The organism is Coleofasciculus sp. H7-2 (assembly GCF_042747725.1).
Lineage (GTDB): Bacteria > Cyanobacteriota > Cyanobacteriia > Cyanobacteriales > FACHB-T130 > FACHB-T130.
On sequence record NZ_JBHZGO010000090.1, the window covers coordinates 57672 to 115342 of the forward strand.

52 protein-coding genes and 1 pseudogene (2 of these 53 cut by a window edge) are annotated in these 57671 nt (G+C 47.6%); 28 read left to right on the top strand and 25 right to left on the bottom strand.

The features are described from left to right. Positions 1-620, bottom strand: the beginning of a protein-coding gene (locus ACFW2W_RS18775) for a GH3 auxin-responsive promoter family protein (RefSeq protein ID WP_378181506.1). It extends 1066 nt beyond the left edge of the window; the window shows 620 of its 1686 coding nt (coding positions 1-620); the start codon lies at positions 618-620; its stop codon lies beyond the left edge, outside the window. 200 nt (positions 621-820) lie between these two features. On the opposite strand from ACFW2W_RS18775, the gene ACFW2W_RS18780 reads away from it, so the two are divergent. The 4 genes from ACFW2W_RS18780 (at position 821) to ACFW2W_RS18795 (ending at position 4554) form a co-directional block, all read left to right on the top strand. Further along, positions 821-1795, top strand: coding sequence for a cupin-like domain-containing protein (locus ACFW2W_RS18780; RefSeq protein WP_378181509.1), 975 nt, complete (start codon positions 821-823; stop codon positions 1793-1795). A 79-nt stretch (positions 1796-1874) separates the two neighbouring features. After that, positions 1875-2375: a sterol desaturase family protein gene (locus ACFW2W_RS18785; protein WP_378181512.1), complete on the top strand. Its 501-nt coding sequence runs from the start codon at positions 1875-1877 to the stop codon at positions 2373-2375. Between the two features lie 317 nt (positions 2376-2692). Next, positions 2693-3016, top strand: a complete 324-nt coding sequence (locus ACFW2W_RS18790) for an Mpo1-like protein (protein WP_378181515.1) — start codon at positions 2693-2695, stop codon at positions 3014-3016. Positions 3017-3144: 128 nt separating this feature from the next. Beyond that, complete coding sequence (locus ACFW2W_RS18795) at positions 3145-4554, top strand: amidohydrolase family protein (RefSeq protein WP_378181517.1); 1410 nt, start codon at positions 3145-3147, stop codon at positions 4552-4554. 186 nt (positions 4555-4740) lie between these two features. On the opposite strand, the gene ACFW2W_RS18800 is transcribed toward ACFW2W_RS18795, so the two are convergent. Continuing rightward, a complete protein-coding gene (locus ACFW2W_RS18800; RefSeq protein WP_378181520.1) occupies positions 4741-5247 on the bottom strand; it encodes a pentapeptide repeat-containing protein in 507 nt (168 codons plus the stop codon). Positions 5248-5261: 14 nt separating this feature from the next. On the opposite strand from ACFW2W_RS18800, the gene ACFW2W_RS18805 reads away from it, so the two are divergent. After that, positions 5262-5822, top strand: coding sequence for a YraN family protein (locus tag ACFW2W_RS18805; RefSeq protein WP_378181523.1), 561 nt, complete (start codon positions 5262-5264; stop codon positions 5820-5822). On the opposite strand, the gene ACFW2W_RS18810 is transcribed toward ACFW2W_RS18805, so the two are convergent. After that, on the bottom strand, positions 5823-6212 hold the full coding sequence (locus ACFW2W_RS18810) for a hypothetical protein (protein ID WP_378181525.1): 390 nt from the start codon (positions 6210-6212) through the stop codon (positions 5823-5825). Positions 6213-6369: 157 nt separating this feature from the next. Here ACFW2W_RS18810 and queA point away from each other — a divergent pair, with 157 nt between their 5' ends. Together queA and ACFW2W_RS18820 are read left to right on the top strand one after the other, a co-directional pair. After that, positions 6370-7608 (top strand): tRNA preQ1(34) S-adenosylmethionine ribosyltransferase-isomerase QueA, encoded by a 1239-nt coding sequence (queA, locus tag ACFW2W_RS18815; protein ID WP_378181528.1) that lies wholly within the window; start codon positions 6370-6372, stop codon positions 7606-7608. A 129-nt stretch (positions 7609-7737) separates the two neighbouring features. Beyond that, positions 7738-8994, top strand: a complete 1257-nt coding sequence (locus ACFW2W_RS18820; RefSeq protein WP_378181531.1) for a tetratricopeptide repeat protein — start codon at positions 7738-7740, stop codon at positions 8992-8994. A 60-nt stretch (positions 8995-9054) separates the two neighbouring features. On the opposite strand, the gene ACFW2W_RS18825 is transcribed toward ACFW2W_RS18820, so the two are convergent. After that, the gene (locus ACFW2W_RS18825) at positions 9055-9753 is read right to left on the bottom strand and encodes a potassium channel family protein (RefSeq protein WP_378181534.1); all 699 of its coding nucleotides are present in this window, start codon (positions 9751-9753) and stop codon (positions 9055-9057) included. A 179-nt stretch (positions 9754-9932) separates the two neighbouring features. Then, complete coding sequence (locus ACFW2W_RS18830; protein WP_378181537.1) at positions 9933-11267, bottom strand: TrkH family potassium uptake protein; 1335 nt, start codon at positions 11265-11267, stop codon at positions 9933-9935. Between the two features lie 92 nt (positions 11268-11359). Here ACFW2W_RS18830 and ACFW2W_RS18835 point away from each other — a divergent pair, with 92 nt between their 5' ends. The 5 genes from ACFW2W_RS18835 to ACFW2W_RS18855 all read left to right on the top strand — a co-directional run bounded on the left by ACFW2W_RS18835 (position 11360) and on the right by ACFW2W_RS18855 (position 16772). Next, positions 11360-12226: a methyltransferase domain-containing protein gene (locus ACFW2W_RS18835; protein ID WP_378181540.1), complete on the top strand. Its 867-nt coding sequence runs from the start codon at positions 11360-11362 to the stop codon at positions 12224-12226. A gap of 54 nt (positions 12227-12280) precedes the next feature. After that, entirely contained in the window at positions 12281-13258 is a 978-nt protein-coding gene (locus ACFW2W_RS18840; protein WP_378181543.1) for a homogentisate phytyltransferase, read from the top strand. 70 nt (positions 13259-13328) lie between these two features. After that, on the top strand, positions 13329-13793 hold the full coding sequence (locus tag ACFW2W_RS18845; RefSeq protein ID WP_378181546.1) for a tetratricopeptide repeat protein: 465 nt from the start codon (positions 13329-13331) through the stop codon (positions 13791-13793). Between the two features lie 30 nt (positions 13794-13823). Then, positions 13824-15527 carry a uroporphyrinogen-III C-methyltransferase gene (cobA, locus tag ACFW2W_RS18850; RefSeq protein ID WP_378181549.1) on the top strand — a complete coding sequence of 568 codons (1704 nt, stop codon included), beginning with the start codon at positions 13824-13826 and terminating at the stop codon, positions 15525-15527. Between the two features lie 705 nt (positions 15528-16232). Continuing rightward, positions 16233-16772, top strand: a complete 540-nt coding sequence (locus ACFW2W_RS18855) for a phycobiliprotein lyase (RefSeq protein WP_378181552.1) — start codon at positions 16233-16235, stop codon at positions 16770-16772. Positions 16773-16927: 155 nt separating this feature from the next. Here the strand turns inward: ACFW2W_RS18855 and ACFW2W_RS18860 are convergent, their stop codons facing one another. Continuing rightward, a complete protein-coding gene (locus ACFW2W_RS18860) occupies positions 16928-18697 on the bottom strand; it encodes a diflavin flavoprotein (protein ID WP_378181555.1) in 1770 nt (589 codons plus the stop codon). Positions 18698-18805: 108 nt separating this feature from the next. Next, positions 18806-20524: a diflavin flavoprotein gene (locus ACFW2W_RS18865; RefSeq protein WP_378181558.1), complete on the bottom strand. Its 1719-nt coding sequence runs from the start codon at positions 20522-20524 to the stop codon at positions 18806-18808. Positions 20525-20666: 142 nt separating this feature from the next. Here ACFW2W_RS18865 and ACFW2W_RS18870 point away from each other — a divergent pair, with 142 nt between their 5' ends. Beyond that, on the top strand, positions 20667-21425 hold the full coding sequence (locus ACFW2W_RS18870; protein WP_378181560.1) for a pantothenate kinase: 759 nt from the start codon (positions 20667-20669) through the stop codon (positions 21423-21425). Between the two features lie 164 nt (positions 21426-21589). Here the strand turns inward: ACFW2W_RS18870 and ACFW2W_RS18875 are convergent, their stop codons facing one another. Next, positions 21590-22417, bottom strand: coding sequence for an alpha/beta fold hydrolase (locus ACFW2W_RS18875; protein ID WP_378181563.1), 828 nt, complete (start codon positions 22415-22417; stop codon positions 21590-21592). Positions 22418-22490: 73 nt separating this feature from the next. Beyond that, the gene (locus ACFW2W_RS18880) at positions 22491-22946 is read right to left on the bottom strand and encodes an NUDIX domain-containing protein (protein WP_378181566.1); all 456 of its coding nucleotides are present in this window, start codon (positions 22944-22946) and stop codon (positions 22491-22493) included. 691 nt (positions 22947-23637) lie between these two features. Here ACFW2W_RS18880 and ACFW2W_RS18885 point away from each other — a divergent pair. From ACFW2W_RS18885 to ACFW2W_RS18895, 3 genes are all read left to right on the top strand, one after another. Then, complete coding sequence (locus ACFW2W_RS18885; protein WP_378181569.1) at positions 23638-23850, top strand: hypothetical protein; 213 nt, start codon at positions 23638-23640, stop codon at positions 23848-23850. Continuing rightward, positions 23834-24028: a hypothetical protein gene (locus ACFW2W_RS18890; RefSeq protein WP_190414631.1), complete on the top strand. Its 195-nt coding sequence runs from the start codon at positions 23834-23836 to the stop codon at positions 24026-24028. The genes ACFW2W_RS18885 and ACFW2W_RS18890 overlap by 17 nt, the downstream gene beginning before the upstream one ends. 148 nt (positions 24029-24176) lie before the next feature. Continuing rightward, positions 24177-24323 (top strand): hypothetical protein, encoded by a 147-nt coding sequence (locus ACFW2W_RS18895; protein ID WP_378181572.1) that lies wholly within the window; start codon positions 24177-24179, stop codon positions 24321-24323. Here ACFW2W_RS18895 and argH read toward each other — a convergent pair. The 6 genes from argH to ACFW2W_RS18925 form a co-directional block, all read right to left on the bottom strand. Continuing rightward, positions 24275-25678 (bottom strand): argininosuccinate lyase, encoded by a 1404-nt coding sequence (gene argH, locus ACFW2W_RS18900; RefSeq protein ID WP_378181575.1) that lies wholly within the window; start codon positions 25676-25678, stop codon positions 24275-24277. The two genes, ACFW2W_RS18895 and argH, sit on opposite strands and share 49 nt — an antisense overlap. 186 nt (positions 25679-25864) lie before the next feature. Beyond that, positions 25865-26095 carry a hypothetical protein gene (locus ACFW2W_RS18905; protein WP_378181670.1) on the bottom strand — a complete coding sequence of 77 codons (231 nt, stop codon included), beginning with the start codon at positions 26093-26095 and terminating at the stop codon, positions 25865-25867. A 296-nt stretch (positions 26096-26391) separates the two neighbouring features. Beyond that, positions 26392-27810: a PP2C family protein-serine/threonine phosphatase gene (locus ACFW2W_RS18910; protein ID WP_378181578.1), complete on the bottom strand. Its 1419-nt coding sequence runs from the start codon at positions 27808-27810 to the stop codon at positions 26392-26394. 392 nt (positions 27811-28202) lie between these two features. Continuing rightward, positions 28203-28454 (bottom strand): hypothetical protein, encoded by a 252-nt coding sequence (locus ACFW2W_RS18915; protein ID WP_378181581.1) that lies wholly within the window; start codon positions 28452-28454, stop codon positions 28203-28205. 239 nt (positions 28455-28693) lie between these two features. Beyond that, positions 28694-29677 (bottom strand): GntR family transcriptional regulator, encoded by a 984-nt coding sequence (locus tag ACFW2W_RS18920; RefSeq protein WP_378181584.1) that lies wholly within the window; start codon positions 29675-29677, stop codon positions 28694-28696. 196 nt (positions 29678-29873) lie between these two features. Further along, positions 29874-31037: a polysaccharide deacetylase family protein gene (locus ACFW2W_RS18925; RefSeq protein WP_378181587.1), complete on the bottom strand. Its 1164-nt coding sequence runs from the start codon at positions 31035-31037 to the stop codon at positions 29874-29876. A gap of 367 nt (positions 31038-31404) precedes the next feature. Between ACFW2W_RS18925 and ACFW2W_RS18930 the strand changes: the two genes are divergently transcribed. The 6 genes and pseudogenes from ACFW2W_RS18930 to ACFW2W_RS18955 all read left to right on the top strand — a co-directional run bounded on the left by ACFW2W_RS18930 (position 31405) and on the right by ACFW2W_RS18955 (position 36797). Then, entirely contained in the window at positions 31405-32151 is a 747-nt protein-coding gene (locus ACFW2W_RS18930; protein WP_378181590.1) for a dienelactone hydrolase family protein, read from the top strand. A gap of 63 nt (positions 32152-32214) precedes the next feature. Next, positions 32215-33117 (top strand): S1 RNA-binding domain-containing protein, encoded by a 903-nt coding sequence (locus ACFW2W_RS18935; RefSeq protein ID WP_378181593.1) that lies wholly within the window; start codon positions 32215-32217, stop codon positions 33115-33117. Positions 33118-33245: 128 nt separating this feature from the next. Continuing rightward, complete coding sequence (locus ACFW2W_RS18940; protein WP_378181596.1) at positions 33246-34343, top strand: DNA cytosine methyltransferase; 1098 nt, start codon at positions 33246-33248, stop codon at positions 34341-34343. 18 nt (positions 34344-34361) lie between these two features. Then, a pseudogene (locus tag ACFW2W_RS18945) lies at positions 34362-34517 on the top strand (BsuBI/PstI family type II restriction endonuclease); the annotation flags it as partial. 124 nt (positions 34518-34641) lie between these two features. After that, positions 34642-35247: a glutathione S-transferase family protein gene (locus ACFW2W_RS18950; RefSeq protein WP_378181599.1), complete on the top strand. Its 606-nt coding sequence runs from the start codon at positions 34642-34644 to the stop codon at positions 35245-35247. Between the two features lie 275 nt (positions 35248-35522). Beyond that, a complete protein-coding gene (locus tag ACFW2W_RS18955) occupies positions 35523-36797 on the top strand; it encodes a S41 family peptidase (protein WP_378181602.1) in 1275 nt (424 codons plus the stop codon). Between the two features lie 260 nt (positions 36798-37057). On the opposite strand, the gene ACFW2W_RS18960 is transcribed toward ACFW2W_RS18955, so the two are convergent. Continuing rightward, the gene (locus ACFW2W_RS18960; protein WP_378181606.1) at positions 37058-37918 is read right to left on the bottom strand and encodes a fructosamine kinase family protein; all 861 of its coding nucleotides are present in this window, start codon (positions 37916-37918) and stop codon (positions 37058-37060) included. A 72-nt stretch (positions 37919-37990) separates the two neighbouring features. Continuing rightward, on the bottom strand, positions 37991-39289 hold the full coding sequence (locus ACFW2W_RS18965; RefSeq protein ID WP_378181607.1) for a M16 family metallopeptidase: 1299 nt from the start codon (positions 39287-39289) through the stop codon (positions 37991-37993). Positions 39290-39694: 405 nt separating this feature from the next. On the opposite strand from ACFW2W_RS18965, the gene ACFW2W_RS18970 reads away from it, so the two are divergent. The 3 genes from ACFW2W_RS18970 to ACFW2W_RS18980 all read left to right on the top strand — a co-directional run bounded on the left by ACFW2W_RS18970 (position 39695) and on the right by ACFW2W_RS18980 (position 47289). Further along, positions 39695-41581 carry an ATP-binding protein gene (locus ACFW2W_RS18970; RefSeq protein WP_378181610.1) on the top strand — a complete coding sequence of 629 codons (1887 nt, stop codon included), beginning with the start codon at positions 39695-39697 and terminating at the stop codon, positions 41579-41581. 48 nt (positions 41582-41629) lie between these two features. Beyond that, positions 41630-43159, top strand: coding sequence for a C-3',4' desaturase CrtD (gene crtD, locus ACFW2W_RS18975; RefSeq protein ID WP_378181613.1), 1530 nt, complete (start codon positions 41630-41632; stop codon positions 43157-43159). 698 nt (positions 43160-43857) lie between these two features. Beyond that, positions 43858-47289 (top strand): hypothetical protein, encoded by a 3432-nt coding sequence (locus tag ACFW2W_RS18980; RefSeq protein ID WP_378181616.1) that lies wholly within the window; start codon positions 43858-43860, stop codon positions 47287-47289. A 58-nt stretch (positions 47290-47347) separates the two neighbouring features. Here ACFW2W_RS18980 and ACFW2W_RS18985 read toward each other — a convergent pair whose 3' ends face one another. Then, a complete protein-coding gene (locus ACFW2W_RS18985) occupies positions 47348-49612 on the bottom strand; it encodes a chromosome segregation ATPase (RefSeq protein ID WP_378181619.1) in 2265 nt (754 codons plus the stop codon). A 203-nt stretch (positions 49613-49815) separates the two neighbouring features. Beyond that, positions 49816-50715, bottom strand: a complete 900-nt coding sequence (gene hslO / locus ACFW2W_RS18990; protein WP_378181622.1) for an Hsp33 family molecular chaperone HslO — start codon at positions 50713-50715, stop codon at positions 49816-49818. A gap of 698 nt (positions 50716-51413) precedes the next feature. Here hslO and ACFW2W_RS18995 point away from each other — a divergent pair. Continuing rightward, positions 51414-51803 carry a hypothetical protein gene (locus ACFW2W_RS18995; protein WP_378181625.1) on the top strand — a complete coding sequence of 130 codons (390 nt, stop codon included), beginning with the start codon at positions 51414-51416 and terminating at the stop codon, positions 51801-51803. On the opposite strand, the gene ACFW2W_RS19000 is transcribed toward ACFW2W_RS18995, so the two are convergent. From ACFW2W_RS19000 to hisD, 6 genes are all read right to left on the bottom strand, one after another. Beyond that, complete coding sequence (locus ACFW2W_RS19000; RefSeq protein ID WP_378181628.1) at positions 51726-52061, bottom strand: hypothetical protein; 336 nt, start codon at positions 52059-52061, stop codon at positions 51726-51728. The two genes, ACFW2W_RS18995 and ACFW2W_RS19000, sit on opposite strands and share 78 nt — an antisense overlap. A 78-nt stretch (positions 52062-52139) precedes the next feature. Beyond that, on the bottom strand, positions 52140-53009 hold the full coding sequence (locus ACFW2W_RS19005) for a DUF928 domain-containing protein (RefSeq protein ID WP_378181631.1): 870 nt from the start codon (positions 53007-53009) through the stop codon (positions 52140-52142). A gap of 103 nt (positions 53010-53112) precedes the next feature. Beyond that, complete coding sequence (locus tag ACFW2W_RS19010; RefSeq protein ID WP_378181634.1) at positions 53113-53439, bottom strand: adenylate/guanylate cyclase domain-containing protein; 327 nt, start codon at positions 53437-53439, stop codon at positions 53113-53115. Between the two features lie 117 nt (positions 53440-53556). Then, positions 53557-54195, bottom strand: a complete 639-nt coding sequence (locus ACFW2W_RS19015) for a Uma2 family endonuclease (RefSeq protein ID WP_378181637.1) — start codon at positions 54193-54195, stop codon at positions 53557-53559. A gap of 480 nt (positions 54196-54675) precedes the next feature. Further along, positions 54676-55101, bottom strand: a complete 426-nt coding sequence (locus ACFW2W_RS19020; RefSeq protein ID WP_378181640.1) for a universal stress protein — start codon at positions 55099-55101, stop codon at positions 54676-54678. Between the two features lie 19 nt (positions 55102-55120). After that, on the bottom strand, positions 55121-56428 hold the full coding sequence (gene hisD / locus ACFW2W_RS19025; protein ID WP_378181643.1) for a histidinol dehydrogenase: 1308 nt from the start codon (positions 56426-56428) through the stop codon (positions 55121-55123). A 204-nt stretch (positions 56429-56632) separates the two neighbouring features. Between hisD and rpsT the strand changes: the two genes are divergently transcribed. Continuing rightward, complete coding sequence (rpsT, locus tag ACFW2W_RS19030) at positions 56633-56965, top strand: 30S ribosomal protein S20 (RefSeq protein WP_378181646.1); 333 nt, start codon at positions 56633-56635, stop codon at positions 56963-56965. 107 nt (positions 56966-57072) lie between these two features. Next, on the top strand, positions 57073-57671 hold the 5' portion of the coding sequence (locus ACFW2W_RS19035) for a TatD family hydrolase (RefSeq protein WP_378181673.1). The gene runs 202 nt beyond the window's last position; 599 of the gene's 801 nt are visible here — the first part of the coding sequence; the start codon lies at positions 57073-57075; its stop codon lies beyond the right edge, outside the window.

A 57671-nucleotide genomic window follows, 5' to 3' on the forward strand; every position in this document is an offset into this window, starting at 1 on the left:
CGCAGGGCAAATAGGAAGCAAAGATAGTGGCGTGTTAGACTATCCGCAGTTTGTAGGGTTTCGTAAGGATGGGCAAAAAGTTGTTCGTAGAGAAACTTGCCCATGCGGAGAACGCCTGTACCTCCCGGTCCATAATCAATCCCGCCACTGGTGCGTCCCGTTATTTGGGCGGTGTTGGTTACTAACAGTTTGCCAAATTTTCGATCTTGCGATCGCAGCGCCTCACTCAAAAAGCCGATGCAAGTCAGATTAGCCCATCCCAACGAGTTCTGAAATCGCTGAGTCACCGGGATTAATTTCTGATTTCCCGTCGAGCCACTGGTCGTATTGAGATAAACGACCGGATCTGGCGTTAAAATATTTTTTTCACCTTGGGCAATGCGTTCAGTGTAGGGTTCATAGCTGCTGTAAGGCAGAATCGGAATCTGCTGTTGAAATTGCTCGATTGTTTTGATATCTCTCAGCCCATATTTGCGACCTAATTCGGTATCTTTATGAGCCTGCAACAGCTCCCTTAATAACTGCTCCTGCACCGCAGAGGTCTGGCGAGTTTTCTTCACAAAATTCGCCCTAGCACGTTCAGCAATCGTCGTCAAAAGTGGCAGCAATATATTTGCCATCAGTGCATTACATCCGTTAGCAAGAATAACTAGATGTCGATTAAAGCAGATTTTTTATTTTTTTTCAAACTAAATGCTAAACTTTGGTAGTTGTCATGACTCATTGGTCTTTTGTTGATGACTAATGAGCGCTGACAACCCAAGCCTTTTGCGTACAATTATCTAAGTATCATTGACTCAGAATAGTTGGGAAAATAGGAATGGAAACTAAATCAGAAAGTAACCTAAAATTAGGATGGGAAAATCGGGTCAATCCAATCGAACGAGTGGACATATCATCGATAACGCCAGAAACATTTTTTGAAAAATATCAAAAAAACGGAACCCCAGTTATCATTACGGGCTTATTAGAAAGTGAATGTGACTGGAATTTAGACTATTTATGTGAGAAATTTGGCAATCAAGAGTTAATCTTCCGGAATCCGGGGCGGGAAAGGGACAAGCAGGAAAAACGCAAATGGAAAAGCATCGGCAGTGGCGTGAATCTGCAAAGTATGCCATTTACAGAATATGCAGAGATGTTGCGTAACCATAAGGCTCATGAAAATGACATTAACTTAGGAAAATGTCCCCTCAAAAATACCCCGCTTGCTGATACACCCTCTTTAAAAACAATTGGATCTCGGCTGGGTTTAACGAAGCCTGCCAGCGAAATGAACATTTATGTGGCTCCGGGAGGTCATAGCTCAGGTTTACATTATGACTCAGTGGACGGCACGCTGATGCAACTGCATGGTGCCAAAAAAATAGTGTTTTTTCCACCCTCAGAGACATACAATCTCTATCCATTTCCGGTGTATATTCATTTGCGCCACGGCTTAAAATTGCGTTCTTGGTTTAGTCAGGTGGATCTGGAAAACCCAGACTTTAAATCATTGCCAAAATTCAAGCAGGCACTCCAGCATAAACGCGAAGTAATTCTTGAGCAAGGTGAAACGCTTTATATTCCTGCCGGTTGGTGGCATGACGTAATCGGGTTGGGCGATGAAATGGTGTGTGCAGTCAATCGTTTCTGGAGGATATATCCTACATCACGAGCCGTGTTCTCTTGGAGTCGATGGCGTGCAGTTTGTGGAATTATATTTGCATTACCCTATACTTTTTTAAACTTAGCGATCGCTCTAGGCAGCAGCAACAGAAAACAAAAAATTAGCAAGATTTCCCATAGGATGTAAGCGTCCTAGTCAATCAAATCGGATAAAAAAGCTTCAGGTGTGCGTTGCTATACAGAAAAAGTGTGAGGAATGCGAGTTTATGACCTTATTAGCAAAGCTTTCTGTAGGAATCGCTTGTTTTAGTCTGGCGTTTGTCTTGGCAAGTTTAGTGGAATATTGGCTACATCGCTTGATGCACGTTTCGCCTCGGATTGGCGAACGTCACCGAGATCATCACCGTCGCAACGAAGGACAGGGGGTGTTGTGGGAGTTTCGAGACTATGTTAGGGGCAGTTTGGTGGTAATGTGCCTGATGTTTTTCTACTCGTGGGAGGCGGGAATCGGTTGGTTCCTCGGTGGCTTATTCTATGCCGCATTTTCAGCCTATGCCCATCAGCTACAGCACGAAAACCCAACCAAGTGCTTCTGGATGAAGATGCCGGTTCACTATGTGCATCACAAATATGGAATGTGGCATCACAACTTTGGTTTGGCGGTGGATTGGTGGGATCGGGTTTTTGGCACTTACAAGCCTGTAGAATGGCTGGGCGAAGAGGAACTGAGTCAATCACGGGGTTATTTGCAACTCCGGTGGCGGTAGGAGTGTCCTAGCTGGAATGGAACTGAGACAAGGAGCCGGGAAATAAATTTCACAGCGAGAAGCTAAAGTAAGCTAAAGCTTACTGTAAGCCGTTGAACCCGTTTAAACGGGTTGCGAGCTTTTAGCCGAAACTTTAGTTTAGGGCTGAAGTCAGCGACATTCGTCCTAGCTGCTATCCTAGGGGTAAATTGTCCAAACTGGGTGGAAGCAACCTAAAAAAATTTGCAATTTCTCTGGCTTTGGCAAGGGACTTAGTGATATCGTTCCTACAACGCTTTGAGTTTGACGAATTCGGGTTTCACCGCAGGAGAATTACTTTGAGCTACTTTCAGGAGGCTAAAGCCCACTTTGTGGCGAGTCATCAGCATCCCATCAACCAGTTTCTGCACCACTTGACTAACGTGCTGGCGATCGCTGCTGTGGTCTTGCTGTTTTATGATTGGCGGTTGACGCTCGTGTGCTTAGTCCTAACCCAAGTTTTCGCCTTGGGCGGTCATGCTGTCTTCGAGAAGAATGACCCCGCTTTTGTCAAGTACCCCGGAATTACCATCCTAGTTTCCCTCATGTGGTCTTTTGAAAACTGGTTTGGTCTGCGCCAAGTTTGGACGTACTTGAATCGCAAGCAGAAAGCGTTGAATTAAATTTCAGCCTAAAGGCGGGTCTTCCATTAAAAACATTGCGTCTTCATCGGGGCAGGCTTCTCTCCGACGCCCTTAAAACCTGGAATTTATTCGCAGGTGACGATTGTGCAAATTATTAAGGAGTGTTCATGTATCAAGGTCTACTGGTAATTGATGCAGATGCCCATAAGATAGAAAATCCTTTGGTGATGCGGGATTATCTAGAGCCAGAGTATCGCGATCGCATCGGTTTAGCGATTGATAGTCTTGGCGACCAACGGGCGAGAATCGTAGACTTTAATCCGGCTACGGGTAAAAACGACTTTATGCGGATGTTCCCGCAGCCTCAGGGACTGGGGAAAGGCGGCTTTCGCAACCTGCATCCAGATACAACTTTGGGGGCAATGTTCAATCGAGTGCGGATTGAACACATGGATCGAGAAGGCATTGATGTCCAGGTAATTTACGGCACGCTCAACTTAGTCTTTTCTAGCTTATTAGATAAGGACTTTGCGATCGCTCTGTGCCGTGCCTACAACAACTACATTGCCGATGACTGCCGGGGTTACGATAACCGGCTCAAACCCATTGGTGTATTGCCTCTACAGGATGTAGGTGCCGCTGTTGCTGAAATGCACCGCTGCATCAACGAACTGGGCATGATTAGCGTCGCCGTTGCCCCAAACCTACCCATCCCCCATCCCAAAGCGCCTCAAGCTTTCCCTGATATCCGCACCTGTAAAGCGATTAGCCATCCAGACTTCCGTCCTATCCTGCAAGCAGCAGCCGATTTGGACATTGGTCTCGGCATTCACGGGGGTCCGGGATCTTACATGGTAGGGGGTCTTGCCGATCATGTGGAAACCTTTGTCCTGACGCACATTTTTGTGCAGCGAAACCAGCAACAATTGGCTTTAGCGAGGATGGTTTTTGATGGCGCGTTTGAGCAATTCCCCTCCCTGCGGGTTGGCTTTTTAGAAGGCGGTTGTGGTTGGGTGCCGGATCTTGCCCATGCTTTCCACGAGCATTGGGAAAAACGCATCCGTGACTTTGACCCCAAACATCCCTATCGTCCTTCCCTGATGGAATTCACCAAGCTGATGATTCAGGAAAGAGGCACCCACAACAATATCAACCTGATTAGTCAGGCAAAAAACCTCTTCGATCTGCTGTGGAATGCTCAGCATGACCCGGCTCAGATTGAGGATGAAAGCCTTTATGAACATTACGATCTCCGCCATCGAGATCCCTTGGAATACTTCGAGCGGGGTCAAATCTTTACCTCTTTTGAATCAGACGATCCAGGTCCTTCTTATCTTCACATTGCGATGGGGGAAATTGGCAAACGTCTGGCTTGTTTCTCTGGGGACTATGGTCACTGGGATGGCGTACTGCATGACTGTGTCAAGGATGCGGCGACTGTTGCCGATTATGACCGGGAGCATCTAGAACTGTTGCTTAGCGGCAATGCACTGGCTCTTTACGGCGATCGCCTGCGCCAATCTGCGATCGCTAATCCAATCGCTGATGCACCCACTCTGAACAGTACGGTTAATTAGCCTTTTTTATCACTTTTGTTACATAGATAATCCTCTCCGGGACACGGCAATGCCGTATCCCGGAGAGGATTGGTCTTGAACGCTAAGTGAAAAATGCTCAGTGAAAAAATACAACTGCAAACATAGACGGGGTTCGTGTTTTCAAAAACCCAGTTGATGTTTTCTCCCCAGAACGATCGAAAAGGATTATGGACAAAACAAAGTTTCGCGGGTTTCTCGTCCAGTCGTGGGATTGGTACCAGACGCTATTTTACACAACTGTTGTTGCACATCCTGACGAAGCAGCACATCTGTAAAATCGGCTCCATCAATAATCGCACCTTCAAACTTAGTGTTAAAGGCAAACGCCCCTGACAAAATCGCGTTCGTTAAGTTAGCTTTGGTCAAGCGAGCTGTGTCCAGAGTTGCGTTTCTGAGATCGGCTCCTTCTAAATTAACGCTTTCCAAATTAGCCCCAAAGAAACTGACACCCCGCAAATTCGTATGACTCAGGTTACTATTGCGGAGATTGGCTTTAGTAAAACTGGAGTCGGTTAGCACTTTGCCTGAGAAGTCTGCACCAATTAAAAATTCTTTGTTGTAGTCGTTCGCCCAGGCAGGAGATGCGATCGCGCCAAAAGATGCAATTGCGATCGCCACAAGCAATAAACCAAGTAAAATTGTCGAAATTCGATTATCTAGCCTACACTTCATGCTGGTTCCATTTAATGGAAAACCGTCGTCTATCTCATTATCCCAATATCGGTGTTTTAGGAGAAGACCTAGTTGCTGAATGGTTGCTTTCCCAAGCCTGGGAAATTCTTGAGCGCCGGTGGCGTTGCCGCTGGGGAGAAATTGATATAATTGCGCGAAAACGCCCAGATGAAGTCAAGGGAGGGGGAGACAGGGAGACAGGAAGACAGCATTACCCATTACCCGTTACCCATTGCCCCATTACCCTGTCCTCTTGTTTAATATTTGTCGAGGTCAAAACTCGCAGTCGGGGAAATTGGGATGCGGATGGAATGCTGGCGATTACACCGCAAAAGCAAGCTAAACTCTGGCGCACAGCAGAGATTTTTTTAGCAGAGCGTCCAGATTTAGTAAATCTTCCTTGCCGATTTGATGTCGCTTTGGTCAGATGCCAGCGTCCTAAAACCAATACTGTTTTGCTACCCGAACCAGCTCCCTTGGTTTCTTCACCGGAACCTAGAAATTTAGCCGTAGGAGAATATCAGTTGAGTCTACAAGACTACATTCAGTCGGCTTTCGATGAGCCGTTAAGTTAATTAAGCTAGAGTTTCCGGGCAATATCCCAGCCCTTTTGTGAACTGTTGGCGGAATGCTTCAATATCGCTCCGATCGGGACTACCATGAGAAACCACAGCGACTTGGTAGCGACGCATCACATCAATGGGGGACTGTCCGGTTTCCAGGCTCCAAAGCGCCATCTGGAGGCGAATGGCAGGTTCGTAGGGAATTCCCAGTTCGTTCATGAACGCCCGGAAGTCACCATCTTGCTGCGGGTTTAGAGGGTTATTCATTTTGACCTTGATCACCCAGCCATCAATCTGATGAATCACCGTCATTAAACGAACGGGCAACTGGGGCATTGTGTGTAGATACTCAACCACCCGTAGTGTCAGGCTGGCATTCGCCAGAAAGTAGACGTATTCCATGAGAAATTATTAGTGTCTAGGTCGTGCTGGTTCTATAACTCTAATTCTCCATGAGTAAGATAGTCTGCGATAGGGGAGAAGCCCCCGTTCTTATCTGGGGGTTTTTACCCAATCTGCAAAGTTAAATTGATCGATTCCTTATCAGTGAACTAACGGGATGACAGAATTTAATCAAGACAGTCACATCAGCGATCCCCTGTCTGGAGATTCAAAAGCCGTTAGTGGGGCAAGAAGATTAAAGGTAGACAGCCCAGAACCTTCACGGTTTCAAGCTGAAGCAGCCAGCGGGGATGATATAGATATCGATCGGTTATTAGCCAGTTATGACTATGAACTCCCGGCAGAACTGATTGCTCAAAACCCATCTGTGCCAAGGGATAGTGCGCGTTTGCTGGTGGTGGATTCCCCAAATCACCAGGCGGCGCACGCTATTTTTCGAGATTTACCCGACTTCCTCCAATCCGGAGATTTACTGGTTTTAAATAATACTCGCGTCATCCCAGCCCGTCTCCGGGGTCGTAAATCTACGGGTGCCCCTGTGGAGGTGTTGCTGTTGGAGGAACAGCAGAACAACTGCTGGCTGGCTTTGGTGAAACCGGGGCGGCGTCTGCAACCGGGGGCGCAGATATTGTTTGAACCACAGAAAGGGACTGAGGAAAAATTGCACCCATCCCCAATTCCCAATCAATTCAGTGCCACGATTTTGTCTAGGGATGAGGCGACTGGGGGGCGGGTGTTGCAGTTTGATGTTCCAGCGGGGGATCGGTTTGAAGATTTGTTGGAGGAATACGGTCAAGTGCCGCTACCTCCTTACATTACAGATTCCCAATCTCAGGCGGAACAGTATCAAACTGTGTATGCCCAGGCTCAAGGAGCGATCGCTGCTCCCACCGCTGGGCTACACTTTACCCCAGAGTTACTCCAGCGCTTGCAAGAACGAGGCATTCAGCAGGCTTCGGTGACGCTGCACGTCGGTGTCGGGACATTTCGCCCCGTGGAAGTGGAGGATATTACCACCCACAAAATGCACGGGGAGTGGGTAGAAGTCCCCATGTCTACGGTGGAACAAATTCGGGAAACCCAGGCGCGGGGGGGTCGGATTATTGCCGTGGGAACAACGGTTGTGCGATCGCTAGAGTCAGCCGCTGCTAGTGGGGAATTACACGTCTTTAGGGGCAAGACAGAGTTATTTATTTATCCCGGCTATCAGTGGCGGGTGGTGAACGGGCTAATTACAAATTTCCACTTACCCCGTTCGAGTTTGCTGATGTTGGTGGGTGCTTTAGTCGGGCGTCAGCGGTTGCTGGAACTGTACCAAGTGGCGACAAAGCATCGGTATCGCTTCTATTCTTTTGGGGATGCGATGCTAATTTTGCCGGAAGCCACAATCGGATGACGATGGGACAAGTTAAGGTAATGAGGAATGGTCAATCATCACTGGTCAGTGGTAAATTGCAACTGACAACTCATTACCTTTTTCCCAATTACCTTTTTCCTAAATAGCGAGTGGTGCGGGGTTCTAGATATGGTTAAAAACCACAAACGAATTTATCTCCTTGCGGCTGCTTTGATCGGTCTTGTGACGACTGCCGGTACTGCCTTTGCTGGTGAATCGCGGTATGGGCGACAAAAGACAACCTCTTTTGAGTCGCCCGTACAAACTAAGCAGATGGTCGAAGGTCTATACACTCAAGATTTTGAGGCAGCTACTTACTTCCAACAAGGGGTGACGCGGTATAATCGCGGAGACTATCGGGGGGCAGAGCTAGCTCTTCGCAAAGCGCTTGAGTTTGATTCCAGCATTGCGATGGCTTATTATCTGTTGGGGAATTCTCTAGCCGAGCAAGGACAGCTTGATAAGGCAACGAATGAGTACCTGCAAGCGCTTCGTCTCGATCCCAATTTGGGAGAGGCTTACTACAATTTGGGAGTTGCTTTATATAAGCAAGGGCAACCAGATGCCGCACTGACTGCGTATGAACGGGCGCTAAGTTTTAATCCCAAGTTGGCAGATGCTCACTATAATGTGGGCTTGGCGTTGGAGGCAAAAGGTCAGACACAGGAAGCGATCGCTGCCTATCAGCAAGCGATTGTGAATGACCCCAAATATGCAGCAGCTTACTATAATCTGGGACTGCTGTTAGTCAACCAAAATCAAAATGAAGCTGCGATAGCTCAGTTTCAAAAAGCAGTTGAAGTTGATCCGGCTCTTGCCGATGCTCAATATCAACTGGGGTTACTTTACGCTCAACAAAATCAGCCGAAACAAGCGATTAACGCCCTGAATGCAGCGGCTTCTGAGAATCCTAACTTGGCAGCCGCTCAATACCAGATGGGTCTGATTTTTGTCCAGCAAGGCAACTACAAAGCGGCAGCCAATCGATTCAAGCAGGCGGTGCGTCTCAATCCCAATGATGGCGAAGCTTATCAACAATTGGGGGCAATGCTGTTAAAGGAGAACCAGGCAAAAGATGCAGCTGCGGCATTGAGGGAAGCCAAGCGCCTCAACCCAAATGATGCCGTGACTCTATATAATCTGGGCGTGGCTCTGCAACGGCAAGGTCTGTTGGCGGAAGCGATCGCTAATTACCAGGAAGCGATTGTCATCAATTCCAGTCTGGCAGATGCATTTTTTAACTTAGGAGTAACGCTGCAACAAACTGGACGACGCGAGGAAGCGCTCCCCTTTCTTGTTCAAGCTAAAACGCTATTCAATCAGCAGGGGAATGTAGACAAAATTGACCAGATTAACCAGTTTCTACAGCAGCTAGGCGCTTCTTGAATTAAAAATTAAAAATTAAAAATTAAAGAGATAATTTTTTAATTTTTAATTTTTAATTTTCTAAATGGGTAGGCGATTAATGTCTTTGTTGGAGCCAATCACAACCATTGCTGCCCCCTTATAGAGTCGATGGTTGGGATTGGGATTAATTTCAAACTTGCCATCGTGACTGACCGCTAGCAGATTCAAACCATAGCGGCTGCGAAGTTGCAGTTCTGAGATAGTTTTGCCGTGAAAGTCGTCTGGAATAATAATTTCTACAATACTGTTATCAACGTCCAGATCGAACCGATCTAAAATAGCTGGTTTAGTCAGCGATCGCGCTAAAGTACAGCCCATTTCATGCTCTGGAAATACCACATGATCTGCCCCGACTTTTGTCAGAAGTTTCATATGAATTTCTGAGGATGCCTTTGCCACCACATGAGCCACCCCGCCTTCCTTCAGATTTAGGGTTGTCACCACGCTAGCTTCCAGATAATTCCCAATCGCTACAATCACCGTATCAAAATCAAAAATTCCTCCCTCTTTAAGAGCAGCGGGTTCTGTTGAATCCAACTGCAAGGCATGAGCGGCAATTTGATCGGTCAAGACTTGGGCGACTCTCTTTTCGTCGGCGTCAATGCCCAGCACTTCGTAGCCTAGATAGTGTAGAGTCGAGCAGACGCCACGACCAAAGCGACCTAACCCAACGACTGCAAATTGATTCTTGTTATTAGTGCTGAGACTGCGAAAAAAGTTTAAAGATGATAAGTTCACGGATAAACTCCGAACTGACTCATTGAGTTAGGGAACATTAGTCAAAAACAGTTGCAAGTATAAACCAACTTTTTAACTTTTAACCTTTTAATCGACAAGCTGCCATTCTGTCACGAACAACTGACAAAAAGCTAAAGGTTACTCAGGTTATAGCTTATCAAGCATCGGGGACGCGATCGCTATCCTACCAACAAATTCTCCTCCGGATAGCGGATAACGCTGGGACTGGGATTTCCGAGAATCGCTGACATCAGTAGCAACACTCCCACCCGACCCATGTACATGGTGGCAATCAATACCAGTTTGGCAAACGTGGAAATACTCGCTGTAATGCCAGTAGAAAGTCCCACAGTGGCGAATGCTGAAACAACCTCAAACAAGATTTGGATAAACTCCAACTGTGGATCGCTCAGCGCAATTAAAGTGGTGGAACTAATGACCACCAGAAGCGAACCAACCGCCACCCCAGTTGCTTTCACAATTAGCGCCTTCGGGATTTGGCGTTGATAAGCAATAACTTCTTCCTTACCTTGTAATGCCGAGAAAGTAGAACTGAGTAAAACCCTTGTCGTCGTGGTTTTAATTCCGCCGCCAGTACTGCCAGGATTAGTCCCAATAAACATTAATGCAATGGTAATAAAAAGAGAAGCTTCGGTCATTTTCCCAATGTCAATGGTATTAAAACCAGCCGTTCGAGGTGTTACCGATTGAAACCAAGCCGCCATGAGCTTCTGGGGGAAATTAAGTGTGCCAAAGGTTTGTGGATTGTTGAATTCTGTAAACAAAAAGAGAATTGTTCCCAGGATGAGTAAAAAGAGAGTAGTAGTGGTAGCAATCTTAAAATTGAGAGAAAAGACGACACGAGCTTGACTTTTAAAGAAGCGATCGCGCGTCCATAAATACATTTCCATAATCACTTCATAGCCAATCCCACCCAAAATAATCAAGGCGGTGACAATCAGGTTGAGCAAAGGCGATCGCACATATTGCATTAAATTATCTGAAAACAAGCCAAAACCTGCATTGTTAAAAGAATTCACACTATGAAAAATCGATAGCCAAAGACCGCGATCGAATCCATAGTCGGGTACAAACACCAGCATCAGTAAAAAGATCCCAGTTATTTCAATAATCAGCGTAGTGGCAATGATTGAGCGCACCAATTCCACCACACCGGCTAATCCTGGCTTGTCGAGCGATTGTTGAATGGCGATTTTCTCTCGCAGTCCAAACTTGCGCCCTAGCAACAGCAACAGGCACGTCGTCGCTGTCATGTAGCCCAATCCGCCTACCTGAACCAGCAAGACAATGAACAATTGCCCCCAAAATGAATAAAATTTCCCCACATCGACCACGGATAAACCAGTCACGCAGACGGCAGACGTGGAAGTAAATAGCGCGATTACCGGATTGCTCCAACTGCCGTCACCGATTGAAAACGGCAGCATCAATAAAATCGCTCCCAACGTGATGACGGCAAGAAATCCCAGGCAAATGGTTCTGGCAACAGTCATGGTCTAGCGGTCTATCTGAAAAAGTCTTTTTAGAGCTTACTGCTTTCCGAGTTCTGGTAGGCTAATTTTCAGCAACACCGCCTGAAAATTTCATGACTTCAACTCTTTATCAACAAATTCAGCAGTTCTACGACGCTTCCTCTGGTCTGTGGGAACAGATTTGGGGCGAACATATGCACCACGGATACTATGGCGCTGATGGCACTCTGAAAAAAGACCGGCGGCAAGCGCAGATTGACTTAATTGAAGAATTGCTCAAGTGGGCTGAGGTGCCGGTAGGGGAAGGTTTGACCGCCCCCGCAAATATCCTCGATGTCGGCTGCGGGATTGGCGGCAGTTCTCTTTACTTGGCGCAAAAATTTAACGCATCGGCAACGGGAATCACACTGAGTCCCGTCCAGGCGGCTAGAGCCAAAGAACGGGCAGCAGTGGCCGGATTGAGCGATCGCACTTCGTTTCAGGTGGCAGACGCCCTGAATATGCCCTTTGCTGACGATTCCTTTGACTTTGTATGGTCGCTCGAAAGTGGCGAACATATGCCAAATAAACAGAAGTTCTTGCAGGAGTGCTACCGGGTGCTGAAGCCGGGGGGAACTTTTCTCATGGCAACGTGGTGTCATCGTCCTGTCGGGGGAGCAGATGGGCAGCTGAGTGATGATGAGCGGAAACATCTGGCGGAAATTTACCGTGTATATGCTTTACCTTATGTGATTTCGTTGCCAGAATATGAAACGCTGGCTGGCAAATCCTTTGAGAATATTCGCACGGCAGATTGGTCAACAGCTGTCGCACCATTTTGGGATATCGTGATTGATTCGACTCTCGATCCCAAAGCCGTTCTGGGTTTGCTTTTCTCTGGCTGGACAACGATTCAAGCGGCGCTTTCACTCGGATTAATGAGCCGGGGCTATGAGCAAGGATTGATTCGATTCGGATTGCTCTGTGCGACTAAGAAATAACGTTTGGGAACAAAAATTGCTTAAAATCAAGCCTGAGTATTCATTCAGGCACGCATGAGCCAGATTTCTCCTGAAAAGTCTTCCCTTCCCAAAACCAGTCCTTCTGAGTCCCACCCAGCGCCTCGCAATGGTTCCTGGCTTTACTCCTTATGGAAGTTCTCCCGCCCCCATACGATTATTGGCACCAGCCTGAGTGTGATGGCGTTGTACGCGATCGCGCTGGCGACAGCCTCCACGGGCGTTACCAGCGCGAGTGTCGGGCAGTTTTTGGGTGCTTGGATTGCCTGTCTGGGCGGAAATGTCTACATTGTCGGGCTAAATCAGCTCGAAGATGTGGAAATTGACAAAATTAACAAGCCCCATTTGCCTATTGCTGCCGGTGAATTTTCTAGGGCGCAAGCTCAAATTATTGTCGCCATTAGTGGAAGTGTGGCGCTGCTGTTGGCACTTCTCCTGGGACGATTTTTACTGTTCACGGTGGGTATTAGTTTAGCAATTGGCACTGCCTATTCTCTGCCGCCGATTCGGTTAAAGCGATTTCCATTTTGGGCGGCGCTGTGCATTTTCACCGTGCGCGGAGTTATTGTCAATTTAGGACTGTTTTTGCACTTCAATTGGGTATTGCAAAAAAGTCAAGTGATTCCGACATCAGTCTGGGCGCTGACTATTTTTGTGTTGGTGTTTACGTTTGCGATCGCTATTTTTAAAGACATCCCCGACATGGAGGGCGATAAGCAGTACAACATCAACACGTTTACGATTCAACTCGGCAAGCCAGCCGTCTTTAATCTCTCTCTTTGGGTGATTATGGTCTGTTACCTGGGCATGATTGTGGCTGGGGTGTTATCGCTAAGTGCGGTTAATTCCACATTTGCGATCGTTACTCATGTATTCGCACTCTTGTTGCTGTGGTGGCGCAGCCGGAGTGTAGATTTGCAGGATCAGAGCGCGATCGCATCTTTTTACCAATTCATTTGGAAACTGTTTTTCTTAGAATATCTGATTTTCCCCGCTGCCTGTCTTTTAGCCTAAGAAATGTTAAAACCCTCGTCAAGGTAAGCTTAAGCAAAATAGGGCTGCTAGAAGTGCCGGAGGGCTACCAATGGTGGAAACGGAAACATCTCAACAAGCTTATTTTCTGGCTGCGGCTGTAGTCGGGATTAGTCTAACACTCCTAGGTTTTTTCCTGGGGAAGACATTCATCGCTTCAAACTTTTTTAAGAAAGGGGTGACACTTTATAAACAAAAAGACTATGCAGGTGCAGAGGCAGCTTTTCGCCAAGTGATTGTGCGACACCGCACCAATGACATGGCTCGATTGCTGTTGGGAAATGCTCTGATGGCGCAAGATAAGATTGACGAAGCTACGCCCATATTCCGGGAATTGATTGAGCGATCGCCCAAAAATGTCGATGCTTATTTGAGGTTGGGAGACACTCTGATGAAACAAGACAAAATCGAGGAAGCGATCGCAGTCCTTCAAAAAGCTAGAAACTTATATAAAGCGGGCACAACCGAGCAACAACAACTCGATCAACTCATCCAGGAAATGGATAGCCCGAAATAAGCTGCAAATTCCTTTGATTACAGCCAAATAATGACTGAGCGTACCGGAAAAGTATATCTGGTGGGGGCGGGACCCGGAAATGTTGCTTACCTCACCGTCAGGGCACAACATCTGCTCGTTGAGGCACAGGTGTTAGTCTACGACGCCCTCGTGGATGCCCAGTTGTTGGAGTTGGTGCCAGACAGTTGCTTGAAGTTGGATGTGGGCAAACGCGGTGGACAACCCAGCACACCGCAAGCTGAAATTAACCAACTGCTGGTAGAACACTGTCAGCAGAGAAAGCGAGTCGTGCGGCTAAAAAGTGGCGATCCGTTTATTTTTGGGCGTTCTACTTCCGAAATTCAGGCATTAATTGCCGCTGGGTGTGCTTTTGAAGTCGTACCGGGGATTTCTTCAGCGTTGGCAGCACCTTTGCTAGCGGGGATTCCGCTGACAGATCCGGTGATGAGCCGAGGTTTCACGGTGATTACTGCCCATGAACCGGATGTTTTGGACTGGGAGGCGCTGGCGCGGATGGAAACGCTGGTAATCTTGATGGGTGGGCGCAATCTCGATGAAATTGTCTATCAGTTGCATCGATATGGGCGATCGCTTTCTACTCCCGTCGCCGCGATTCGTTGGGCGGGAACGCCTCAACAACAAGTCTGGACAGCTACGCTGGGCACTATCGTTGAGCAAACTAGGGGCGAATCTCTCTCTCCCACCGTCATTGCCATCGGGGAAGTCGTCGGTTTGAGAGAATACTTGCGATCGCCAGATGCACCAGTCGTCGAGGCTGGTTTAGCTAAAATGTCGCCAGAAAAATCAGATCGACGCCTAAATCTGCCCGTACAATCATCAGAATCTTCAACCCAAAACTCAGCACGGGTGAGTTTATCAGACATACCTATGGGAAGCCACAGTTCTCAGAAAACCTCGTCCCTAACTACTCAAAACTCTTCCCAACCGCTAGCTGGGAAAACTATCCTGGTGACACGCGCATCTGGACAATCGGGTGAGTTTTGCTTGCGCCTCCAAGAAGAAGGCGCAACGGTGATTGAGATGCCGACGCTGGAAATTGGCCCTGCTTCCAGTTGGGAAGAATTGGATAATGCGATCGCGCACTTATCCGATTTCGACTGGTTAGTTCTCACTTCCACCAACGGTGTTGATTACTTTTTTCAACGGCTGGAAGCGCAAAATCAAGATGCCCGTGCCTTATCTGGTGTCAAAATTGCTGTTGTCGGCAAGAAAACCGCCCAAAGTCTCAAGCAGCAAGGCTTACAACCCGATTTTATTCCCCCAGAGTTTGTTGCAGATTCTTTGGTTGAATACTTTCCAGAACCGTTGACAGGCAAAAAAATTCTGTTTCCCAGAGTAGAAACGGGTGGAAGAGAAGTCTTGGTGAAGGAATTAACCGCCCAGGGTGCAGAAGTGGCAGAAGTGGCGGCTTATCAATCTCGGTGTGCGGAAGCGATCGCACCCGCAGCTTTAGACGCCCTCCAGCGACAGGCAGTGGATGTTATTACTTTTGCAAGTTCTAAAACCGTGCAATTTTTTGGTCAATTAGTCGGCGAAATCGATAAATTGCCCCTACAAGGTGTCTGTATCGCCTCAATTGGCCCCCAAACTTCTAAAACCTGTCTTTCTCTGCTGGGGCGAGTGGATGTAGAAGCCCCAGAATACACTTTAGACGGCTTAACGCAAGCGATTGTCCAGTGGGCGACATCTGAGGGAAATGTCAACAATCGCTGATGTCTAGAACATCGGTACACTCATCAATTTGCTTGCCCGCAAATCTGTAGAATCCCCCAAAAGCCTCTCTGTGAAAGGGGAAAATAAAACCTTTCCGGCTCCCTCTCCGTTGCGGGGAGGGCTGGGGAGGGGTTCTTTCAGGATCAGGACTTACGCAAATATCACCACATCTGCCACCGCAACCACAGGGGGATTGCCCCTACAAAGCGCTATATGTATAAACTTTGCGTAAGTCCTGAGTTTTCCGGCTCCCTCCCCAGCCCTCCCCGCAACGGGGAGGGCTGGGGAGGGGTTCTTTCAGGATGGCTGTACCGACGCTCTAGAAAATCTGGGGGAGAAAAGAAATTTTCCTCCTTTCCTCGTGCCCTTAGGGTATAGAGGGTTTTGAGATTCTTCCGGATGACAGAGCCGATAGTAAGTATTTTTAGCTATTATCTATTATTAAGATTGTTAACAGTGTCTTGCGTTTTGGCAGCCTTACTACTCTGCCTGGGGTGGTACGCCAGCCAAGTACGAGATAGCTGACCAGATCGAGTGACGCTCAACTGTACCCAGATCGGGTGTCACGAGAAAAAGCGACTTGCATAACCGTTTATCAGATTGCTTGCATAAATGTCAAATAAAAGGGTGATAAGTCCCATAGCTACCTAGCAAAAATTGACGCTTGCAAGAACTCTATTTCACTTCGTATGAGGACTGGTACTGGTGACATCACTAAGACAACTTGCCCAAACAGATGAGGAATCCTTAATTGCAGCGTTTTTTCAGGAATCAGAGGGCAAATGGCGCTCTGAAAGACGCTACTATACGCTGCCGGATGGAGAAACCAAGGAGATGGTTAGTCTGATTACCGTCCGGTTTCTGGAACAGGGAAGCTCCGAATTGGTGCATTTGGCAGAGTTACACAAATTGGAAGATCCAGCAGCGCTAATTTGTGGTTCTTATGTAGAGTGGAACAGCACAAATTCAGTAACGGGGCGCAAAGAGTCCAAGGGTTCGACACTGTTTGGCGCATTAGGAACCATACTATATCGCGATCGCGGCTTTGCCACTCCCAAACCAGTCACAGCCGAGTATTATTTCTCCAATCCCAAAACTTTGTGCTTGCGGACAGAGTACAGAGACTCTTCATTTGAAGAAGAATTAAAACTGATTGGTCGAAGCTACCGCACCCGGCAAACGATCATCTCCCGCGCCGGAGAACAGCAAATGATCGGTCAATATCTGGAAAAGCGCCTTAACTAGGACGAAAGCGGTCAAATGCATAGGGCAGAAAGTCGGGGCTAATGCCAATGCCTGTGTCGCTAATTTGGATTTGGGCAAAGAAAGTTGAAGGTTGCGGGTTATTGGCTTGAGAGTTAGTGGGTTGCAGGTTAGTTAAAAGTTGCAGATGGCGTTATTTAATAATGGCTACCCGATTTTCGGTGATGCACAGCGGTGACGCCTTCTTGCTGTAACACCTTGCCATTTTCCACCACAGCGTAGACCAACCAGTGATCGCCACATTCCATCCGGTTGCGGACAATGCATTCCAGATAAGCTAGGGCGTCGGTGAGAATCGGACAACCATTTTGGGCGTCTTGCGTAGCGACATCGGCAAATCGGTCTTCAGCGGGGCCAAAAGGTTTAAGAAAATGCTTCATCAAGCCGATGTGCTTACCTTCTCCCAGAATATTTAAAACAAATTTTTCGCCAGAATGCATCAGCGATTCAATCGCTCGATCTTTGGCGACAGCAATAGTTAAACCGGGGGGATTAAAAGTTGCCTGAGACACCCAAGAAGCCAACATCGCCCCGCTGAGTTCGCCTTGTTTCGTTGTTACGACGGAAAGAGAGCCAACCAGATGCCCTACCGCTTGTTCGATCTTGGCAGATTGCGAGGGCGAAATGGGTTGCACTCCTAACTGTTGTCGGGCAACTTTGGCTTTCTTAGCTTTTTTCAATGTTTGGGCGAAGTCTGTCCCGGCTTCTTCGCAATATTTCAGCGTCACCTCGGTGGGTTTAAATTTGACCCGAATCGGGTCGAAGCCAAAGCGATATCCAGCATCTTTTAACTTGCCTTCTAGTAAATCAATCGCTTCCCCACTCCAGCCATAAGAACCAAAAACACCCGCCAGCTTGCCTTTGCTAGCGTTGGATAGGACAATACCCAGTGCAGTTTGAATCGGCGTGGGAGCATGACCACCGAGGGTAGGAGAACCCATGATAAACCCATCTGATTTTTCTACAGCTTCTTGAATTTCAGAGGGTTCGGCAAATTCGCAGTTAATCGATTCGACAGCAACCCCCGCTTTGGTAATGCCACTAGCGATCGCTTGCGCCAAGGTCGCCGTATTCCCATAAGCTGAAGCATAGAGCAGCGCCACGCTCGTTTCAGTTGCCCTTTGCTGCTGGTTCCATTGCCGATAAGCTTGAGTCAGCGGGATCAGACTGTAGCGCACCAACGGCCCATGACCCGTAGCATAGAGCCTAGCTGGCAACTCCTGTGTCAGTTTATCCAGCGCTGTTTCTACTTGCCGAGCGTGAGGAGCCATCAGACAATCGTAATAGTAGCGCCGATCTTCGCTAAACACCGTCCACCCTTCATCTAACACCTGATCGCCGCAGACGTGCGCCCCGAAAAGCTTATCGGTATACAAAATTTCGGTTAGGGAGTCGTGGGTACAAAGGGCGTCAGGCCAACGGGGACTGGGAGTGGGGATAAATTGTAAGTAATGACCTTTGCCTAAATCGAAAGTTTCTTCCCCCCGCATCACAGCAATTTGCAGATTGTGTTCTTGTAAAGTGTCTGGGAAAGTACTTTCAAAAAGATTTCGCAGCAGGATTGACCCTGGATTTGAGCAAACAAAAGTAATTTGAGGAGCCAGTTTTAGTAAAGCATTCAGCGTAAAAACTCGGTTAGGATTGACGTGCCCTAAAATTACATAATCCAGTTTTTCTAGGTCAAACCGCTGCTGTAAAGCGGAGATAAAAATGTCTGTAAATGATTCTCCTGGCGGATCGATGAGCGCTGTTTTATCCGCTTGAATCACATAAGAATTAGCGGTTGTGCCCCTTTGTAGAGCATATTCGATTTCAAACTTAAGCCTGTCCCAAGTGCGCGATCGCAACACAGTTGTATCTGCACCAATCGGGAGAACCTGAACATCGCGGGGTTTAAAGACTTTCATAGGTCACGGATTGGGACTAAGAGCAATTTTGTTTCTTCCCGCCAAGACGCCAAGAAGTAATTAACCTTTATTTTCTTTGCGCCTTGGCGTCTTGGCGCGAACCAAATCCTAATAATAATTTCCGATCTTACGATGGTGAACAGCTGTGAGCGCGTCGGGTTTGGAGACACGACCCGCTTGAACAGTGCTGTAAACTATCCAATGATCGCTGCATTCCATGCGACTTGCAACTTCGCATTCCATATAAGCGACAGCTTCCGTCAGAATGGGGAAACCGTTCTCCGCTGGCTGAATTTTGACTCCGGCAAATCGATCCGCGCCAGGGGGGAATCGTTTTAAAAAGTGCCGCATCAAATGTTGATAATTTCCCTCTTCTAAGACGTTGAGGATGAAGCGATCGCCTACTTGCATCATGGACTCAATTGCCCGGTCTTTCGCTACGGCTATTGTGAATCCTAGGGGTTGGAAGCTGGCTTGTGCCACCCAGGAGGCTAACATGGCACCTTTGACTTCGCCTTTTTTGGCGGTAATGATGTATAGTCCACCGCTGATCCGTCCCAGTGCTTTTTCTAAGTCGGCATCAAGGGACTTAATCTGTTTGATGTTGCGATCGCGGGTGAGCAATTGTCCCAAGTCAGTTCCGGCTTCTTCACACAGCTGATAGATGGCTTCTCCTGGCGTGTCTTTAATCCGAATCGCTGGAAATGCTACTGTCAGCCCTAACTCTCTAAATTTACTCACCAGCGGATCGACGGGTTCATCATCTCCTCCGTAGGACTCCAGAATGCCAACCGCTTGTTTTTCCTTGGCAGCGGCTAAAACGGTGCCAATCGCAGTTTGGGCGGTGGCAGAGGCGGCTGGGGGTGTGGCAATGACTAAGCCAGATGAACGCCCCACTAATTCTTGCACTTCCTGGGGATCGGCGGATTTCAGGTCGAGTGTCTCGACGGCGACGCCAGTTTTGGTGATACCTTTGGCGAGGGATTGGGAAAGGCGATCGCTATATCCATAATCGGAGACGTAAAATACCGCTACTGTCGTCTCTCCCTTGGTTTGAGCTTGACTCCACTGCCGATAACGTCCCGTCAGTTCCACGACGTTGTGGCGCAGCAGAGGGCCGTGTCCGGTGGCGATGGTGTGTACTTCCGGCAGTTCTCCCATCCGCTTCAGTGCAGATAGCACGGAACGGGCATTGGGAGCCATCAGGCATTCGTAGTAAAAGCGATAATCGGCTTCGATGGCGGCTAAATCTTCGTCAAAGGTGCTATCTGAGCAATAGTGCAAGCCAAAGGCATCGCAGGTATACAGGATTTGGGTTTTGTGGTCGAATGTGAAAATGGTGTCGGGCCAGTGCAAGTTGGGGGCAATCACGAATTCCAATTCGTGTCCGTTGCCTAAATCCAACTTGTCGCCATTTTTGATAATTCGCCGCTCAAACGGCTGATGCACAAAATCTTCGATAAACTGGATTGCGACTTTTGACCCGACTACCGTTACCTGAGGAGCCAGTTTCAAGATGTCTTTGACTAATCCGCTGTGGTCTGGCTCGGTGTGGCTGATAATCAGGTAATTAATTTCTTTTGGGTCAATGAGTCCATGTAATGCATCCAGATATAGCTGGCGAAACTTTTCGTGGGAGGTATCCACTAAAGCCGTCTGCTCACCCCGAATGATGAAGGAATTATAGGTGGTGCCGTTTTGCAGTCCAAATTCAATGTCGAAGCGATCGCGATCCCAGTCAAGCGAGCGAATCGCTGTGGTGTCAGGGGCGATTTCGCCTGTCTGCATTGTGAGGCGTTTTTGGGTTCGGTCGGTGAGCGCTACCATCTCTGGTCTCCTTCTGTTGCAACCCATTTAGGTATTTTTTCTTCTTTCATTCTGCCACGAGTACCTTGTAAAGATTTATTAAAAAACCTATGAGTGAGTTAAGAGTTCTAAAAGTGTCGAACCCGCAGAGGCACTGAGGACGATGAATTGGCTAGGTTTGATGATTGGAAATTCGCGGCTGCACTGGGCGTACTTTGAAGGAGAGACGCTTCACAAAGCCTGGGATACTCAATATCTTACGGAAGCATCTGTCAAGGAGCTGGCGCAGGGTTTGACGGCTGGTGACTTACCAGCGGAAATAATGTCACCACCCAGTCAGCTACCTATTTATCTGGCTTCGGTGGTTCCGGAGCAAACGGCACTTTGGCAAAGTTATCCTAATGTTCGCAACATTACTTTAGACCAATTGCCGCTGGAGAAACTTTATCCGACGCTGGGAATTGACCGGGCTTTAACGGTGTTAGGTGCTGGCGAAGTCTGGGGTTTGCCTTCTTTGGTAATTGACGCCGGAACCGCATTAACATTTACGGGTGCAGATGTCAATAAAAGGCTGGTGGGTGGGGCGATTTTGCCTGGGTTAAGGTTACAGCTACAATCTCTAACTCAAAGAACTGCTGCCCTGCCACCCATAGAATTACCCCAAGAAATGCCGCCGCGTTTTGCTGTAAATACAGCGGAGGCGATTCAGAGTGGCGTTATCTACACTGTCGTGGCTGGAATTAGAGACTTTATCCAGGCTTGGTGGCAAGAATTTCCAGGCAGTCGGGTGATTTTGACGGGAGGCGATCGCACTATTTTACTTTCCTACCTGCAAACCCAGTTTCCTGAAATAGCAACTCAGATAATTAGCGACCCCAATCTGATTTTTATGGGAATGCGGTCAGTCGTCATTAGTTCTTAGCCATTCGTAAAGCTACTAAGCTCAAATCCGCTTAATTATTCACAATCAAGAGAAACCTCACCCCGTCTTCAGCTCCAGCTCCGGCTCCCCTCTCCGCAAGCGGAGAGGGGTTGGGGGTGAGGTTCTTTTATTAACTCCAGTAAAAGCGCACAGCCTATGCGCCCCTACTGCTTACTAACGAAACCTCGAATATACTGAGCCACGACATCTGGCAGCGCTTCGGGTAAATCGTTTCCCCCATAGCTAATAATTTCCAACTGAGCTGATGGAGTTAAGTCGGCGTAGGCTTGACTTTCGGCAATTCTAGAACGACTGTCTCGCTCGCCTTGCAAAATTAAAACGGGGACTTTCAGCCACTCCAGTCTTTCCTTCAATAATTCTGCTTGAATTTCGGCGCGACGGCGTTGAAATAATAGCTTGTCGGTGGTGGGAAACTGCACCGACTGTTCTTGTCGCCGCGTCTTTTGCCCAGTGCGCTGGCGAGGAAACAGGCGATTGTTAGAGACACGATTGAGCGCATCTATGAGCGATCGCCACCAGGAGGATACCATCTTAGACAAGCGTTTAAATAGAGATGGGCGCGATCGCTCTGTTCTTAATCCCTCAGCTTCTACTCCAATTGGAGCTGACAGCACTAATCCGCGCACCTGTTCCAAATATTTCAGCGCGAAGCTTGCCGCAATCCATCCTCCCAGCGAGTGACCAATTAAATAAACTTCCCGCTGGTTTAACGCTTCTAACAACTCAGCGAGACATTCCACCTCTAACTCAATCGAGTAGTGGACATCTGGGCGTTCTGAGTCCCCAAAGCCAAGTAAATCTGGGGCAAAGCAGTGGTAATCTTGACTCAAACAATCGATGACAGGTAGCCATTGACTGCTATCGTGAGCCGATCCATGTAAAAAAACCAAAACTGGCCCTTGACCGACTTCTCGCCAGAAGATTTGTCCTTGGGACAGCTTAATTCGAGAATTGCGTAACGGTAGAGTCATCCTAGATTTTAGATTTTAGATTTTAGATTTTAGATTGACGATGGATTCACGCATCCAAAATCGAAAATCCTGCTCATGCGAGGGTTGTCAAGCCGTTCAAGTAGTCCTGCAACTGCTGGTCGTGGTCATGGCAGAGTTTCCCTTGAGGCAATGATGTCACAGAGAAAGCTTTTACTTCCATAATTTCCAGCGTATCCCGAACCTGCATTTCTCCCTGCACTTCTGCTTCTAACGCTACACAAATCGAATGAATTCTGGGATCGCGGTCTGGGGAAGAGTAAACTCCCACTAACCGGCGAATTTTTACTAACTCCAGTCCGGTTTCTTCCGCCAACTCCCGCCGCGCTGATGTCGGAATGTCTTCACCCCAATCGACAATGCCGCCAGGAAAACCCCATTCACCCGTATCTGTGCGTCGAATGAACACAATTCGACCATCCGGCAAAATCGGGATGATAGTTGTGCCAATGATGGGATGGCGGAAAATAATCCCTAGCACTGTTTGTATAAATCGCCATGACTGACGCATAGACAAAAGAAGCTTTACTTCAACGCAGGAAGGAACTTTTACTTTTAGAGTCAATTTTTGAGCGGGAAGTTCTCCGATGACAGATAAAATTTAAACCTTTGCAAAAGTAGGGTTTCCCCAATGGCTGACTCCGCATGGTTCTGGGGATGCCAGAATTGCTTATTCATCCACCTCTACAAATTCAAATTTTTAAATCTGCAAGAATTTCCGCTTTTTGAGATTCAGGTCTTACCTTAAGATAAATCTTCTCAATGTTACCATCCGAGCTGATCGCTCATCTGCGGCGCTGAATGCATATCAATGGCTTGCTGCGGAATTTTTCAGCTCTTTGCTGTCGTTGCGGCTGGCAATTTTACCCACCAAAGGAGCAGTATCGCTGAGTTTTAGGGACATGGGGATGTTTTCAACCGCAGCAAGTCAGGGCTTTTTAATAGGCTGCTGACAGGCTGTTATGATATACGTTACGGATGCAAGTTCGGTCACGTCAGTCAGCGACCTGCCGTTTTTAGGCTAGCCTGTTTCGGTGTTTCTTCCACAGGTTTGAAGGCAGAGGCTTCCAGCGCCCAAAAAATGCTCTGGGGGAGCAACTCTCTTTCTGGATTCGCTTGGTCAAGAGTACGTTCTGAGAAGTTGCTAGAGACGCTTTAATTTCGCAAAAAGAGACGGCTATTTCGGCACTGGATGGTGCAAAATGAATGGGGCGTCAGATGCAGCTCAAACCTTGCCAGACCGCAGGAGAACCCCCCAAAAGAGGGCGATCGCGGCAGATTGGCAGATTCTAGCACCTGCTTTTACAAGCCTTGGGCGTGACTGGCAACACCAACAAGCATCAGGTGCGGGGGAAAACCCAAAGGCACCATTTTTAGTTGTATATCAAAGAGGTGAACATGGCGAAGCGCCGTAACCCTAAGAAAGAAAAGGCGCAGCGTAACCAAGCATACGCCCGCAAGTTTCGTAAACGTCAAACTACGGGTCGGTTCTCTAAATTCCGGCGTCAAAGATCGCCTGGAGAGAGAACTAATGAGGAGGATGAAGACAAAATGGGAGGAGGCATGGGAGCAATGGGCGGCGCGATGGGTTAGCCATTGATTAAGTGCTGAGGAGTGAGGGCTGAGGGCTGAGGGCTGAGGGCTGAGGGCTGAGGGCTGAGGGCTGAGGGCTGAGGGCTGAGGGCTGAGGGCTGAGGGCTGAGGGCTGAGGGCTGAGGGCTGAGGGCTGAGGAAGAAGAAAATGCTTCCTCTGCTACTAAACTCTCTTGCGAAATTGAGAAATCCCCTATTGAGTCCTCATTACTCAGTCCTCAGTCCTCAGTCCTCAGTCCTCATTACTCAGTCCTCAGCCCTATTGTCAGCACTCAGCCGAGACTGGGCAGCTTGAATCGCTTGTCTCACCTGCTCGAATCCGGTACCGCCGTAACTGTTACGAGCGGCAACTACTTGTCTTGGAGAGATGGCTTCATAGATGTCTGCCTCAAAAGCTGGGTGCAATTCCTTCCATTCTTCCAAGCTCAAATCCTTGAGAAGTTTACCGGCAGCGAGGGAAGTTTTTACGACCTTGCCAACGAGATTGTAAGCTTCCCGGAAGGGGACACCCCGCGCTGCTAGGTAATCAGCGACATCTGTCGCGTTGGAGAAATCTTCCGCGACGGCTTCTGCAAGGCGAGAGGTACGAAATTCTATCCCCTCGCGCAACAAAATGGTCATTGCTTCCAGGCAGCCTTTAACGGTCTTTACGCTGTCAAATAGGCTTTCTTTGTCGTCTTGTAAGTCTTTGTTGTAAGCCAAGGGTAGCCCTTTCATCAGCACTAGCATTCCTTGCAGATGCCCAAAAACGCGACCTGTTTTGCCCCGCACGAGTTCAGGCACGTCGGGGTTTTTCTTTTGGGGCATGATGCTGGAGCCGGTGGCGCAGCTATCTTTGAGGGTGACAAAGCCGAATTCGTGGGATGACCAGAGGATGACTTCTTCTGATAGACGGCTGAGGTGAACCATGATCAGGCTGGCGCTACAGAGAAATTCAATCGCAAAGTCGCGATCGCTCACGCCATCCATACTGTTAGCATAGACCCCATCAAAGTTCAGCAGTTTGGCGGTGTAGTGTCGATCGATGGGGAAAGTGGTTCCGGCAAGCGCACCACTCCCCAAGGGCGAGACATTGACGCGCTGATAGACTTCTCCTAGCCGCTCCCAGTCCCGCTCTAGCATTTGAAAATAGGCGAGGAGGTGGTGAGCTAAAGAGACTGGCTGGGCGCGTTGTAGGTGCGTGTAGCCGGGAATCAGGGTTTCGACGTGATTCTGGGCAAGGTCGATGAGAACTCCCTGAAATTCGCGCAACTGGCTGCGAATTTGGGAAATTTGATCTCGCAAGTAGAGGCGGGTGTCGGTGCCTACTTGATCGTTGCGCGATCGCGCCGTGTGCAGTTTTTTGCCGACATCTCCGGTAATTTCTGTCAGTCTGCGCTCTACCGCAAAATGAACATCTTCGGCATCTATCCCTGGGTTGAAGTTTCCTTCCCGGTATTCCTGGCGGATTTGTTCTAAGCCTGCGACTAGCTGTTGTGCCTCCGACTCTGAAATAATGCCGGTATGGGCGAGCATTTTGGCATGGGCAATAGAGCCGGTGAGGTCATATTCGATGAGTTCGATGTCGAAGCCGATACTAGCGTTGAAACGAGCGATCGCAGGATGCAATGCCGATTCAAACCGTTGGCTCCAAGTTTTTTGTTCAGTCACGAGCTTGTTGTTAACGTTGGAAAGTTGACAGATTGAAAGGCGTGCCGGTTGAAAGTTGCTTTGGCGAACAGGTTGAAGCTTGCCAAAGCAAGCATATTACTCAATAGCAAATTTCAGCACGAGTAAGTTGTATCAAAACATTCAACCTTTCAACCTTCCAACTCTTAAACCTTCAAATGCCCTTAACTAAGCCGTAATTCCTCGAATCAGGTATCCAAAAAACAGCCCAATTAGGAGTGCCCAGACTTGTCCTGATTTAATGAAGTAGTTAAAGGCATTTTGCATCTGATCCAACACCTTTGGGTCTCTGATTTGCTGCGCCAAGACGGGCCAATTGACCGGCGAGTGCGAAAGCCACACCGATACAGTATCGTAACCGTGGGTCAAATTGGGCAACAAACCGATTATTTCGTGCATTTCGTTAAGCACCATGAGTCTGATTTCCTCACAACAAATAGAGATGTTGGCAGTTGCTCGCGCATCCGTTCAGATTGTATTAACACTAAAGCTGACACCTTGGCTAGTGGGAAGGCCTTAGCTATACCTGATTAGTTATTTGTCATATGCTAATGATTAATGACTAAGTAGGCGGGATTAATTATTTGTAGGACGGGTTAGCGATAGCGTAACCCATGCAGGTGTTGGGTTTCAAGGGCGTTTTCCCCGCTCTACGAAAATCTTCAATTTGATTGCATCCGCCTACTTACTGACTACTAACTTTTGACCTGCATCACCACTAGCGTCATATCATCTCCGTTCCGGTTGGCTGGGCCGATAAACTGCTGTACCTGCTCAAATAGGTAATCTAAAAGCGCTTGGGGGCCATTGCAATGCTGGCAAGCCCACTGGAAGGTGCGGCTGAGCTTTTCTTCGTCAAAGCGATCGCCATTTTGATTTGCCGCATCGGTAAAACCATCGGTGTAATAAATAATCGTGTCCCCAGGATACAGCTGTACTTGGGCATCTTCATACTGGGAATCGGCATCCAGACCAATCAGCATTCCCCAGGTATCCAGGCGCTTGATGGAACGGGTTGACGCTTGCCACAACAAGGGAGGATGGTGCGCGGCATTACTGTAAGACAGGATGCGGGTTTGCGGATCGTATTCGGAATAAAACAGGGTGACAAACCGATGGGAGTTTTCCAAATCGGCGTACATCACCCGGTTTAAATGTTGTAGAATCTTCGCGGGTGAGTGCCTGTTTAGCACTTCGGCTCGCAACATCCCCCGCGTCATCGTCATAATTAGACCGGCTGGGACGCCTTTGCCCATGACATCCCCAATCACCAGGCTCCAGGGAACCGATCCTCTTTGAGCGGTTTCTACTTCCGAATCGCTGTTCGTTTTGGATCGCAGCTGGTCATAATTGGCGGGAATGAAATCATAGTAATCTCCGCCGACGCGACTAGCCGTTTGGCACTTTGCCGCCAGTTCGACTCCATAAATATTAGGACATTGTCGCGGCAGTAGGCGTAGCTGGATATCGGCACCAATTTCTAATTCTTTGTCCAGGCGTTCTTTTTGGCGGAGTTCGACGGTGAGTTCATCGTTAGCGATCGCAACTGCTGTTTGATCTGCAACTAACCGCACCAACTTCTGCCGGGTGTCTGTCCAAATATAGTTGGGATCGCGGCTGAATACATAAAGACGCCCTCGCTCTGTATTTTTCACCAGAATCGGAGTGCCAAATACCTGAATGTCTGGTCCCAAAAACCGGGTCAGTTGAGCATCCAATGATGGCGGTGCGGCGATCCCTTCTGCCGTTGTCGAGGGATTACTCGCCTGACGGGTTGCTGTGTTAAGCGCCTTGCGAATATCCTGACAAGACTGACCTTCCTGACAGTGCAACCGCTCTAGCCGCACCTGACCATTCGGCAAAAACCGGATGAGAATGCCGCCATCGGCATCTGTCACCCGCGTTGCCATCAGCGGAATTAACTCCAAAAACTGATTCAAGTTATTGAAGCTACGCAGGGCAAACCCTAACGACGAGAGTAAGTCTTGAATCTTGCGCTGTTCTCGATGCAAACGCGCCACCAGTTCTTTGAGCGCAAAAACAGGCGTCGTTTCGGCGGTGGTACCGCCGTCAGGCAATGGAGATGGCTGGCGAGGTAGGGGCACAGCAGTCATAGCATCAGGAGTCAGAGTTCCGCACAAAGGTTTTAGCTGTCAGGATATCTTCACAGATTCTGGCTTAAGGATTGCCACTTTTGGCAACGGTTGGGGGAGAGCGCCTTTTATTTAAAAAACAATGAGCAGGCGTTAGAGGAAAATTATTCCCGATTACTATCGCAACTGTTGCCGGTTGCAGCTAGCCGTCTGGACGCCACCGTTCAGCCTTCATGAGCCGACTTGGCTGTTCTTGAGGTGTAAATGATACCCTTAATTCGGGTTTCTGCCAATCATCCGGAGGGGCACGCTTGAAAACTTATTCATAAGTCTATAGACGGAAATCACCATAATCGCCATAGTAAACCCGATCTAGACCAAAGCGCCCCTCATCATCAGGACTTACGCAAAGCTTATACATATAGCGTTTTGTAGGGGCAATCCCCTTGTGGTTGCCCCCCAGATGTGGTGATGTTGCGTAAGTCCTGATCATGTTTTACTGGTTCATCGGCGGCATAGCCTAAGAGGAGCAGAAAGCAAACATCTACCTGTGGAGGGGTTTTAAAAGCTTCTTTGACTTGAGTTGTTACAAAATCTTCGATTAGGCAACTCTGGAATGGGATCGGGTCGGAAAGCTCTAGTAGCAGGGCGTTTCTCAATGGCATCTTTATAAACCCATAGAAGGTTTCATGTCAATTGTCATCTTTGCTCCTAAAAGAATTGCCAATTTTAGAAAGGGGCTTCTGGGTGAGAAACTTGAATCCCTGAGGACTACCTTACAGCATCTGTTCATCCAAAAGTTCAGCCTAAACCGAAGGGTGCAGGTGGGGATTGCCCACCTGAATGAGCAATTTATGCTGCCAAATGGTATAAGTTATGTCTCAATCATCGAAATCCAAAATTGTCAACCTAAACCGAGTTCGCGCTTGAGCAAGTTAATTGACTTGGTGCCAATATAGTTTTCGCTACATAATAGCTCCGGAGGACGAATAATGTCTTCACGGGCGGCGGTGACTGCCGCTTTGACGGTGGCAAAACTGGCGCGATCGCTAACAATCGTTTGGGCACTGCGAACGATCGCGTTGAGTTTGTAGGTGTCTTTTACCTGGGCTGTCATCACCAGCAAATCATCCCCGCGCAGGCTGTGGATCAGAATTTCTGCAACTCCGAGAATGCCTGAACTGAGACTCACCAGACCCATACAGCTGTCTTTAGGGAGGCGTTGAACTAGATTGAGTTCTTGCGCGTAGTCGTAAATATCGACGGGGATGACGCGCACTGCTCGTGGGGCAGCGATCGCTTCCGCATCCCCAATAAAATAGCGGCTAGTCACCACAGTACCAGAGTGGGTTTGATCCAGTACTTTAGTGAGTTCCTCCATCGGCACCAACTGCACGGGTATCCCCAAAGATTTTTCCAGTTCCTGAACCATCAACTCCCCAGCACCTATGTCTCGTGACGGAACCGTGACCAGCACCCGCGCACTACAGCGTAAGCGCCAGTCAATTTCTGCTAGGAATAGTTCCCTGGCTTGGTTGAGGGTGCAGCCTTGGTTGAGCAGGTCATCCAGGCTGTGCTGTACCAGCTTGTAGGCTTGAGGATATTGTTCGTGTATGGGGCCGCTGTGTCCAGTGCCGCCCTCGTTTCCTTGGGATCTGACATAAATTCCCGATCCGGCTTGGGATTCCACTAATCCAGTTTCTTCTAGCTGCCGGTACACCTTGCTAATGGTATTTCGGTGCAAACCTGTCTGCATTGCCAGCTGCCGAGTGCTAGGCAATCGATGACCAGGGGGAAACTGCCGCGAGGCGATCGCAAACTGCATTTGGTCAAATAGCTGTTTTGACGCTGGAATTTCACTGTCTGGCTGAATATGAAATTGAACCATTTGCGAGCCTCCAAGGACTCTGATTCTCATGAAGCCGTGAGAGGGGCAATTCTTTAATAGCATAATGCGCTACAGAAGCTGAGTTATCGCGCTGGTTTTTCCATATTCTGCCTCCCGATCAATTGACCTATCTATTTGTCGTGACGCTACTCGCTGCAAGTCTTCTACAATCCAACATCTAAACTCCAAAACGATCTCACCCAGGGAAATGATTTTCGGGTTGTTCTGCGGATGGGTGCGGAATTTCCTCCAATAGAGTGGGAATCTGTGTTTCTACTTCCCCAGTAGAGACGGAATCAGTGGCGTCTGTCGTCTCTTGGTTCTGTAGCAGTTCCGGCAGGGTGACAAACTTATATCCCTGCTTTTTGAGTTTCTCAACGATCTGGGGTAAAGCCTGAACCGTTGTCGAATGGTTGCCACCACCATCATGCAATAGCACAATAGAGCCGGGGAAGGCACTCTTGAGAATATTTTTGACCAATTTGGGCGCGGCGAGGCGGTGGCGACTACTGTCCACCGAGTTAATCGACCACATCATCACGGCGTAGTTGTTCTTTTGGGCATAAGCCGCTAATCCATTTTGCAAGATGCCGCCGGGAGGACGGAAGTAAGAGGTTGTGACTCCGGTTGTCTTGTAGATGAGTGCGGCTGTGTCGTCAATTTCCTTTGCTGCCCTAGCCTCGTCCATCTGACGATACGAATGATGCCAGGTGTGGTTGCCAATGGCGTGACCTTCAGCAACCACTCGTCGGGCTACTGCTGGATAACTTTGCAGTTGCTCTCCTACCCAGAAAAATGTGGCTTTGATGTCGTTTTTCTTGAGGATGTCCAGCACTTGCAATGTCGTTTTACCCCAAGGGCCATCATCAAAGGTGAGGGCGATGACTTTTTCCTGATGCTTCGGCTTCACCTGATAAATGGTTTTTCCCTGATACTCAGTAGGCACTGGGAAGGTTTTTTCGGCTGCGGGTGATGGAGCGATCGCCCAAAGCGTTGTTTCACTTGGCGAATTTTCGGGTTCGACAATGGGGAGTTGCTGATGAACCGGGTTTGATGGTGCGATAGGTGCGATCGCCAAGTGTATGCGCTCTAGCGAGGCGTGTGCCCTTTCGGCGATCGCGCTACTCCCTGGCGGTATTATTTCCCTCGGCGGCAAATTTTCGGGTTCGACACTGGGGAGTTGTTGATGAACCGGCTTGTCCTGAGGAACCTCTATGGCGGACAGATGCTGAGGGGAAGGTTGAGGTGACGACTTGATGATTTTATTGACGATGAGCGCCGTTAAGGTAACGATAGCGATGAAGGTAAGTTGCCGAGTTAATAATCCGGTCGGTTTTTCTTTTTCTCTCCAGTCTGCCAAGGTCGAACTCCTTCCCTTACACCTTGATAATTTTTGAGTTTTTAATGATTACAAAAGCCAGCTATAGTTCTTGACTCATTTCATCAAAAATCCCTTTTCTCGACAGCCAGCAATTCTTCAATAACCGCACAAAACTATACAATAAAGCCAGCAAAGATTACAAATTATTTAAAAATTGGGATTTCTTAAACAAAAAAGCTATGGTTCGTTTTATATAAATTTCCTTGATAAAAAAATGCGATAATTGGTGCAGCACTTCCATAAACTTTTAAATACTTTATTACAGTAAAAAGTAGGGCAATTTGCTGGTAGACAAAATAGTAGCACTATCTGCTAAAAAAATGGCAGAGGACAGAGAAAAATTATCATGACAGACAGCAAGATTCGGACAAAAAACCTCAAAATTGCCAATGGCGATCTAGAAATTGCGGCTTACCTGGCAATGCCGGAAAGGAAGGAGCCTTTTCCAGGGATTGTGGTGTTGCAGGAAATTTTTGGGGTGAATGCCCACATCCGGGAAGTAACAGAACGAATTGCCAAGGAAGGCTATGTAGCGATCGCGCCTGCAATCTTTCAACGCCAAGCTCCGGGTTTTGAAACCGGCTACACTCCAGAAGACATTCAAATTGGCAGACAGTACAAGGCGCAAACTCAAGCCTCAGAACTACTAGGCGATATCCAGGCGGCAATCAATTACCTCAAAGCCCTGCCCGAAGTAAAACCTGTCTTTGGCTGCATCGGCTTCTGCTTTGGGGGTCATGTTGCTTACCTCGCCGCTACTTTACCCGATATTAAAGCCACTGCGTCATTCTACGGTGCTGGCGTTGCCACTGACACTCCCGGCGGCGGCGAACCAACAATTGCGCGGACAAAAGACATCAAAGGCACGCTTTACGCCTTTTTCGGCATGGAGGACGCCAGCATCCCCGCCGAACAGGTAGATCAAATTGAAGCGGAGCTACAGAAACACCACATTCCCCATCGTGTCTTTCGCTACGATGGAGCTGAACACGGATTTTTCTGCGACCATCGCGCCAGTTACAATGACACCACAGCCGCCGATGCCTGGAAGCAGGTAAAACAGCTGTTTGAACAAGAACTTCAAGCGGCATAAATTTTTTCCCATACAAGCAGTAAGCGAGTTGGGAATTACTTTTTTTTCAATCAATAAGTTGTCATGAATTCCAAATCGACCTCTTCTCAAGATGCAAAATCGTCATTTTCTATGGACGATTTTGCCAAAGCTCTCGAACAACACGACTACCAGTTTCAAAAGGGACAAGTCGTGCGCGGTAAAGTGGAAACCCACGAAAGCGATGGTGCCTATGTAGACATTGGCGGCAAGTCTTTGGCTTTTTTACCCGTTGATGAGGCGTCGTTGAGACGGGTAACAGATTTATCCATTGTGCTGCCGTTGCAGGAAGAACGGGATTTCCTGATTATCCGAGAGCAAGATGCAGATGGTCAGGTGACGCTTTCAGTGCGGCAGATGGAGATCAAGCAGGCGTGGGATAACCTGTCTGATATGCAGGAAGCGAGTCAAACAGTGCAAGCCCGTGTCACTGGTGTCAATAAGGGGGGCGTTACGGTGGAAGTGCAAGGGTTGCGGGGGTTTATTCCGCGATCGCACTTGGTGGAACGCGATAACCTGGAGTCGCTGGTTGGTGAAAAGCTAACTGCTAGCTTTCTAGAAGTTTCTGCTGACACCAACAAACTGGTGCTTTCGCAACGGGAAGCGACTCGTTCTGTTGCCATCACTCAGTTAGAAATCGGGCAGTTAGTCGAGGGGAAAATTACTGGCGTGAAGCCCTTCGGTGTGTTTGTCGATCTGGATGGGATTACTGGTTTGCTGCATATTAAGCAAGTAAGCCAAACCTACATCGAATCTCTACCATCATTGTTTCAGGTGGGTCAAATAATCAAAGCGCTAATTGTTGACATTGATGAAGGTAAAGGTCGGGTTTCTTTGTCTACCAGAGTCTTAGAAAATCATCCAGGAGAAGTGCTGGAAAATATGGCTGAGGTAATGGAATCAGCTGAGGCGCGTTCTGAACGGGCGAGGAAAAATATCACTAAATAGGTGTTAGGAAGATAGGAAGCGATCGCACTTGGTGATGAAGAGTGCGATCGCTTGCGTCTCTGCCCCTCCTAGCAGTTCCGCGCACCCGATTTATTCCCTAAGTGTTTCCTTACCTTAGTGTTGATTTGATGAAGACAACAATCTTCAGCAACCGTCTTCCTTGCCTTGATTTTGTCGAAAAAGAGCTTCGACTCTCTCCCCAGGCAGCAACTGAACTCTTAGTTATCGATTTATTTGCTGGGTGTGGAGGACTAGCTCTCGGTTTTGAAGCCGCAGGTTTTCAAACCGTTGGTTATGAAATTTTAGAGGATGCCTGCGCGACTTATCGACACAATCTGCATCGTTCATGCCACCAGGAAACTTTAACACCATCATCGAATTTAATTGAGGAGGCAGTAGTAATTATTGGTGGGCCTCCGTGTCAACCTTTCAGTGTGGGTGGACATCAACTAGGACTAAAAGATGGTCGGGATGGCTTCCCAACTTTTATTTCTGCTGTTGAGCGTTATCGTCCACAAGTTGCCTTATTTGAAAATGTGCGGGGAATGCTTTTTCGCAACAAGGCATACTTTGAAGAAATTGTTATAGCTTTACAGGAACTCGGATACATTGTTGAATGGGAAATTTTAAACGCTGCACATTATGGTGTTCCTCAAAAAAGAGAACGCCTCCTTTGTGTGGCACACAAAGGAGGATGGAAATGGCCTGAAAAAACTCATCTTCATTTACCCTACACTGCCGGTGAAGCTTTGGGAAAACTAGCATTTTCCGCGCTACCTAACTCAAAATTTCTCACGCCTAGTATGGATGAGTATGTCAAAAAGTACGAGATAGCATCTCAATGTATCAAACCCAGAGACCTTCATCTGGATACCCCTTCTCGGACAGTAACCTGTCGAAATCTCTGCGGTGCAACGGGGGATATGTTGCGGATACGCTTACCTGATGGACGTAGGAGAAGGCTAACAGTTCCTGAAGGTGCGCGTCTTCAAAGTTTTCCAGATTGGTTCCAATTTCAGGGTTCTGAGAACAGTCAATTTAATCAGATTGGTAATGCAGTACCTCCACTCTTAGCAAAGGCTTTAGCGGATTCTGTTAAAGCTTGTTTAGAAAGTAATCAACAAATCTCCCCAAAAGAAATTCATCAACCAACTCAATATAGCCAGCTATCACTGGAACTTGGAATAGATATTGTAAAAAAACAGCCCGAAAAAACTAAAAATTAAACCATCGAGGAGTTGCAATCAATAGCTGGACTGGTGTTTGTCACCGCCTTTCAGCGCCGCAGCGATATGGCGAGATGTTTGAATGAAATATCTTGGGAAACGGAAGTCTGGGTAGCTGAGGCACCGACTCACATCATCCACTTCAACGGTGATCGCTTCTTGGGACCATACTGATAAAAGCGATATGTGTTAGCTTATGCTTCGGGCAAGCTTCGCGTGTGACAATACTTATTGTTAACGCTCACGCACTGGCGATCGCGCTCCAAAAATTCACTATTGAAGTAGTTTAGGTATAAATATGCTCAAACTGTATCAATTTTTCTCCTCTGGTAATTGTTACAAAGTTCGTCTTTTGTTAACTCAACTGGAAATTCCCTTCGATAGGATAGAAGTTAACATCCTCAAAGGTGAAACTCGGACTCCAGAATTTTTAAGCAAAAATCCCAATGGTCGGATTCCTGTTTTGGAAATAGAATCAGGTCAATTTCTGGCAGAATCCAACGCAATTCTTTTTTATCTGAGTGAAGGAACTGATTTTTTGCCTAACGACCGTTTTGAACGCGCAAAAGTGTTGCAATGGTTATTTTTCGAGCAGTATAGCCATGAGCCTTATATTGCTACTTCCCGATTTTGGATTTCTATCCTTGGCAAGGCGGAGGAATATAAGGAGGCACTTAATCAAAAGCGCGAACCAGGTTATGCAGCGCTAACGATTATGGAAAAGCATTTAACAAATTGTAATTTTTTGGTGGGAGAACGCTATACGATTGCTGATATTGGGTTGTTTGCTTACACTCATGTGGCGGATGAAGGTGGATTTGATTTAACAAGATTTCCAGCAATCCAAGCTTGGATAGAACGAGTTAAAGCTCAGCCTCGGCACATTAGGATCGCGCAATTATAATAGAGTTTGGTATGGCGATGTAGGATAGGCGATCGCTTCATTCGCATCCCCTAATTTAGGTAACTGTACCTAAACCAACCTATCTGTAGAACTATTGGTTAACAGTGCCTAGCATACAACATCTAGTAATGAATTTGAAACCCTCCTACGCGGGTTTGTCTGTGTAGGTGTGGTTTCTAACCGCAGCATATATTTGTAAAAATGAGATACTTCCTACCCTGATTTAAGTAGATGATAAGCTATACTGACTGAAGATAAATTTAAATAATAAAAAAATGATAAAGCTTAACCGTTTTTTGGCTACTTTAAGTCTTAGCATTTTAGTTATTCTTACTTTAACATTTTCACTTTTACCCGTCAGTTCAAAACTTCAAGAATCACCGACATTAGCTGTTTTTGAAGAAGTTTGGCAAACAGTCAATGACAACTTTTACGATCCCAAATTTAACGGTATTGACTGGAAAGCCATGCGAGAGAAGTATAAACCTTCAGTCAAGCAGGCAAAATCTATTGATGAAGCATCAATTGTCATCAATCAAATGCTATCTGAGTTGCATACTTCTCATATAGGCTTTTATCCGAAGACAGAACCCGCTTACTATCAACTTTTGGGTATATTTAATCAAGGTTCTTTCTTAGAAAAGATACAAAAGTTATTTCCCAACGGCTTAGAGTACACCGGCATCGGAGCTTTCACTAAAGAGATAAATGGGAAGACCTTTATCACTGCTATTCTCGATGGCAGTTCTGCTGCTCAAGCGGGACTCAAAGTAGGCGATCAAATATTAGCAGTTGATGGCAATCAGTATCAGCCAATTGAATCTTTTGTTAACAAAGCAGGGAAAGAAGTCAGTATATCGATTCAACAGACTCCCGATTCAAACAGCAATAAAAATGTAATTGTAGTTCCAAAAAGAATAAAACCTACTACAGTTTTCTTAGACGCTATGCGGTCGAGTATCGAAATAATTGAAAGCAATGGAAGAAAACTAGGCTATGTCCATATCTGGTCTTATGCTGGCGATCAATATCAGGAATTACTGGAAGAAGAAATTGCTTATGGAAGGCTTAAAGATGCGGATGGGTTGATTTTAGACTTAAGAGATGGCTGGGGTGGAGCTACTCCGAATTATCTGAGTATTTTTTCCAAAAAAGTTCCAGTATTAACCCAAATTCCCAGAGACGGGATAAAAAGCACCTTAGATTATCAGTGGAGAAAACCCGTTGTGATGCTGGTGAATAAGGGAACCAGAAGCGGAAAAGAGATTTTAGCTTACGGTTTTGAGCAGTATGGAATTGGAAAAGTTGTTGGTAGCCAAACAGCAGGAGCAGTTGTTGCGGCTCGTCCTTTCTTGCTAAAAGATGGCAACCTTCTTTATCTAGCTGTAGTTGATATTTATGTGAATGGAGAACGCTTAGAAGGCAAGGGAGTGAAACCAGATATTGAAGTGCCGTTCCAGTTAGAATATGCTGGGGGAAACGACCCTCAAAAAGCGAAAGCTGTAGAGGTTCTGGTTGAAGCTGTTAAGAATCAGAATCGAGGTCCATAATTGCAATATACTTTTTGTGAAAATCTCTATAGTCCGCCAGCAATTTAAATCGCTGGCTAATAGCTGGCATTCCGTTAAAACAGACTAAATTGTTAATATTATTAGTTGGTCTTAACCGACTTGCGCTATTAGGCAAAGACTTAAGTCTCTGGTGGACTGAAACGAAGGCTTAAGCAAAGCAACGTCTAAAGACAAATTTCAAAAGGACGAATAATTTGCTCTACTTTCACTGATATTTAAAGGCGCGATCGCTCATTCCTCTATCTCAAAATACGCTCAATCATCCCGTTGGCTTGCGAACTATAGCCGCCGCCAAACAAATTAAAGTGATTGAGGATGTGATAGAGATTGTAGAGCCTTTTCCGGCGCTCGTAGCCTGGATCTAGAGGAAATACTTCGTTATAGCCGCGATAAAAGGCTGGGGGGAAACCACCGAAAAGTTCTGTCATAGCGATATCAACCTCGCGATCGCTATAATACGCCGCCGGATCAAAAATGACGGGTTCTCCCGATGCCGTAAAGCCTGCATTTCCCCCCCACAAATCGCCGTGAACCAGCGATGGTTGAGGGTGATAATCCGCTAGCAATTCGGGAATTGCCGCCAGCAATTGCTCCTGTTGGGGAAAATGAGCGCCGCGACGTGCCAACTGAAATTGATAACCGAGACGATGCTTGGCATAGAATTCCGCCCAATCTGCTGTCCAATTATTGATTTGCGGCGTGGAACCAATCGTGTTATTTCTGTCCCAGCCAAAGGCGTCTTTTCCAGCACATTTGTGCATCGCCGCTAACATCCGTCCCATTTCTTCCCAAGAATGGGTGTCGCCGCGCCCTATTTCCAGCCACTCCAACACGATATAGGCAGAATTGCCTCCAGTACCCCAGCCAATCGGTTTCGGAACCCGGATAGTGTGAGTTTCCAGCATTTGCTGGAGTCCCAGCGCCTCTGCCTCAAACATATCAACCAAAGACGCTTGGTTGATTTTGATGAAGTAGGTGCGTTGTCCATCGCTGACGGCATAGCCTTGATTGATGCAGCCACCACTAACCGATTGCCGCTGCTGACTTTGAAACCTTTCACCCGTTAGGCGAGTAATTTGAGCGTCTATTTCTGTCCACATGGGAGAAATTTTAACGCAAAGGTGCGCGAAACCAGATTGATTTCTTTGCGTACCGAGAGCGTTAAAAAACTTTTAGCTAGCAGGCTTAATCGCAACCACACCATAAGCATCACAAGAGAGATACTGTTGAGCAGCTGACTGAAGATCCGCCGCCTCCAACGCTTGAATCCGAGCCGGATAATTCAATGCTGGAGCCAAATCACCCATCATTGTTTGATAGTAGCCGTATAAGTTGGCGCGATCGCTCGGCGTTTCATTCCCAAAGACAAACCGATTCGCTACTTGCGTCCGGAAGCGGGAAATCTCTGCCTCACTCACGGGTTCTGTCTGGAGGGTGCGAATATGAGCAAGAATCGCCGCTTCCACCTCTGCCAAATTCTCTACCGGCAACTGCGCCCCAATATAGAAGACACCTTGATGCCGATGGCTCATATTGCTCACCCCAATATTAGTGACTAGGTGCCTATCTTCCCGCAAATCTCGGAACAGCCGCGACATCCGACCTTGTCCCAAAATCACCCCCAGCACATCCAGCGCGTAGGTATCGGATAAGTGCGTCAATCCAGGCACTCGCCACACCATCACTAACCGCGCCTGCTGCAAGCTTTCATCAACATACTCGCGGCGGACAATTTCCCGGAAAGCGGGTTCGGGAGTCAAGGTTGGGGTGATAGCTTCCTGACTTTTGACTTCTGACTCCTGAGTGCTGACTCCTATCTTCGTCAATCCCTCTGCCACAATTTCAATTAATTCCTCGACAGGCAAATTGCCCACAACTGCCGCTGTTATCGATTGCGGTTGATACCGACTAGCATGGAAATCGCGCATCTGCTGCGCCGTCAGTTGCTCAATCACCGCTGCTGGCCCTAGTACCTGACGCCGGTAGGGCAGGGTGTCAAATGCCACCTCCATCGCCCGCTGGTAAGTGCGACGGCGAGGATTATCTTCCGATCGGCGAATTTCTTCTAAAACGACTAATCGCTCTCTTTGAAAGGCATCCTCTGGAATGCTGGGATTTAGCACCACATCTAGTTGCAATGGTGCTAAATGGGCAAAATCTTTGGGAGCTGTTGTGATGTAGTAGTGGGTATAGTCCTGACTGGTTGCTGCGTTTGTTACGGCACCCCGCTCTTCAATCAGTAGCTCGAATTCCCCACTTTTGAGTCTTGGCGTCCCCTTAAACACCATGTGTTCTAGAAAGTGAGCCATGCCGTTAATGGGGTCTGGCTCATCGGATGAGCCGACATTTATCCACACGTTCAGGTTAACGGCTTCGACGGGCATCTGCTCCGCCACAATCGTTAAACCGTTAGGCAGGCGGTGGAGAGTAGGGGCGTTGAGTGGCGTAGATTTGAGCAGAGTTGAGGTCATGTGTTGTTCGTCGCTCGGCTATTTCTCCTTTTATCTTACTCAGTCCGCACCCGTCTCCTCAGCCAGCTACCCAGCATTGCCCGATCGCTCTCCAGATGTTTAAAAAAAGTTTCTCGCTCATGTCGGGTCTAGCGCGTATCACCTTTCACTGCCATTTTTTAAAGTTGATTGAGAGAGTCAATCATTTCTTTAAAATCTGGCTTATTTATTAAATTTTACTTATTTATGTATTTTGAAATACCTTTTTTATGAAATATTTATTTTAAATTTTAAAAAGTTTGAAATAAATCAGTATCTTTAGAGAAATTTAATAATTTCAAAAGCTTTATCAGTCTATAGACAGATACTATGCTTTAGTCAGTTAGACCAGACTAAAGCTTAATTTAACTGGAGTGAGTTTTACTCATGCTGAGTGGACTTTCAGTAAGTAAAAATACATTCATTGCAGCTTGTTATTATACGACTGCATTTTTGAGCGATCGCGCTTTTCTCCGAGGGCAGCATCTACTCAGCAATCCATTGATACTCGCAACTCTAGCAATCTTCTTGAGCTGTGCTGTAGAACATTCAGTGCAGCTTTTAAAATTAGTCTTTGGTGGGCAAAACGGCTCCCCAATGATACTGACAATTCAGGGAGGTATCGTCCCACTCGTGGCTTTAGTCGTGGGAGTTTTCATGGCTCTAAGGCGTTATTACTCGCTCCTGTTTGAAAATTCCCAATCCAAAAGAACACTCATGCACCAACTGGATCAGGCTAATGTTGAGTTGGAAAGAGCGATCGCCAATTCGGAAGTTTTGGTAGCACGTACCAAAAAGTTATTGCAGACAAATCAACAATTAGAAAGGGAAATCATCGAGCGCAAACAGACACAAGAAGCAACGCGATCCACTCAAAATTTATTAAATTCCATCGTAGAAAATCTGCCGATGGGAATTTTTATTAAGGAAGTGAATGAATTGCGGTTTGTCTTCTGGAACAAAGCCAGCGAGGAACTCACTGGTTATTCTCCCGAAGAAGTGTTAGGCATGAACGACTATGATTTTTTCCCGCCAGAGCAAGCTGCTTTTTTCACAAATTGCGATCGCGAAGTGTTGGCATCTGGGAAACTTCTGGACATTCCGGAAGAGCCAATCCAGACTAAGCATCAAGGTTTGAGGATGCTGCACACTAAAAAAATCCCGCTTCTCGACGAATCGGGAATTCCCCGATATTTATTGGGCATTTCCGAAGATATCACCGAGCGAAAACAGGCGCTGGAGGCTTTAGGAGAATCAGAAGCTGCACAGACGAGAGCGATCGCGTCTTTACAACAACAAGCAACCCAGATGAAAACAGCGATGCAGACGCTGCAAAACAGCCAATCCCAACTGGTTCAGAGCGAAAAAATGTCCAGTTTGGGACAGTTAGTTGCGGGTGTTGCTCACGAAATTAATAATCCAGTCAGCTTTATTTACGGCAATCTCGCTTACGCAGATCAATACACCCAAAATTTGCTGCACCTGCTGCAACTCTACCAGCGTTATTATCCCCATCCAGTACCAGAAATCGAAGCTTATGAGGAAAATATCGATCTTGACTTTGTCTGGGAAGACCTACCGAATATACTATCTTCCATGAAGCTGGGAGCAGACCGCATTCGCCAGATTGTGCTGAGTTTGCGGAATTTTTCTCGGCTCGATCAAGCAGAAATGAAGGCAGTCGATATTCATGAGGGGTTAGATAGTACGCTGCTGATTTTACAGCATCGACTGAAAGCAAAAGTGGGAAATCGGGGAATTGAGCTGATCAAAGAGTACGGCGATCTCCCTCTTGTGGAGTGTCATGCTGGACAGATGAACCAAGTGTTTATGAATATCCTCACCAATGCGATTGATGTTTTAGAGGAGTACAGCTATCAGCACTTAGCGATCGCCACCATAGAGAATTTGCATACACAGTCTCTTCTAGGTCAAAACCTCCCCATTCTCAATGCCCAAGCGCCAGTTGCTTCGATTAAAATTCGCACTGAGGTTGTCGCAATTGATGACAGTCCTCATGTAGTGATTCGGATTCGAGATAATGGCTCTGGCATCCCTCCAGACGTGAAAGCACGACTGTTTGACCCTTTCTTCACCACTAAACCTGTTGGCAAGGGGACAGGCTTGGGTTTATCTATTAGCCATCAAATTGTGGTCGAGAAGCACGGCGGGGTTCTGAAGTGTTTCTCAGAACCCGGACAAGGAACTGAGTTTTACATTGAAATCCCGATTGTTCATCGTCGAGCGCGAACCTGTCAGGAAGCCGAAACTTAATGTAACGTAATATTAAGTCTCCCAAGAGGGAATCCTCGTTCTCAATTCATGCCAAGCCGTCATGTTGTCGTCATCGGTGCTGGAATTGGTGGTCTTACTGCTGGGGCATTACTGGCTCGTCGAGGCTACCAAGTATTAATTTTGGATCAGGCTCTGGTGCCTGGTGGATGTGCTTCCACATTTAAACGCAAAGGATTTACCTTTGATGTAGGAGCGACTCAGGTGGCTGGACTGGAACCGGGAGGGATTCATCACCGCATTTTTCAGGAACTAGAAATTGAGCTACCAGCGGCGACGCCTTGCGATCCAGCTTGTGCGGTGTATCTACCGGGAGAAACCGAACCGATTAACGTCTGGCGCGACCCCCAAAAGTGGAAGGCGGAGCGAATTCGGCAGTTTCCGGGAAGCGAACCATTTTGGCAGCTGTTGGCGACTTTATTCCGAGCGAGTTGGGCGTTTCAATCGCGCGATCCGGTGCTACCGCCGCGAAATTTGTGGGACTTATGGCAGCTGGTATCGGCGGTTCGTCCCGATACTTTGATTACTTTGCCCTACACTTTTTTGACGGTGGGGGACGCTTTGCGGGGGTATGGATTGGGCGATAATCAGCGTCTGAGAACGTTTCTGGATTTGCAGCTCAAGCTTTATTCTCAGGTAGATGCTGAAGAAACGGCTCTGCTGTATGCAGCCACTGCTTTGAGTGTTTCCCAGGAGCCGCAGGGACTATTTCATCTCAAAGGCAGTATGCAGGTGTTGAGCGATCGCCTAGTCTCCTCTTTAGAGCGAGACGGTGGCAAGCTGTTGATGCGCCACACCGTTGAACGCATCCACACCACAAATGGCAAAGCCACTGGTGTCGTCATTCGCCATCAAACAACCGGCGTTGTCTGGACAGAACCCGCCGACCATGTTGTTGCCAATGTCACCGCGCAAAATCTGGTGCAGCTGTTGGAAACACATAAACCAGAGGGATTTCCCAATTCTCAATCCAAAATCCCAAATCGATATCGTCGTCGAGTCGATAAACTGCCCCCATCGTCGGGAGCATTTGTGGTGTATCTAGGTGTAGATCGAAGTGCTATTCCCTCAGAATGTCCGCCTCATTTGCAGTTTCTCTACGATTATGATGGCCCGATTGGGGAAAATAACTCCCTATTTGTCTCAGTGAGTCACCCTAGAGATGGTCGCGCCCCAGAAGGCAAAGCAACTATCATCGCCTCTTCCTTCGTTGACACTCGGAATTGGTGGCAATCTGAGGATTATGAACAGCTAAAGCAACAATATACCGAGGAAGCGATCGCCCGCCTTAGTCAATTTTTTCACTTGACACCAGAAACCATTGTCCATCAAGAAGCCGCTACACCCCGCACCTTTGCCCGCTTCACAGCACGCGATCGCGGTATTGTCGGCGGGATTGGTCAAAGAGTTTCCACCTTTGGTCCCTTTGGCTTTGCCAACCGCACACCCGTGAATCATTTGTGGCTAGTGGGAGACTCCACCCATCCCGGCGAAGGCACCGCAGGCGTCAGCTACTCCGCCCTCACCGTGGTGCGCCAAATCGAAAATACCGAGAATTGATCGGACTGTGATAGTCACTCTGAATCCAGCTTGCGCGATCGCTACATCAATCGGGGCGCTTTCATTAATCAGCCCGTTTGCTAATTGTGTTTTCCTTAGGTGCAAGATTAGACTGCTTGCAAAAGTGCCTTGAAATAAATTTCCGGCTTAAAATTTAAACCCGTTAAAACTGACATCTTGCACCATTCTCAAGTTTGCCCCAAGTCCGTCTTGAACTCAATTTTCTTGGCTCATAGCTTGCATTCCACAGGACTTACGCAAAGCTTATACATATAGCGTTTTGTAGGGGTAATCCCTCTGTGGTTGCCCTCAGATGTGGTGATGTTGCGTAAGTCCTAATTCCATTGAAATGGACTGAAATTCTTACTAAGTCTTCTAAGAGAAGACTTGATTCTGTAAGAGAGGGGTTTAAACCCCAGGCGGGTAATGCGACTGGTGCCAGATGTGAGTTAAAACGGACTTGAGCGATTAGAAGGGGGGAATTTTATTCTCCGGCGGAATTGAAGTAAAACCCAAGTTTTAACAGAAGTGGGTAATGACACCAGCTGGAAGGGCAGGCGAATTAGAACTCTTTGAGGCAAAAACTCCGATTCTGTGTAATATGTAACAAAAATTCTACACAGCAATTTCTCCGCTGCATAACAATAAGTAATAGTGGCTTCAGCCTGTTTTTCTCAGAAACAGCTACAGACAAGTTTATGTACGTCTATCGCACCTCTCAGTTTAACCGGAAGGCTCTGTGCTATGGTGTTCAGGCTCAAGTAGATAAATTATGCAATGAACTTGAGCCTTTGAGTATTGATGAGTCACAGGCACGTTTTGAGAGAGTTTATCCCTACTTAAAGCGGAGAGGGGAAAACAATTTACGCCTCATTGCCAGGATTCGACCCGTACAGGACGACCTGGTGCTATGCTTACTAGACATTTTTCTCCGTGGCTCTAAAGAATACAAAAAGTTCCTGCGAACCCCAGAAGAGTACGGCACAAAGAATCTCGACTGCCAATTGGATGAGGAAGCGCTAACTAACTGGCTTGGGCAGCAGCAACCGTCAGCCAGCAACGTGTCTTCAAGACGCGAGTCGCTTCCAGACGATTTGCTTCCTTGGCTAGAACCTCCAGGCTGGGAGATAGAAAACGATAAAGACTCTTGGGCAATCCTCTACGAAAGCGATGAGTGGATTGCCAGGTTCAAGAGTCCAGAAATCGGAGAAGACTGGGAAATTTACTATCAAATTATCTCTGGAATAGAAGAAAAATCTAGGAACGCTGAAGAAATTGCCCAATGGCCCGGTGTGTATCTGTGTGGCGAAAATAATGGGTATGTGCTATTTAGCCAGCTTGAAACCGCCGATACGCCACCTCGAAAAGTATTATTTCTCCTAGCGTCTTTTGCTCATCGACCTTCTACAGAAGAGATAGCCCAAATAGGGCAGGCAACCAATTTATTTGATAGTTATAAAAATGTTTTATCTAAGCCTTTAACGCTGGATGAACTCACTCCCTTTGCGCGACGGTCTTATCCGAGTTACTTAGTAACTGATAAACAAAGTTGGCTTGCAATTCAAAGAGGCGCAGAGGTAAATTTAGCCCTTTCAGCAGAAGAAGAGGCAATTCTTAACTCAGTTTCAACAACATCAACATCGGGAAATAATTGTCTGCCGCTTTTCTTAAATGGGCGAGCGGGTAGCGGTAAATCTACCATGCTGCTGTATTTGTTTGCGGATTATTGTTATCGAAAATATTACTACGAGCCGGGAAAAGAACTTCCAGGAAAGCCGCTTTTTCTCACTTATAATAAGCGGCTATTAGAGGTAGCTAAAGAGTTCGTGCGCTGTCTGCATACGTTCCATCACCGCTTTGTGGCAGATCGAACAGAAGGTTCGGAAATCCCCGATGTCAGTGCTTTCTTTCAGCCGTTTGGGACATTTCTTCTGAACTTACTACCTTTAGAAGCGGACGCTGCGTCGTTGGCTAACAGGATGATCCAGCAACCTTACGCTGCGGGAAACCCTTCGGGCTACCGGCATACACTCCAGGAGCGTTTCGATTCCCAGAAATATATTTCTTTCCATCGCTTTCGACAGCTTTACCGAGACTCGAAGCTGCCACAAGCACAGGTGTATTCCCCAGAACTTTGCTGGCACGTTATCAGAACCTTCATCAAGGGGTACAGTCTCAGATACATGACTCCAGAAGACTACCAGGATGAAGTGCCGACTCAGGAACGCACTGTCCCAGTTGCTCAGTTCCAAGAAATTTACAAAACCATCTGGGGACGTTGGTATAAGCGGCTAACAACCGAGCTAGGGTACTGGGACGATCAAGACTTGATTAGATTGGTGCTGGAACTCAAGTGTTACCGTGCTGAGTACACTGCCATTTTCTGCGACGAGGCGCAAGATTTCACCCGGCTAGAGCTTCAGTTGATTATGCGGCTGTCTGCGTTCTCTCAGTGCGATCTGGGATACCAGCCTATGCGTAACCTGCCTTTTGCCTTTGCTGGAGATCCTTTCCAAACCTTGAACCCGACGGGATTTCGTTGGGAGAGCGTACAGGCAGCATTTTACAATGAAGCGATCGCCGCACTCGACCCCACACAGCGATTAAATCTGCGGATGAATTTCCCGGAGCTGAAGTCTAACTATCGCTCCTGCGCTCCGGTTGTGCAAGCAATTAACCTGATCCAATTGTGTCGTCAGGTTCTGTTTAAAATTCCGGCACTTCAGCCGCAAACCGCCTGGAAACAAGGTCACTTTCCCGCTCCGCAAAAATTTATTATTGGCCGAAATATTCAAATCGAGCAACTCAAACGCTACCTGAGAGACACGATAATTATCGTGCCTTGTGAAGAAGGGGGAGAGCTTGCTTATGCTCAAAACGATGCGGTTCTTTCTCAAATTTTGGCAGAGATCCCAGAGTCAGAACCGCTCAAAAATGTATTGAGTGCCAGTGCGGTTAAAGGATTGGAATTTAAACGAGTCGTTCTCTACAAATTCGGCGAGGAATGTAACAAAGCTGTCTGGAATCTGGTCAATAGACGGGAAGACTCGAAAGACCTTTTGGCAGATCGTTTGTACGAATTTGAATTTTTCTTTAATAAACTCTACGTGGCTGCTTCCAGAGCCAAAGAACGTCTATTTGTCGTTGATTCTCAAATCGGAGACCAGCGGCTTTGGGGGGTCACAGAAACTTATTTAGAAGTGCTTTTACAGCATTCACAAAACCCTGCTTGGCGAGAAAACGTTCAACCCATCCGTTTGGGAACACCTGAAAGCGCACGGGATCTGCAAGAAGATGATTGGCACTCGATCGCGCAGGAGTTTGAAAGTAGGGGAATGAACTCGGAAGATCCAGATTTCATGAGACGTGCCAGACAGTGCTATAGCGATCGCGCCTACGCTAAAAAAGCCGAAATTTGTGAAGCTTGGGCACTCAAATTTGAGCAGAAATTTGGCGATGCCGGTCAACGTTTTCTCATGCTTGACAAAACAGAGGACGCTTGGGATTGTTTTTGGCAGGGGATGTGCTGGTCAGCATTGTTGAAGCAGTTTGACAAGTCTCCGCCAGGTCGGGAATTAGAGCGGCAAATTGCCCTATTCATGGATCAAAAATTGAGTCAAGCTTCTTTAAAGGAGTTCACTCGCTTCCTCCAGAACTTTATCAAAAGCAACCAGTTGGAGATTCACCGCAACAGCCGACAGTGGAAAATAGCCTTGGAGGAATATGCGAAGGGAATTGGGGCTTTAATTACCGGGCCAAACCTCCACTGGCATGAATGGCAGCGATTTGGAGAGGTTCTGGAAGCTTTAGGAGAAGGCTGGAATGGGATGCTCTACCGTGCTGGAACTTGCTTCTACCGCGCCAAGAACTATGAACGTGCCGCGCAATGTTGGGAACGGTGTGATTCTACTCAACAGCGTAAATATTATCTGGCTAAAGCTTCTGTTCTCGGTTTGCCAAATGGTTTGGAGTATTTAGAAAAAGCCGGGGAATCTGAGCAGATTGTTAATGAGTGGAATAAGGCTGGCAGACCTCACACTCAATTGTGGTTAAAGTATGTTGCGCCAATACTAGAAAAAGGAAAAAGAAAGAGCGGTACGGCAACAAAGGCGAAACAGAAAAAGCGGTAATTAGTTATTAGTTATTAGACTTTGGCAAAACACCTAACAATTGACTAATAACTAATAACTAAAAGGATGGTGAGTTTTCAAGGGACTGAGGCTGTAGACTTTGTTTCCAACCTTCGATTGCCCGTTGAGCGTCGGTGTAGGCAGATGAACCGTCGGGGATGTTTTGGGCGATCGCGATCGCTCTTGGTACATCATTCCGAGCCTGCTCCTGTGCTATCGCCAACAGTTGATAACTCCAGCGATTAATTACCTCTCTGGCTTCAGCACCGACTCGCGTTGAGTTACGTACCTGACGAGCCGTTTGAATTGCTTGCGCGATCGCATCCGGTGTTCCTGGATTCGCTAACTGATAAGCGGACTGCAAAATCTCTTGCGATCGCAGTTCTGTCCGCCAACTTTTAATTTTTTCCTGAGCTTCACCGTATAGCGCTCGTCCCGATCTAATCTGTCCCGCTGCGGTAATTGCGCCCGGAAGATTGCCCGAACTCGCCAAAGCTTGCGCTTGATCCAAATAAGGCTGGTCTTGTACCCGCTGAATTCTGTCTTGCCACCGTCTGATCTTGCCTTGAGCTTCACCGTAGAGCGCTCGTCCCGGTTGAATCTGTCCTGCTGCGGCGATCGCGCCGGAAAGATCCCCCGCATTCGCCAAACCAGTCGCTTGTTCCAAATAAGGCTGGTCTTGCATTCGCTCGATTTTATCAGTCCACTGTCGGATTTTGCGCCTCGCCTCTGTATAAAGAGCGCGTCCTTGACCCACTTGACTGGCTTCGTTAATGGCTTCTTGCAGGGAACTCATATCCCCCAAACTTGCCAGTTGATCGGCGCGAGCCAGATAGGGACGATCTTCTACCGTCTCTATTTGACTCGTCCAGTTACTGACGAGGGATTTTGCTTCTGAGGAGCGGGGATTAGTGCTGGGAACCAGTTGTGCTTCCGCGATCGCTGCGCTTAAGTCACCCACTGTTCCACCTTTTGCCAGTTCCCGCGCCCGATCTAAATGGGCGACATCTTCAATTTCTCGCTGCCAGCGAACAATTAAATCCTGGGCTTTATCGTATAGAGGGCGTCCGGGATTTAACTTTTGGGCTAGGGCGATCGCGTCTTCCAAATCTGAAACCGTTCCCTTCTGAGCGCGAGACTGGGCACTTGCCAAGTCGTTCAAATCTTGCGCTTCGCCTTGTAAATTGAGACTTTCGGGAATTTTACTGGTAATTAGGATGACCGTTTGCCAGTCTTTTCTATCGAGCGCCTCTTGAGCCATATCGATTAATTTGCGCCCAAATTCTGTCACCGCGCCTTGGGCTTCCTTGTATGCCAAACTGCTGGGCGGAATTGCCTGTGCCAGTTTGATCGCCTCCAACAGATTATCTAATCCTCCGCTCTTAGAAAGTTGGAAGGCTTTATCCAACTTGGCGCTTTCTTCCCGCGCCGACTGAATCAGACTCACCAGTTGATCGTACTTGGTCGTTGCCCAGTAGGTATTGCCGATATAGACCAGTTGCACGGCATCTCGAAAAGCCTGAGTCCAGTTAGATTCGCGCACCTCGTCTTGGGCTTTTTCATAAAGCTTTTCTGCCTTCGACCAGATCGATTGCCAGCGATTTACGCGCTCATCCACCAACTTGTAGGCTGGCACGCCAGTGGGGATTTTGCGAGCCATTGCGATCGCTTCCGACAATTGACCCGCTTGGAAGGATTCCTCTCCTAATTTCAAAATCTCCAGCGACCACTCTTCCAGATGCTTGTCAATTTCTGGGCGTAGCGGGTGATCTTCTGGTAAACCGTTCACCAATGCGATCGCCTCTAGCAAATCTTTTGCCGTCTGCTTAGAAGCCGCTATCTGAGCGCAGCTGAGGCGCAGCGATGCCGAAGCCGTAGGCCAAAAAATAGCTGGGCAGTTGGGGAGGGCTGGCAGCTTAAACAATAGCGCCACCGCCATAAAACCCAGCCCTCCAGAGATCAGCACCACCAATACGCCCCAGAATGCCCAGCTAGTCGGCAAGCGTAAAAAACGCCTAGGTCGAGGTGGCTTGGGTGTCTCTGACGGCGAGGGGGGCTGTGTAGCCGGAATTTGCTGACCCCCCTGTGCTGGTGCAGAACTACTACCCACCGGACGCTTAGGACGATCCGTTGGTGGAGGAAGTGGCTGTTTCCCCGGACGCGGTGATTTTCCGGGGACAGGTCGTGAAGAGTTCTCGCTCGCGTGTGGTTTGCGATCGCTCGGACGCCCAGACGCAGGCACTCGTTTTTGGGATGTCCACCCAGTCGAATTTGAAGACTTGCCGCTCCCCCCGCCATCTGGAATTTCGGGATTTCTAGTCATAGCTTACTCACACCACAACGCGCTTCGCCTGGGACGAAAGCTTTTTAGCACAGGCAGTAGTTGCAATCCTACTCCCCTCAGCCGCAAAAAGCTATATTCTAATCCAGAAGTCAAAATTTATAATTGATCATTCACAAGTAAATTCTTAAGTTCGCTACAGAATCTAGAATTTTTTCTCCCTTGTGACTTCTAACTTCTGATTCCTAAACAGACTCCGCGCGTAAATCCTCAATCAAAGCCGCCAATTCTTCACTGTTCGCTTTGTAAACTTCTCCACAAAAATGGCAAGTCGCTTCGGCTCCATCATCTTTTTCAATCATGTCTTGCAGTTCGGCTTCGCCCAGCATCTTCAAAGCACCCAAGACGCGGCTCATCGAGCAACCACAGTGAAAGCGCAGCATCTGCACTTCTGGTAGGATGACCAGACCCATGTCTCCCAGCAGTTGTTCTAAAATCTCCGGCAACGTCTTGCCTGCCTGTAATAAGGGTGTAAATCCCGCCAGTGTTTCCATTCGAGATTCCAAAATTTCCACCAGGTTCTCGTCTCTCGCCGCCTTGGGCAGGACTTGCACCAGCAACCCACCAGAAGCCCGTACTGTACCCGCTTCTATAAATACACCCACTGCTAGCGCTGAGGGCGTTTGTTCGGAAGTCACCAGATAGTGGGCAACGTCATCCCCAATTTCACCGGACACCAGCTCAACGGTACTCGAATACGGGTAGCCGTATCCCACATCGCGCACGACATAGAGGTATCCCTCCCGACCGATTCCTCCCCCGACATCCAATTTTCCTTTGGCCTTTGGGGGCAGTTCCACGGTTGGGTTATCTACATACCCTCGTGCGGTTCCGTCTAATCCGGCGTCAACGAGAAGCCCGCCGAGTGGCCCATTTCCCTTAATGCGAATGTTGACCCTTGACCCCTCTCGCTTCATGCTAGAGGCAAGTAATAGCCCTGATGATAGGGTGCGCCCCAGTGCAGCGGTTGCCACGTATGAAAGGTTGTGACGCTGTCTGGCTTCTTGGGTGAGGCGTGTGGTGATGACCCCAACGGCTCGAATTCCACCCTCTGCCGCCGTGGCACGGATTAACTGATCAGCCATGAAAAGACCTTACATTTCTTAACACACTATACTTTTATTGTAAGCATGGCAGTTGATGGTGAGGTGGCATCTGCGTTCCTAATTATTTGAACTGCCAAAAGCAGCCAGTTCTTCAAAAAGAGTAAAAACCTGAATCTTCTATCAGGCGCAAATGGATAAACCGGCTAAAAATCAGTATCGGAATCAAATAACTATTTTTGATAATTATTTTTGGGTTATTTTAGTTAATTTAAAACCCGATCTTATATTAAAATTATTTCTCTATTTCAGGTATAAAGATTAATTGGATTCTGCATTATAATTTTTATCGTAAAAGGCTAATTAGCCGCTATTCTCAAGAAAAACTATTACATTAGGGTTAGGAACAGTACATAGAAAACAGGAGCATCCCGATGACAGCAAATATACGCCCACAGGCTAGAAGAACGAAGCCTGCCAACGCAACTGCTTTATATTAGCCTGCTCTCGTCAGGCTTTGTTTGTTTAGCCGCGAATGCGAGTCGTCGGACTTTAGTAGTCGGACATTTTTACTTTCAGGACTTACGCAAAGCTTATACATATAGCGTTCTTGTCGGTTCAATCCCCCTGTGGTTGCCCCAGATGTCGCGCAAGTTGCGTAAGTCCTGACTTTCATTGGGATGCTCCCATAGAAACCTCTGTACCAGTAACAACTAATAACCAAGAAATCACAACTGTTTATGCTAGGAAACTTTCAACAAAGCCATCTCAGAATAGAAGTAAATTCCCCAGCAGCAGCCATCGGCGACAGTCTGCTTCGTCCCAGCCAGCTAAGCCAGTGGCTGTGGCCCCAGCGCCTTTCCGCAGGGCTACCGGAACATCTGTCTGAGGGGTTAACTTACACCAGTTGGGTGGGGCCAGTGGCGATACAACACCAAGTGGAAGTGGCTCAACCTTACTGTCTGCGCCTGCTATTGAGTCAGGGAATTGACGGTTATCACGAGTGGTACTGGGGAGAACATTGGATACAGTCACGTCTGGAAGGGGTATCTCTACTGCCGCTGAGTTTGGGGCAAACACTCAGTTTGCTGCGCTTGCGTGAATTTCTGACATCCCACTCCGAGGGGTGAGGAGTGAGGAGTGAGGAGTGAGGAGTGAGGAGTGAGGAGTGAGGGCTGAGGGCTGAGGAGTGAGGGCTGAGGAGTGAGGAGTGAGGGCTGAGGGCTGAGGAGTGAGGACTGAGTAGAAGAACAATTTTCATTGTTGGTGATAGCGCGATCGCTATTAAAGACTAACTTGAACACGAACTGAGCAAGAAAGACAGAGAAAATAGATTCTTCTTTCCAGTGGCTTTTTGCAAATAGTTTTGCCTTCAGCCTGTGGAACAAAAGAAACCCGTTTTCTAGTAGAAAACGGGTTTTTATTCAGGCGGAGACAATTTTACATTTATCTTGAGTGTCAACTAGCTAGTGCTTCACCAACCGTTGCTGCTCTCGCTCTTTCACCTCTGTCAGTCCAATTTGCTCTAAGAGCGATAGAAACTCCTGGCGGATTAACGGATCGTTGGGGTTGGCGGCATGGGCGGCTAAAATTACCACTAGAGTATCGTACCAGTATGTTGACCGAGCGTAGATTGCTGCCTTGCCAATCTGCGATCGCGCAGCTGCCAGTTGTTTCTCTAGAGCAGGTGTCGCTGGTACGTGCTTAATCCAGCCTTGAGCAATCTGATTTTCAGAGGGTCGATTCGGATTGCACTTCACAGTGACTGTCCATCGATATTCCCGTCCTGGAACCAGTTCTGGCAGGTCTTTGGACATCTGGAGTTGATTAATCCCAGCCTGGGGTCTTTGGATTTGTTGCTCAATAATTGGCTCAGATACTCCTGATTCGACCAGTGTAAAGGCGATCGGTACTGATGGGGTGCCCGACAAGTACCAGTAAAAGATGGGACGACCTGATGCAGTCAATCCGGTGTGAGTAGTAGGAGCCAGCAAAGTCACAGATGTAAACTGAGACTGAGAGCATCCTTTTGGCGATTCATCAGCGCCTCTACTACCGCCGCCTCTGGGAATATTCACATCATCGGGTGGCTGATAATGAACTCGCGTTCCCGTTCCGATGGTGTCTACGGGAACACCCACATGACCCGGCTCGTAACCAGAACTTGTTGGCGTTTTCGGCAGAACATCTGCGTAAGCGGTCGAGCTAAACCCTAAATCAATTGATAGGCGGCTCAATAGAGAATTGAGGGGAATTTCTATTAAACCGAGAAACTGTATCAAAATCACTGATGCAGTTCCTGCTACCTTTGTCCCTAATTTACGGGAAATAACCATAGAGCTACAAATGATCTAATGCCAATAAATTTTTAGACGACAATTTGGCGATCGCAGTTTCCAGATCCCGGTACTGCAATACGGGTATTTGTTGTAATTTTTATTACTCTATCAAAACCTGATAAACTGCGGTCTGCTGTTCGCGCCCTTTGAGCATGACACTGCCGAGCCTGTTTGTGGGAAATTTGCCCTGAATATGCTGGGTTTGTTTCTTCATTACAGGACTTACGCAAAGCTTATACATATAGCGTTTTTTCGGGTTCAATCCCCTTGTGGTTGCCCTCATAGATGTGGTGATGTGCGGCGAGTCCTGATTAATTAAAATCCGGCAAATACCGCCATCCAGAGATTTATCGTGGCTTTCCAGTCGGGCTGCCACATTAACGCTGTCGCCAATCGTGGTGTAGTCCAGTCTTTGGGAACTGCCCAAGCTACCCGTAACGACATTGCTGTTGCTGACTCCTGACTTCTCAAAGATTGGATGTTGACGAGAGGGTAGCGATCGCCTGCGAACAAAGAGCGATCGCCCCTTTTTCCACTGCCTCTCTTATTCTTCTCTTTCTGGGGGGTTCTCTGCGTCTGTGGGGTTCGTTTCTGAATCTTCCTCTGTCACATTAAACTTAACCCCTTCATACAGGTTGCTGAAGGAAATTTGGAATTCTATTGAAGCTAGGGCTAATACAGAATCAGCACCTTCATACTCAGTAAGTACCCATTTCCCTTCTGCATTTTTAGCAAACTGCTTTACATACAATTTATACTGGTCAATCAGAATATATTCTGTAAACCCAGGAATTGACCGATAATAATCAAACTTATCTACTTGATCGTAGTTTTTAGTAGATTTAGATAAAACTTCACTAATCATCAACGGATTGGTTACAGTAGTCGTGCCAGTTCCCTCATACACTGGCTCTCCTTGAATCACCATGATATCTGGATAAGTGTAAACTCGATAACGCGGTATCCACAACCGCACATCACCCATAAATATTCGAGAGTTCTGCCTCCTCATTGCCAATTTAAAATAGGCGTAAAAATTCCCTGCGATTTCGTTATGTTCGGTTGTTCCACCCGTCATCGGTACGATTTCCCCATTTCTATATTCACTTTTGTATTCAGCCGTTTCTTCTAGTTGTAGATATTCCTCTGGGGTGTAGGAACGTATTTGTGTTTGTGTTTGCATATCATTTTCCTCAAATTATAATAATTTTGTCTATATTATAGTTATAAATAAACTGCGCGATCGCATCTGGGATGTGATGGTAAAAGGGCGCGATCGCACTTTCTCTTACTCATTCTCACTATGGTGAATTTTGGTGCAGAATTTTTGCGCGATCGCACTTGTATTTATCTTAGTTTTCAGAAATTTATCTTTGATTTAATTAGTCTCGTAATTAGCACATTTTGTAGAGACGCGATTAATCGCGTCTCTACGAATTCTTGAGCCAACATAACCATACCTGATTCACATAAATTGAGGTAAGTTTTATGAAAACTAACGACTGATGCTAATCACTAGGAAAGTGTTACATCCGCTCAGAGCATCGGCTGAAAAAACTCAAACTCAAACGCGAAATACTTCCGCAGTTATTCTGGCAAAACGCGATCGCTATAGGGGCGAACATTGCCCACTCCTAGCAGGTTCATTTTTAATTTTTAATTTTTATGCCTGCTTCACCACTAGCACGGAACAAGGGGCATCAGCAACAACTTGGCTGCTGACAGACCCCTCTATAATTCGCTTCAAACCCGTTAAACCCCGACTGCCAATCACAATCAAGTCAGCTTGATAAATATTCGCAAGGCGGATAATTTCTTCAGCGGGATCGCCAGTAACGATTTCTAGTTCGCTGTGGCAGGGTAGAGCAGCCTGATAAGATTCCATCTGCCTTTCAATCTGTCGATAGGGCAGCTCCTCCGAACAGGCGTGGGGCTTGTCAACAGCAATTTCTACCTCAGACCCCGACGAAGGAATGACGTGGGAAAGAATGATTTTGGTCGTTGGCTGTAGTTGGAGTTCTTTCAGGGACTGAATCACTCCCTCCGAAAGCTCTGAACTGTCGAGAGCCACCAGAATAATTTTTAGCACCCCAAAATCTCCTTTTTCGTTATTCGTCAGACCTCTTCTCGGTTCGCAGCCGCACGGAGTCAGCGTGGGAAGGCAAACCCTCCGCTTGGGCAAGAATCTGGATAGCGTTGCCAAGCTTCTGGAGCGCTGTGGGCGAGTATTGAATCAGACTGGAGTGTTTCAGAAACGTTTCAACTCCCAGTGCTGAAGCGTAACGGGCAGCGCCGGAGGTAGGCAGCGTGTGATTCGGCCCTGCTAAGTAGTCTCCCACAGCTTCGGGCGTTGAGGAACCCAGGAAGATAGCACCCGCGTGGCGAATTTTTTCCAGCAGATCCCAGGGTTCTTGGACTTCCAGCTCCAGGTGTTCGGGGGCAAACTCGTTGGAGAGTTCGGCAGCAACCAACAGAGAGTCTACCACCACAATCAAACCGTAATGAGCGATCGCTTTCTCTGTGAGTAGCCGTCGCGGATGATCTTCCAACTGACGTTCTACTTCTAGCTGTACTTTCTTCGCCAACCCGGTTTCTGTAGTCAGGAGAATTGCCGCTGCCATTGGATCGTGTTCCGCCTGCGCCAACATATCTGCCGCCACATAGACGGGATTGGCGTTTTCATCGGCAATAATCAGTACCTCAGAAGGCCCTGCTAGCGAGTCGATCCCCACAGTGCCGTAAACGAGCTTTTTCGCCAGGGTGACGTAGATATTACCGGGACCGGTGATCACATCTACCTTAGGAATGGTTTCGGTGCCATAAGCCAAAGCCGCGATCGCTTGAGCGCCCCCAATCCGATAAATTTCCTGCACCCCGGCTTCCTGGGCTGCCACTAGCACCGCTGCATTCATCGTTTTTTCTTGCCCTGGTGGCGTCACCATGACAATTCTAGGCACACCCGCCACCTTTGCAGGGATGGCGTTCATTAATACCGTACTTGGATAGGACGCTCGACCGCCAGGAACGTAAAGCCCTGCTCGGTCTACCGGCGTATAGCGCTTCCCCAAAACAATATCATCGTCCCCGAATTGAACCCAAGATTTCGGGACGCGCTGCCGGTGGAATGTTTCTATTTGTTGACGTGCCAGTTGAATCGCGTTGAGTAACTCCTTGGACACCTGTTGATAGGCAGCATCCAGTTCTGAGCCACTAACGCGCAGCTGTTCGAGACTTAAAGTTTGTCGATCGAATTCAGCCGTGTAGTGCAGCAGCGCTTTGTCGCCCTGGCGCTTCACAGCCTGTAAGACTTCCCGAACAGTTGCCTCTTTATGAACAATCTGGTCGTCATGGATGCGATCGCAGATACGCCGCAGTTCAGTTCTTGCCTCAGCTACCTGAGTAATGATTCGCAGCATGGAGTCGGAATCACCATCTAGGAATTACCCGCCTGAGTTCAGGTATATAACCATCCTCATCCCTGGAGATGAGGCAGCCTACTACCTGTACTCGTTTCTATAGCTTAACCTGGATTTTTCAAGGGATCGCTATACTTTATAGAGAGATGGTATATTAATCTATCTAGTTCTGTTTGTTAACTGTACAGAGTTTTCCTCAAGACTGTGGCCAATACTAAGTCTGCCCTAAAGCGAGTCCAAGTAGCCGAACGCAACCGGCTGCGTAACAAGACCTATAAATCAGCCGTAAAAACGCTGATGAAGAATTATCTTGCAGCCGTCCAAACCCACGCAGCCAATCCCACTCCGGAATCGCTGCAAGAAGTACAGCGGCGGATGTCAGAGGCCTACAGCAAGATTGACAAAGCGGTAAAGCGGGGGGTGTTGCATACCAACAACGGTGCCCGTAAAAAATCCAATCTCGCCAAGGCTCTCAAACGCACGCAACCCCAGCCAGAAGCTTCAACCCCGGCTTCGTCGGATGCTTCTGCTTCCTAGTTGCTAGCCGCTCGTCAGCAGTTAGTTGTTTATTGGTAGTAGGCTGTAGGTAGAATTCCCACTACCTCTTACTTGCTACCCATGCTTGATGACCAATGACTGAACAGATACAGTTGTTCGATACCCACGTCCATATAAACTTCGATCTCTTCCAGTCCGATCTGGAAGAGATTAAGGCTCGGTGGTGCGAAGCGGGTGTCGTTCGGCTAGTTCATTCGTGCGTGGAACCTGCGGAGTTTTCAAGCATTCAAGCGCTAGCAAACCGATTTCCAGAACTTTACTTCGCCGTGGGGTTACATCCCCTAGATACCGAGAAGTGGACATCAGAAACTGCCGAACAAATTCGTTCCCTGGCTAGTTCTGACCACCGAGTGGTAGCAATTGGCGAAATGGGTCTGGATTTTTATAAAGCGGAAGATTGGGAGCGGCAAAAAGCAGTGTTTGAAGCACAGCTAGCGATCGCGCAGCAACTAGATTTGCCTGTAATTATTCACTGTCGGGATGCTGCTGCGACCCTGCACGGACTGTTGCAAGATTTCTGGAAGCGCACAGGTTCCGTGCGGGGCGTCATGCACTGCTGGGGGGGCACTCCGGAAGAAATGCAATGGTTTTTGGATTTGGGTTTCTATATTAGTATCAGCGGCATCGTGACGTTTAAAAACGCCACTCAGATTCAGGAATCGGCAAGGATAATCCCCAGCGATCG

What these genes read in the sequence shown, in the direction of transcription:
- ACFW2W_RS18780 (WP_378181509.1), top strand. Translation starts at nt 821, where the DNA reads ATGGAAACTAAATCAGAAAGTAACCTAAAATTAGGATGGGAAAATCGG.
- ACFW2W_RS18785 (WP_378181512.1), top strand. Translation starts at nt 1,875, where the DNA reads ATGACCTTATTAGCAAAGCTTTCTGTAGGAATCGCTTGTTTTAGTCTG.
- ACFW2W_RS18795 (WP_378181517.1), top strand. Translation starts at nt 3,145, where the DNA reads ATGTATCAAGGTCTACTGGTAATTGATGCAGATGCCCATAAGATAGAA.
- ACFW2W_RS18800 (WP_378181520.1), bottom strand. Translation starts at nt 5,247, where the DNA reads ATGAAGTGTAGGCTAGATAATCGAATTTCGACAATTTTACTTGGTTTA.
- ACFW2W_RS18805 (WP_378181523.1), top strand. Translation starts at nt 5,262, where the DNA reads ATGGAAAACCGTCGTCTATCTCATTATCCCAATATCGGTGTTTTAGGA.
- ACFW2W_RS18810 (WP_378181525.1), bottom strand. Translation starts at nt 6,212, where the DNA reads ATGGAATACGTCTACTTTCTGGCGAATGCCAGCCTGACACTACGGGTG.
- queA (WP_378181528.1), top strand. Translation starts at nt 6,370, where the DNA reads ATGACAGAATTTAATCAAGACAGTCACATCAGCGATCCCCTGTCTGGA.
- ACFW2W_RS18820 (WP_378181531.1), top strand. Translation starts at nt 7,738, where the DNA reads ATGGTTAAAAACCACAAACGAATTTATCTCCTTGCGGCTGCTTTGATC.
- ACFW2W_RS18830 (WP_378181537.1), bottom strand. Translation starts at nt 11,267, where the DNA reads ATGACTGTTGCCAGAACCATTTGCCTGGGATTTCTTGCCGTCATCACG.
- ACFW2W_RS18835 (WP_378181540.1), top strand. Translation starts at nt 11,360, where the DNA reads ATGACTTCAACTCTTTATCAACAAATTCAGCAGTTCTACGACGCTTCC.
- ACFW2W_RS18840 (WP_378181543.1), top strand. Translation starts at nt 12,281, where the DNA reads ATGAGCCAGATTTCTCCTGAAAAGTCTTCCCTTCCCAAAACCAGTCCT.
- ACFW2W_RS18845 (WP_378181546.1), top strand. Translation starts at nt 13,329, where the DNA reads ATGGTGGAAACGGAAACATCTCAACAAGCTTATTTTCTGGCTGCGGCT.
- cobA (WP_378181549.1), top strand. Translation starts at nt 13,824, where the DNA reads ATGACTGAGCGTACCGGAAAAGTATATCTGGTGGGGGCGGGACCCGGA.
- ACFW2W_RS18860 (WP_378181555.1), bottom strand. Translation starts at nt 18,697, where the DNA reads ATGAAAGTCTTTAAACCCCGCGATGTTCAGGTTCTCCCGATTGGTGCA.
- ACFW2W_RS18865 (WP_378181558.1), bottom strand. Translation starts at nt 20,524, where the DNA reads ATGGTAGCGCTCACCGACCGAACCCAAAAACGCCTCACAATGCAGACA.
- ACFW2W_RS18870 (WP_378181560.1), top strand. Translation starts at nt 20,667, where the DNA reads ATGAATTGGCTAGGTTTGATGATTGGAAATTCGCGGCTGCACTGGGCG.
- ACFW2W_RS18875 (WP_378181563.1), bottom strand. Translation starts at nt 22,417, where the DNA reads ATGACTCTACCGTTACGCAATTCTCGAATTAAGCTGTCCCAAGGACAA.
- ACFW2W_RS18880 (WP_378181566.1), bottom strand. Translation starts at nt 22,946, where the DNA reads ATGCGTCAGTCATGGCGATTTATACAAACAGTGCTAGGGATTATTTTC.
- ACFW2W_RS18885 (WP_378181569.1), top strand. Translation starts at nt 23,638, where the DNA reads ATGAATGGGGCGTCAGATGCAGCTCAAACCTTGCCAGACCGCAGGAGA.
- ACFW2W_RS18890 (WP_190414631.1), top strand. Translation starts at nt 23,834, where the DNA reads ATGGCGAAGCGCCGTAACCCTAAGAAAGAAAAGGCGCAGCGTAACCAA.
- ACFW2W_RS18895 (WP_378181572.1), top strand. Translation starts at nt 24,177, where the DNA reads ATGCTTCCTCTGCTACTAAACTCTCTTGCGAAATTGAGAAATCCCCTA.
- ACFW2W_RS18905 (WP_378181670.1), bottom strand. Translation starts at nt 26,095, where the DNA reads ATGCACGAAATAATCGGTTTGTTGCCCAATTTGACCCACGGTTACGAT.
- ACFW2W_RS18910 (WP_378181578.1), bottom strand. Translation starts at nt 27,810, where the DNA reads ATGACTGCTGTGCCCCTACCTCGCCAGCCATCTCCATTGCCTGACGGC.
- ACFW2W_RS18915 (WP_378181581.1), bottom strand. Translation starts at nt 28,454, where the DNA reads ATGCCATTGAGAAACGCCCTGCTACTAGAGCTTTCCGACCCGATCCCA.
- ACFW2W_RS18920 (WP_378181584.1), bottom strand. Translation starts at nt 29,677, where the DNA reads ATGGTTCAATTTCATATTCAGCCAGACAGTGAAATTCCAGCGTCAAAA.
- ACFW2W_RS18930 (WP_378181590.1), top strand. Translation starts at nt 31,405, where the DNA reads ATGACAGACAGCAAGATTCGGACAAAAAACCTCAAAATTGCCAATGGC.
- ACFW2W_RS18935 (WP_378181593.1), top strand. Translation starts at nt 32,215, where the DNA reads ATGAATTCCAAATCGACCTCTTCTCAAGATGCAAAATCGTCATTTTCT.
- ACFW2W_RS18940 (WP_378181596.1), top strand. Translation starts at nt 33,246, where the DNA reads ATGAAGACAACAATCTTCAGCAACCGTCTTCCTTGCCTTGATTTTGTC.
- ACFW2W_RS18950 (WP_378181599.1), top strand. Translation starts at nt 34,642, where the DNA reads ATGCTCAAACTGTATCAATTTTTCTCCTCTGGTAATTGTTACAAAGTT.
- ACFW2W_RS18955 (WP_378181602.1), top strand. Translation starts at nt 35,523, where the DNA reads ATGATAAAGCTTAACCGTTTTTTGGCTACTTTAAGTCTTAGCATTTTA.
- ACFW2W_RS18960 (WP_378181606.1), bottom strand. Translation starts at nt 37,918, where the DNA reads ATGTGGACAGAAATAGACGCTCAAATTACTCGCCTAACGGGTGAAAGG.
- ACFW2W_RS18965 (WP_378181607.1), bottom strand. Translation starts at nt 39,289, where the DNA reads ATGACCTCAACTCTGCTCAAATCTACGCCACTCAACGCCCCTACTCTC.
- ACFW2W_RS18970 (WP_378181610.1), top strand. Translation starts at nt 39,695, where the DNA reads ATGCTGAGTGGACTTTCAGTAAGTAAAAATACATTCATTGCAGCTTGT.
- crtD (WP_378181613.1), top strand. Translation starts at nt 41,630, where the DNA reads ATGCCAAGCCGTCATGTTGTCGTCATCGGTGCTGGAATTGGTGGTCTT.
- ACFW2W_RS18980 (WP_378181616.1), top strand. Translation starts at nt 43,858, where the DNA reads ATGTACGTCTATCGCACCTCTCAGTTTAACCGGAAGGCTCTGTGCTAT.
- ACFW2W_RS18985 (WP_378181619.1), bottom strand. Translation starts at nt 49,612, where the DNA reads ATGACTAGAAATCCCGAAATTCCAGATGGCGGGGGGAGCGGCAAGTCT.
- hslO (WP_378181622.1), bottom strand. Translation starts at nt 50,715, where the DNA reads ATGGCTGATCAGTTAATCCGTGCCACGGCGGCAGAGGGTGGAATTCGA.
- ACFW2W_RS18995 (WP_378181625.1), top strand. Translation starts at nt 51,414, where the DNA reads ATGCTAGGAAACTTTCAACAAAGCCATCTCAGAATAGAAGTAAATTCC.
- ACFW2W_RS19005 (WP_378181631.1), bottom strand. Translation starts at nt 53,009, where the DNA reads ATGGTTATTTCCCGTAAATTAGGGACAAAGGTAGCAGGAACTGCATCA.
- ACFW2W_RS19015 (WP_378181637.1), bottom strand. Translation starts at nt 54,195, where the DNA reads ATGCAAACACAAACACAAATACGTTCCTACACCCCAGAGGAATATCTA.
- hisD (WP_378181643.1), bottom strand. Translation starts at nt 56,428, where the DNA reads ATGCTGCGAATCATTACTCAGGTAGCTGAGGCAAGAACTGAACTGCGG.